Origin of the sequence: Sphingomonas sp. OV641, from assembly GCF_900109205.1 — a bacterium.
Classification (GTDB): Bacteria; Pseudomonadota; Alphaproteobacteria; order Sphingomonadales; family Sphingomonadaceae; genus Sphingomonas.
In genome coordinates, this window is the sequence record NZ_FNZB01000003.1 from 338,157 (window position 1) to 393,585 (window position 55,429).

Below are 55,429 nucleotides of genomic sequence, written 5' to 3' on the forward strand. Positions count from 1 at the left end.
CGCGGTTCGCCAGCAGGCGGCGGGCGCAGGCGAGGTACGACACGTCGGTGTGGATCTTGCGGGTGTAGACCGGAAAGTCGGCCTGACCATCGACCTGCGCGCGCTTGATCTCGGCATCCCAATAGGCGCCCTTTACCAGCCGGACCATGATGCGGCGGTTCGCGCGACGGGCGAGATCGACGATCCAGTCGATGACGAAGGGGCAGCGCTTGCCATAGGCCTGGATGACGAAGCCGAGGCCGTTCCAGCCGGCGAGATCGGGATCGAGCGACAGGCTTTCTAGCAGGTCGAGCGAGAGTTCGAGCCGGTCGGCCTCCTCCGCGTCGATGTTGAAGCCGATGTCATAGCCTTTGGCGACCAGCGCGAGCGCGCGGACCTTGGGCAGCAGCTCGCCCATGACCCGGTCGGCCTGTGCGCGGGCGTAGCGGGGATGGAGGGCGGAGAGCTTGATCGAGATGCCGGGACCGGCATAGACGCCGCGGCCCGCAGAGGCCTTGCCGATGGCGTGCACCGCCGTCTCATAGTCGCGGTAATAGCGGTCGGCGTCGGCGACGGTGGTCGCGGCCTCGCCCAGCATGTCATAGCTGTAGCCGAAGCCGCGCGCCTCCAGCGGGCGGGCGCGCTTCAGCGCTTCGCCGATCGTCTCGCCGGTGACGAACTGTTCGCCCATCATGCGCATCGCCATGTCGACGCCGCGGCGGATCACCGGCTCGCCGGCGCGGGCGATGAGGCGGGTAAGCGCGGCGGCGAGGCCGCGATCGTTGACGCTATTGGTCAGCTTGCCCGTCACCACCAGGCCCCAGGTGGCGGCATTGACGAAGAGCGAGCGGCCGTCGCCGATATGGCTGCGCCAGTCACCGCCGGCGATCTTGTCACGGATCAGCGCGTCGCGGGTGTCATCGTCGGGGATGCGGAGCAGCGCCTCAGCAAGGCACATCAGCGCCACGCCCTCCTGGCTGGAGAGGGCATATTCCTGCACCAGACCCTCGACGCCAGTGCCCTTGTGCTTGGCACGAAGCGCGGTGATCAGCGTGGTGGCGGTGGCCAGAGCCTGTGCCTTGATCGCGTCCGGCAGCGTGGCTTCATCGAGCAGCGGGGCGAGCGCCTCCGGCTCGGGACGACGGGTGGCGGCGGTGATGGCGGCGCGCAGCGGAGTAGCGGAGCGGACCGGCGGGGCGAAATCGGCGAACAATGGCGACAGGGTGGGCATCGATGATTCCAGCGGATGACGTGCGCCGGATATAGTGATTGTCGCCAAGGCAATCCGACTTATGATTGCTGTTCCGGCAGACCGTTCGGCTTGTTGATGATCCTGGCGGAAGGCGAAATGGACGTTTCAATTCTTGGCGGTGACGATATCGACCAGTTCGACCGGCGCATCATCGAGGTGCTGAGGAGCGACGGGCGGATCTCCGTCACCGAACTGGCGCAGCGCGTGGGGCTGTCCAAGACGCCGTGCCAGACCCGACTGAAGCGGCTGACCGACCGCGGTTTCATCCGCGGGTTCAAGGCCGTAGTGGATCCCGCGCGGCTGGGGCTGGGCCATGTCGCCTTCACGGAGGTGAAGCTGTCGGACACCAGGGAGGCGGCACTGGCCGAATTCCGGCGCGGCGTGCTGGCCATCGCGGAAGTGGAGGAATGCCACATGATCGCCAGCAGTTTCGATTACCTGCTGAAGATCCGCACCCGCGACATCCGCCACTACCGCGACATCCTGGGCGAGCGGATCTCGACCCTGCCGCATGTCGCCAGCACCTCCACCTTTGTGGCGATGGAAGCGATCCGCGAGGGCGGCTTCTAGAGCTCGACCGGCTGCCGCTGCGCCGCCGTGGCGGCCTCGCGCTCGGTGCGCTGGGTGGCGACGCGCTCGGCACGATCGGCCATGGTCTCCCACGCCCGTGCGGCACGCTCACAGCGTTCGCGCACGTTATCGAGCGTCGCGTCGCGGGCATTGGCAAACTCGCTGGCGGCGCGGGCGCGGTACACGGTTGCATCATCGGCCATGGGGCGGGCTCCCTTTTGCTGTTCAAGGTCGCCGGCCGGCACCATCGCCGGCCGGCGGATGCGCGATGCTTATTCCGCGGCTTCGAGCGAGACCGCGCTGGTGCGGCCGCGACGATCATTCTCCAGCTCGTAGCTGACGCGCTGGTTCTGGTTCAGCGTGATGAAGCCGGCGCGCTCCACGGCGGAAATGTGCACAAAGGCGTCCGGGCCGCCATTGTCCGGCGCGATGAAGCCGAAGCCCTTGTCGGCGTTGAAGAATTTGACGGTGCCGATGTTGGCCATGGGGATATTCCTTCTTGTTTCGGACGGGCGAGCCGACGACCGGAGCGCCCGGTGCCGCGGCAGCAGGGAAAGAAGGAAGAAGGTGCCGCAAAGCGCCAAAGACCGTCGATTTGCGAACGTAGCGGGCGACATATAGGGGCGCCGGCCCTGAATAGCGAATCAGCATCGGTGCGAACAGTTCCGCAGAGAATTGCGCGAGGCGAGCGGCGGCGGGGGCTGGCCTGGGCGCTGCTGAAGCTGGCAGGGTCGGAATGATGAAATCAACTATCCAAAATGCTTGTCAAAGGAAGTGCTTGCAGATTGCGACATCTCTAGACAGAATTTGGTTCGTCAACCGGGGGGTGGAACATGGATCTCGCAACGCGTCTAGCCGAACTTCAAAAACGAACAATCGAACATCGCGAGGTCCTTCTAACAGAAGAGGCAGCGAAGACGGCGCTGGTAATGCCGTTCTTGCAGTCTCTTGGATATGACGTTTTCAATCCTAAGGAAGTGGTCCCAGAATTTACGGCTGATGTTGGTATCAAGAAGGGTGAAAAGGTAGACTACGCCATCTGCGCCGATAGCAAAGTGAACATATTGGTTGAGTGTAAACCATCAACATCAGAGCTTAATGTCAGCCATGCGTCACAGCTTTTCAGGTACTTCTCAACTACAGAGGCGCGCTTGGCCGTGCTTACAAACGGTGTGAACTACCATTTTTTCTCCGATGTGGAGAAGCCGAATAAGATGGACGAGCGACCATTTTTCACGTTTTGCATGGATGCAATCAAGCCAAGCGATGTGCGCACGCTAGAGAAGTTTGGTAAAAGCGACTTTGATATTAAAAAGATAATTCAAGAAGCGGGAAATCTGAAGCTTCAATCATTGCTCAGGAAAGCCATCGAACAAGAATTTTCTGAGCCATCCGACGAGTTCGTAAGACTTTTCGCTGGGCGGGTGATCGAGGGACGTATCACACCGGCGGCCAAAGAAAGTATCGCTCGCTTGGTTCCCAGTACCATAGGAGCATTGATACGGGACCGGGTGAACGAGCGGCTTTCATCCGCGCTGAACGCTACCACTCCTGTGATGGTCGAGCCAGATGAAGGCGAAATCTCTTTACCTGAAGAGGGTATCGTCACGACTCAGGAAGAGCTTGGTGGATTTCATATTGTCCAAGCGATAGCCTCCCGGTTTGTTGACCCGAAACGCATCGCGATCAGGGATAGCAAGAGTTATTGCGCGATCCTGCTCGACGACAACAACCGCAAGACAATCGCAAGAATGTGGTTCAATTCGCCCACCACCCGCTACTTCGGGACGTTCGAAGGCAAAGAGGAAACTCGCCACCTGATGCCGGAGCTTACCGGTATCTACCAGCTTATGCCGCAAATCGAAGCGCGCTTACGTGAGTTGGACGAAACCATACCAGCGTAGGGCTACCAGCGGCCACCCGCATCTTCGATCGCCTTCAGCAGCGCGCGCTTGCTTTCAGTGCGGCGAGTGCCGCTGTTGCGGGACACGGCGTTGATCCCTGTTTCCTCACGTCGGCGCGCGATGTCCGCGGCAAGCTCCGCAAGAGGGATCGCGCGATCAGTCCCTGAGATCTTCGATGCCATATTCGCCTGCGCTTTCGTGCCGCATGCGGGCGTCCATATAGTCCAGGTCCACGTCCGCATGAAGGCCGAACAGCTTCTTCGCTTGATCCAGCATGGCTGGCGCAGCGCCGGACGCGAATTGGCCCATGCGATCGGCGATCATGTTTTCGATCAAAATGATCGCTGCTCGTCCGTCAGCGCCGAGATCGACCAAGACAACGCGGTCGCGATCGGCGGCGCCATCCAGCAACAGCGATGAGACGACTTCAAAACCCAGCATCAGTTCGGGATGCAACCAGCCTAAGGGCGTGTGGCCGGGCGCTCCGGGCTTAGTGAACCCCAGGCGCTGTACCTCCTGCTCAAACTCTTCCTGTCGTGCGGTGACGATGTCGAAGTCGCCGGTGCTGACGGCGCTTAACGTGTATCGTTCGACTGCGCCGCCGCCGACCAGAACCGGGGGAACGAAGCCGCGTGCCCGCATTGCTTCGCTGGCGCGGGCGAAAAGGCGCAGGCCGGCTTCGAATTCGGGGCGTTAGCTTGGTGCGGCCTTCGTTGCTTTCCCCTCCACCACCAGCCTTTGGCTGGCGGTCCCCTCCCCATCTTTGATGGGGAGGATTGGTGTGTCACTCCGCCGCTTCTGCCTCGCGCTTGGTGAGAAGTGGGGCGAGGTATTTGCCCGTGAAGCTCCGCGGCTCTGCCGCCACCACCTCGGGCGTGCCTTCGGCGACGATCTCGCCGCCCTTCACGCCGCCTTCGGGGCCGAGGTCGAGCACCCAGTCGGCGGTCTTGATGACGTCTAGGTTATGCTCGATCACCACCACCGTGTTGCCCTGCTCGACCAGCGCGTGGAGCACTTCCAGGAGCTTGCGGACGTCCTCGAAGTGCAGGCCGGTGGTGGGTTCGTCCAGGATATACAGCGTGTTGCCGGTCGCCCGTCGCGCCAGTTCCTTGGCGAGCTTGACGCGCTGCGCCTCGCCGCCCGAGAGCGTCGTCGCCTGCTGGCCGACCTTGACGTAGCCCAGGCCCACCTCGACCAGCATCGCCATCTTGTCGCGGATCGGGGGCACCGCCTTGAAGAATTCCGCGGCGTCCTCGACCGTCATGTCGAGCACATCGGCGATGCTGTGGCCCTTGAACTTCACCTCCAGCGTTTCGCGATTGTAGCGCGCGCCGTGGCAGACGTCGCAGGTGACATACACGTCGGGGAGGAAGTGCATCTCGATCTTGAGCAGGCCGTCGCCCTGGCACGCCTCGCAGCGGCCGCCCTTGACGTTGAACGAGAAGCGGCCGGGCTTGTAGCCGCGCGCCTGCGCCTCGGGGAGCCCCGCGAACCAGTCGCGGATCTGGGTGAAGGCGCCGGTATAAGTGGCCGGGTTCGAACGCGGGGTGCGGCCGATCGGCGACTGGTCGATGTCGATCACCTTGTCGAGGTGCTGGAGGCCCGTTACCTTGTCGTGCTTGCCGGCGAGGATGCGCGCGCCGTTGAGCTGGCGCGCGGCGGCAGCGTACAGCGTGTCGATCGTGAAGCTCGACTTGCCCGAGCCCGAGACGCCGGTGATGCAGGTGAAGGTGCCGAGCGGGATCGAAGCGGTGACGCCGGTGAGGTTGTTGGCGGTGGCGTTGTGCACCGTCAGCTTTTTGCCCGAGCCCTTGCGGCGCTTGGCGGGGACGGGGACTTCGCGGGTGCCGTTGAGATAGTCAGCGGTGACCGAGCCCTTGGATTTGAGAAGCTGCTTGAGGGTGCCCTGCGCTACGATCTGGCCGCCGTGGACGCCGGCGCCGGGGCCCATGTCGATGACGTAATCGGCGGTGCGGATCGCATCCTCGTCATGCTCGACAACGAGCACGGTGTTGCCGAGATCGCGCAGGCGGCGGAGCGTGGCGAGCAGCATGTCGTTGTCGCGCTGATGGAGCCCGATCGAGGGCTCGTCGAGGACGTAGAGGACGCCCGAGAGGCCGCTGCCGATCTGCGACGCGAGGCGGATGCGCTGGCTCTCGCCGCCGGAGAGGGTGCCGGAGGTGCGGTCAAGGTTCAGGTAATCGAGGCCGACGTTGTTGAGGAAGCCGAGGCGCTCGACGATTTCCTTCAGGATGCGCTCGGCGATCGCGCGCTGCTGCGGGTTGAGGTGATCGGGGAGCTGGGTGAAGAAGGCGAGCGCATCGACCACCGATAGGCGGGTGGCGTGGCTGATGTCCTGCATCGCCACCTTCACCGCCAGCGCCTCGGGCTTGAGGCGGGCGCCGTTGCAGACCTCGCACGGCTGGGAGGATTGATACTTGCCGAGCTCCTCCTTCATCCAGGCGGATTCGGTCTGCAGCATGCGGCGGTTGAGATTGCCGATGACGCCTTCGAACGGCTTGTTGACGTCGTAGCTCTTCTTGCCGTCGATGAAGGTGAGGGTGACGGGCTTGCCGCGGGTGCCGTGGAGGATCGTCTGCTGGATCTCGGGCGGGAGATCGGACCAGGGCGTGTCCAGGCTGAAGCCGAACTCGCGCGCGAGGCTGCCGAGGACCTGCATAAAATAAGGCGAGGGCGGGTTCGACTTCGCCCAGGGAACGACGGCGCCCTTCTTGATGGTAAGCGCGTGGTTGGGGACGACGAGGTCCTCGTCGAAGATCAGCTTTTCGCCGAGGCCGTCGCAGGCGGGGCAGGCGCCCTGGGGCGCGTTGAAGGAGAAGAGGCGCGGCTCGATCTCGGCGATGGTGAAGCCGCTGACCGGGCAGGCGAAGCGTTCGGAGAAGACGATGCGGTTGGCGGGGATGCCGGCATTCTTCATCTTGCCGCCGTCCACACCCGTTCGCCCCGAGCCTGTCGAAGGGCGTGTCTCGGACGTGCCGTCTGCGGCACGTGCTTCGACAGGCTCAGCACGAACGGAGGAGGTGGCTTCCTCAACGGTGGTGCCGGCGAGATCGACGTACGCCAGTCCATCCGCCAGTTTCAACGCGGTCTCGAAGCTGTCCGCCAGGCGGGTGGCGATGTCAGGGTTCACCGCGAGGCGATCGACCACCACCTCGATGTCGTGCTTGTACTTCTTGTCGAGCGCTGGAGCGTCCTCGATCTCGTGGATCTCGCCGTCGATGCGCACGCGGGTGAAGCCCGCCTTCTGCCACTCGGCCAGTTCCTTGCGGTATTCGCCCTTGCGGCCGCGCACGACGGGAGCGAGCAAATACAGCCGCGTGCCCTCGGGCAGCGCCATGACGCGGTCGACCATCTGCGACACGGTCTGCGCAGCGATCGGCTCGCCGGTGACGGGGCTGTAGGGCACGCCGACGCGCGCCCAGAGCAGGCGCATGTAATCGTAGATCTCGGTGACCGTCGCGACGGTCGAGCGCGGGTTGCGGCTGGTGGTCTTCTGCTCGATCGAGATGGCGGGCGAGAGGCCCTCGATATGATCGACGTCGGGCTTCTGCATCAGTTCGAGGAACTGGCGGGCGTAGGCGGAAAGCGACTCGACGTAGCGGCGCTGCCCCTCGGCATAGATGGTGTCGAAGGCGAGGCTCGACTTGCCCGAGCCGGACAGACCGGTGATCACCGTCAGCGTATCGCGCGGAATATCGACGCTCACGTCCTTGAGATTGTGCTCGCGCGCGCCGCGGACGGAGATGTGAGTCAGCATGCTGTAGGTTCTACTTCCGTTCCGGTCGGCAGGATAGACCCGGGATGTAGGAAGCGGGTGCGGCGGATGCCAGCGGTGGTGATTAGCGCCGGCCCTCCCGGCCCATGGACGGCAGCTTGGCGCGGGTCGCCTTGGCCTCATCATGCTGGCCGAGGCTCTGCTGAATATTCGCCATCGTATTCAGAGTCCAAAGATGGCCCGGTTCGCGGGCGAGCGCGGCCTTCAGCTTTGCCAGCGCAGCGTCCGCATCTTTCCTCGCCAGGCTGAGAATGGCTTCTCCGCGAAGCAGCAGCACGCTGGACGGGTTCATGACGCGTACTGCATCAAGGTCGCGCTCCGCCGCAGCAAAGTCACCGCGCTCCGCGTAAAGGTTGGCGCGCCAAACAAGCATAGACTCGTCCCGAGGCCTGTCGTGCAGAACGCGGGTGATGTCGGCGGTCGCTTCGACCAGTGCGCCGGTCGCGGCGTAGGCTTGGGCTCGCTGCTCATAGCCCTCCGTGTTGTCGGGGCGAAGCTTCAGCGATTGGCCAAAATCTTCAATGGCGAACTGATATTGCTCGCCTTCGAGATAAAGCAGACCGCGATTGTAGAGGGCGTAGGAGTCGCTGGGATCGAGTTCCAATGCGCGGTTGTAATCGTCGATCGCGCGATCCGACTGGCCGAGGCTATGCCGCGCAATCCCGCGGTTGCGCATGAAATCAGCACGGTCTTCGCGTGAGAGACTTTGGTCGACGAGCAGACCGTCACAGGCTGAAAGTTGTTCCTGAGGCGACAGTTTGTCTTGATAGTTGAAACACCGGTCGCGTTCCTGATCGGCAATCGTAGCAACCCCGCCAAACAGAAAAATGCCGCCCAGAATGATGTTCCAGGCTGCCGAGGCCCAGAAGCGGCGGGGATGCGCGGCGCGCTCGTAGGTACGATTGAACCCGCGCACGAGCGGCTCGATCGTGCCGGTCGCCAACGCTCTGGCGACGGTGAAAAGCGAGCCACAGCCGAGTGCACCGAGTAGGATCGGCTGGAAGCTAGGCGAGCGGGCGAAGCGTTCCGCGGCCGGGGTGAAGATAAAGATCGCGAAACCAGCCAGTGCGACGAGAAGCCCGGAGCAGTAAATGAACTGCCGTTCCGATCGCCACGACAGGTCGAGCGGCGGCGCGGCAACGACCCGGCGGCTCGGATCGGCCGCGACATAGCGATAGACGTAGGCGACCGGGGCGTAGGCGGTCGCGACGATGCCGATGAGCAGCCAGACCTGAACGGGAATGTCGTCGAACATCGGCGCGCAGAGTGGCGGGTCGGGGAAGGAGCCGCAAGCGCGATCGCGGCGGCCCCTTTTGCCCGATCAAATTCTCGCGTTGGCCAGAGCGAGGCGCATTCTCTTGAGATTGCCGGTCTTCTCCACGGGAACCTTTGGCAGAGCGAATGGCAGCGGCTGCCGCTGGGAAAGTGGAAAATCGTGACGGCGGCACGAGCTTGCGAAGAGGCGGGATCAGCTTTAGCGCCGATGGCGACGCCGCCTGCTGCGGCAAGGGGGAGGAACGGTGGCGGCAGGCGGTCCTGTTTCACGCACAATCCGGTGGGCGCATGTGCAGGCCGCGGAGCGACCTGCGGGCCAATTTCACGGCGGCCCCGTGCTGGGCGACGATCCGGAAAGCATGCTGCTGCGGCACAATCGTTCAGGCCAGGTAGTGGACCATTTCGCGCCCGCGCCGCGCGATCCCGTGATTTTGCGGGGTTCCTACGCCTATCTCGGACGGACGTTCGGCCATTTTGGCCACATCATGTCCGAAATGATCCACCGCATTCTGCCGTCCCGGCAGGTGGCGAAGCGGCCGCACTGGCTGATCGTGCATCAGCGCGGCAGCCCGCCGACGTTCGAGGCACTGGCGCCGGTTGCGCAGGCGATGCTGCGCCTGCTGGGGGTGAATGAGCGTAATTGCACGGTGATCGCGAAGGACACGATTGTCGAGGAGCTGCTGATCGTCGAGGCGGGCGCGGAATTGGGCAGCGTGCCCAAGGACTGGTACCTCGATCTGTTGAACCGGCGCGGGCCGGGACGGGGGCCGCTGGACGATACCTTTCCGAAGAAGGTGTACGTTTCGAGGAGCGGACTCGAGGACAAATCCGGGCTGCTGGGCGAGAAGGTACTCGAATCCATCTTGGTGGACGCGGGCTTTCACATCATGCACAGCGAGAAGCTACCGCTGCCGCGGCAATTTGCACTGTATCGCAATGCCGAGGTGCTGTTGTTTGCCGAGGGGTCGGCGTGCCACGGCGTGGAGTTATTCGGCCATGACACGCTGCGCCACGCCATTCTGATGAACCGCCGGCCAAAGGTTGCGACCGCGTTCGATCGCGTGCTGGCGCCGCGTGCGCGGCGCTTCGACCATTTCACGGGCAACCCGTTCTTCGGCACCGCAGCGTTCAACGGGCGGGGCGATCCGCGCGCCGATCGCGGCGTATCCGCCATCGCGCTGCACGATCTGGTAGCGTTTCTGGCGGAGATCGGCGTGGCGACGGTGCCGCGGGTGCCGGCGCTTGCCTATCTCGCGGCGGCCCATGCCGATCTGACGCTCTATACCGATCGCGCTACCGCCGTGACGCGGCGATTGCAGCCCGAGCTGCTGCCGAAGCAGCTGGCGCTGGTCGAGCGGCTGCATGACGTGTTCACCGCATCGGTCCAAGCGGGGGCGCGGATCGGGCCGGTGCCGCGCCACCCCATGCCGGCCTAGCCCTCCCCGCCATCCAGCCGGGCGAGCCACTTGCCGAGGCGACCGCGTTTGTAAGCGAGCGCCTGATAGACGTAGAGGCTGGCCTTGGCCCAACCCACATAGAGCATCGGCCAGTTCAGGCGCTTCGCGGCCCAGGACATGCGGTGACTCCACCAGGCTATGGCGGCGCGGGTGCGGTAGATGGCGCGGCGGCGCGGCGGGTGGCCGGTGGCGCGGGGAGCGACGCGCTTGACGGGCGTCACGCGGCGCTTCTGCCACGTGAGGCGATAGGCTAGGCCATCGCGGCGCTGGCGGAAGCCGGCGGCTTGGGTTCCCGCGATGAAATCGGCGTCGACCTGTTCAAGGGCGAGGCGGCCGTTGTCGATCGCATTGGCGATGCTGGCGGCGATTTCCGGACTGCGGACGATCACGACGTTGGTGCCGCGGCCGTCTGACGAATAGGGCTCCACCCAGGCATCGCCGAAGGAGACGTCGGCGCATTCGGCGACCACGTCGTCGCAGGCGTCACATGCGGAGTTCTGGAAGAAGCCGGCGCCCCAGTCTCCGTCGGCGAGGTGGAACCAGTCCTGCCAGCGCGCGGTGCCGTCGTTGAGCGTCAGGTGCGCGGTGTACCAATTGGCGGGGCGATCCGGATCCTTGCGGCGATATTCCACGGCGCGCACCTCGTCACGCGGAACCCCTAGCTGCCAGGCAAAGCTGTCGACAAAGGCGGCGCTTTTCATGTGGCCGCAGAAAAGGCCCAAGAGGTGGGTGACGCGCTCGTTCAGGATCGGGTCCTGCTCACGCAGCAGGCTTACCGCCTTGATGAAGCACGGAATGCCGACGATCGCATAGCGACCGGGCGTGGCGCGGATTTCCGCGAGCACCTCAGCGAGGTCGACGGGGTAGTAGCGCGAGCGGGCGCCCTGGAGGATCTGCTCGGGCGTGCGCGAGATCCGGTAGTGGAACAGGCGGTCGCCGGTCGCGGGAATGACATGGGCGACGCCGTCGATCTGGCCGGACGCGAGCAGGTCGGCGGCGACCCAGCTTACCATGCCCCCGCTGCTGCCGCGCTCCCGGAAGGGCGCTTGGTGGGCGTGGCCGACGTAATTGGCTTCGTAGCGGCCGAGGCGGGGATCGTGGTGTGGGGCGCGTGGGAAGCGGGCGGCGGCGAGTTGGTCTTCGTTTCGGGCGGTGGGGGAGAAGGGGCAGGTTTGCGCGAACGCTGTGGGGGCCGGGCTCGAAGCGGCGGGTGACAGCGTGTGCGGCGCGTTGGATCCCGGCTCAAGGCCGGGATGACGGGGGGTGGTCGCCCCGCTCGTCATGCCGGGCCCGTCGACGCCGCCTCTGGCGTCGCTCAGGACAGGGCCGCCATGACGGTAATGGTTGAGGGTGGCGGCGCTGGGCTTGCGCTGGCCGTAGCGGTCCCACGCCATGCCGCTGGTCGCGCAACCGCCGCAGCCGATGCACAGGCCCGAGGCTACGATGTCCGACGGGGTGAGGGGGTCAGGCGAGGGCATGGTCCAGGAAGCGCGAGGAGGCGGTGCGCTCGGCCGCAAGGCGAGCGGGAAGGTCAGTCGGAAGTGCGGCGAGCAAGTGGGCGAACGCCGCGTCGCTGGTGCCGTCTTCCACCAGGTGATCCCCCAGACCGAGCGCGCGAGTGAGATCCTGCACCTTGTTGCGACGATAGGGCGAGGCGGCACAGACGAAGGGACGGGCGTGGCGGATCGCGAAGACGCAGCCGTGGAAGAAGTTGGTCGCCACGGCGGTCGCGCCGGCGATCAGGGTGGAGAAATCGGCCGGGGTGGCGTCGATTCGCTCGTCGTCTGCAATCGGATTGGGATAGCCGATCGTGACGAGGCGGGTGCCGGTCGCGTCGGCCCAGCGGCGGAGCTGCGCGGTGAACCAGTCGGGGAAGCTGTGGCCGTACACCACGGCATAACGCGTGTCCGACCGGGCGGCTGCGTCGGGGATCACTTGCGGGAATTGCAGGCAAGGGTCCAGGACGAGGGGGATGCCGCTGTCTTCCCGTCCGTTCCCAGCGAGTTCGAGGGACGGACCAGGGGCAGCTTGGCCGAGGCTGGTGCCTCGACTTCGTTCGGCACGAGCGAACGATAATCGGTCCGAAGACAGGGGAGCCAGCATCGCGCGGCTGTTCTCGTCGCGCACGGAAAGCGCGTGAAAGCGGCGGAGGCGCTCCAGCCAATGCGGGTCTATCCCATCGGCGGCGTCGTGATTGCCGAAGCTGGCGGCGTAGGAGACGAGACGATCGGCGTTCAGGCCTTCGCCGAAGAAGATCGACGCGCCCGAATACCAGGGGTGGCGGAAGTTCCAGACCTCATCGCTGCCAATCACGACGGCGTCGTAGCGCGGTGATCGCGCCGCATCCTCGAGCGGGAAGGGCGGCGAGAGCGGCAATGCGTCGACGGCGGCGATCAGCGCGCGGGTCTTGCGACCCAGCGCGGCGAAGTGGCGCGGGGCGGTCCGGACCGGCAGGGTGGGCTGGAAGGCGTTGCGCGCCTCCCGCCACTCCACCCGACGTGAGCGGTGATCGAGGATCTCCGCATCGAGGCCGCGCGCGCGCAGTCCTTCCACCAGACAGCGCGCCTGCCAATAGGAGCCGTAGTTGATGGAACGGTGAAAGGTGAGAACGCCGACTTTTCGTGAAGCCATGCCGATCAGCGACCATAGATGAGGTCGAGCACCTCCGCCGAACGGGCGAAATGATCGGCGGCGGGATCGTAGTGATGGCTTTGCGCAAGCTGGGTCGCCCAGGCGGCGGCGGCGCGGCCGCCCCAATCGTCCGCGCCGTCCGTCAGGCGGCGGGCGGACGTGCCGGTAAAGTGATCGGCGGTGAAGTCGTAAAAGCTGCCGCCGACGTTGCGGAACGCCGCGCCGCCCTGCGTGCCGTAGAAATCGGCGGCGATTACCGCATCCTGGCCGGCATGGAGGCGCCACGAGCAGGTGAGGCGCACGTCGGTGCCTCCGGCGGTGAAGCTGGCGCTGGCATAATCCTCGACCGAGCCGGGATGGAGCGGCTGGCCGCCGGCGTAAAGCGCGGCATGCGCATCATGCGCCTTAGGGAAGCCGAGCGCCCAGAGTGCGAGATCGACGAGGTGAACGCCGAGATCGACGACGCAGCCGCCGCCTGATTGTGCGGGATCGTAGAACCACGGCTTGTCCGGGCCATAAGCGTTGTGGAAGGTGAGATCGATTGCGAAGATGTCGCCCAGCGACCCTTCACGGATCAGCTGCGCGATCGCCTCCATCCCGGCAGTGTGGCGATAGGACAGGTCGACGCCGAGCAGGCGATCGGCCTGGCGGGCGGCGGCGATGACCGCGTTCACCTCCGCTGCGGTGCGGCCGAGCGGCTTCTGGCAGAAGACCGCTTTGCCGGCCTCCAGCGCCTGGATCGACTGATCGGCGTGGAGCGCGCTGGGGGTCGCGATCACCACACCGTCGATATCGAGCGCGAGCATGGCATCGAGCGAGTCTACGATGCGGATCGTGGGGGCGACGGTGGCGGCCTCCGCAATACATTCGGGCGAGGGATCGCAGACGGCGACGGCCTCGACCGCCCCCGTCGCGACCATCGCGGCCATGCGGTGACGACCGATCCAGCCGGTGCCGAGGAACCCGATACGGGGCTTCATGCGCGTGTCTTTCAGGCCGACGCGGCGAGCTTGAGCGGCGTGGCTTGCGCCGAGCTTGCCTGGGCGGGGGCGTAGCGGTCGATCATCTCGGCGCAGAAATCGGCAAACATCTGCGGATCGCGCGCCGGACTGGTGTGATGCGGCTGAACGCCCAAATGCTCGGGAGTGAAGCAGAAGGTGACCGTGACATCGAAGTCAGCCAGCGCTTCCATCTGCCGATCGAACCAGTCGAGCGCATTGGGGCGGAAGCGATCGGCCCAGCTGAGACCGGTACGCAGCTTGCGCGTGCCGAGCCGCTTGAGCCATCCGACCGCTTCGTCAAGCCGCGGGTCCTCGAAGTGGAACCATTGCATCAGGCCCATGTCTGCGGCGTGACGGGCATAAACGTCGAGCGCGGGCTTGGGTGTGCCGTCTTCGCGGATCAGGCCCATGTAGAAATGGCGGTAATAGCTGGAGCCCTCCGCCTCGCGGTGGCGGGTGGTGGCGCCCCAGGACTGCGGCAGATCGTACAGCGAATACCAATAAACGTTGGGCACGCGGCCGATGAGCAGTTCCGCCGTCTTCTCGACGCCGAACACCTGCACCTCCTCCGCACCGAACGAGCCAACGCCGACTTCGGTGACCCAGATCGGCTTGTCGGTGACGACTTCCTCGATCTCCGCGATCTTCTTGGGCCAGTCGTGGATCGACCACAGGTTCCAATCGAGCGGGAAGCCGTGCACCGCGATCACGTCCACTGCGTCAAGCGCACCATGCGCGCGCATCCGGTTCACCCATTGCGGGTCGATAGGCGACATGCCGCCCAGCACGCGGGTGATCGCCGGGTTGATCGCAGCGATCGAATTACCGGCGCGGATCACGTGATCGGCATAGGACGACCAGTCCGGATCGATTTCCGGATCCCAATGCGATTTGTTGTTCGGCTCATTCCAGATCATCGCCGCTTCGATCACGAACTTGTTCCCCCCTTGGCTGGATAGACGGCCGCCGGACCATATTGGCCGAACGGCACCGGTGCGACCCGGCAGAAATAGACATCGCCGTCGGCCGCAGCCTCGACAGTGAAGCCGGCCGCGCGCAGCATCGCCTGGCTGGCGGCGGCGTTGGGCGCCCACCAATTTGTCCAGTCACCGGCGAATTTCTTCTCAATGAAATGCATCTTGGGATAGCCGGGCGCGTCGAAATAGGCCGGTGGGCGGTAGGTGTCGGGTTCGAAGAACGGGTGGTCCTCCGGCACGTCCGCCACCTCGCGCGAGCCCTGCTGCAGCGTCTGGAAGAGCATGGCGTCACTGGCGACATGCTCTCGGATCAGGTCCAGTGCGAGCAGAGGGTGACGCAGGTGGTAAAGGACGCCCATGAAGATCACGAGGTCGAACTTCTCGCCGAGCTTCGCCACGTCATAAACCGACAGGTTGCGAAACTCGACGCCGGTGAAGCCCAGCGCGTCGGTAGCGAGGCGGGCCTGCGCGAGATAGCGATCGTCGCTGTCGATCCCGACCACGCGCTCCGCACCGCGACGCAGCGCCTCGACCGAGTAGAAGCCCGCGTTGCAGCCGATGTCGAGCACGCTCCTGCCGGTGAGGTCTTCAGGGAAGATCGCGGCGAAGCGCGCGAACTTGTCCGCCGGGTAATTGCCCAGGAAATGATCGGGCGCCGTCTCCACGCCGTTCAGATCGATATTGTGAAACCACGGCGCCAGCGCGGCGATGCTACTACTTAGCTCGCGTTTGCGTGTCTCGTCATTCGAACGTGCGGCTACCGGCATCGCGCCCCCTGGATGTCGGCCCGCGACATGCGCGCCAAAGAAGACTGGTCCTCTAGCACGGTGGCACGGGGACCCTCGTTACACCTAACGATCCGACAACAAAGCTGTTCCCTGCCGCCGTTCGCGCCAATCGTTTCGCACTGAAGGAGGTGATGAAGGGAACCGCGGTGGCCCCGCAACATTCAGCTTTGTTGATGAGTGATGGCGCGCAGCAATGGATTTCCGCGATGCGAGCGGGCGATTACCCGCGCGCCTGGGCCCTGTCCGCGCGCGACATGGCTCAGCGGGATCCAGCGACGCGCGACGATCCCAGCCTGCCATATCACCTGCGCTGGGTATGGGACGGCCGTTCGTTCGACGGGTACGACGTGCTGGTGCGATGCTATCACGGCCTGGGCGACACGATCCAGTTCGCGCGATTCCTGCCGATCCTGGCCAGGAGGGCCGCCAGCGTGACGGTGGAAGCGCCGGCGCGGCTCCGAGACCTGATCGCAAGCGTGGATGCCGGGATAAACGTGGTGCCGTTTGATCATGCCCACCCGCTGCCGCCCGCGGCATGCGACATCGAGATCACCGAACTGCCCTTTGCGCTGCGCGCGCGGCCTGAGACGGGCATTTTCCCCTATGTGAAGGCAAGCGCGGCGGCACTGCCGGCGGGTATCACTGGCCTGTGCCATCAGGGCGGGGACTGGGATCCGGCGCGTTCGCTCGATCCCGCGCTGTTCGCACCAGTCGCGGCGGCGCATCGCTGCATCACGCTGGTTGCCGAGCCATCACCGCTGCCGGTGCTGAACCCATCGGGCTGCGCCTTTGCCATGGATGCAACGGCATCGCTGGTGGCGGCGTGCGATCTGGTCATTACCGTCGACACGATGATCGCGCATCTCGCCGGCGCGCTGGGCCGACCGACCTGGCTGCTGCTGAAGGCGGAGCCGGACTGGCGCTGGAACCCGGCCGCGACGGATACGCCCTGGTACCCGAACATGCGCCTGTACGTGCAGCGGACACCCGGCGACTGGGCGGGCGTGATCGCGCGCGTTGTGCGCGACCTGGCGGATCGAACATCCACTTTCACCAACGACGAAAGGCTGGCCCATGGCGAGTATCGCGGCACCATCAGTTCCCGTGTCCTGGGGTGAATTGCTCGACAAGATCACCATTCTGGAGATCAAGCGCGAGCGGATCACACGGGCCGCGGCGCGCGAGAATGTGCTGCGCGAGTATCGCATGCTGCAGAGGATTGGTGGCCAGGTGCTGAATCGCAGCGGCATCGCCCCGCTCGTCCGAGCGCTTAAAGCCGTGAATGAGGCCTTGTGGGAGATCGAGGACGCGATCCGCGAACAGGAGGCGGCGCGCCAGTTCGGGGCCGACTTCATCCGTCTCGCCCGTGCCGTGTATCAGCGCAACGATGAGCGGGCGGCGATCAAGCGCGAGATCAACCTGAAGCTGGAATCGGATCTGATCGAGGAAAAGAGCTACGCGAGCTGTATCGCGGCCTGACGGATCATTGCTCCGCCGCCGGGCCCTGGAGGCCAGGCGGCGGCGTGCTCGACCGATCAGGATCGCGCCCGTGCTGGCGATCCAGCAGGCGCATGACCGGCGTGACCGTCAGCCCGTGCAGCAGTATCGAGAACAAAACGGTGATGCCGACGATCGCCCACAGGCGATCCGCCTCGGGCAGGTTCATGCGATTGAGCGCATAGGCCAGATAATAGAATGAGCCGACGCCGCGGATCCCGAAAAACGCGATGGTGAGCTTTTCCGAGCGGTCCGCCGGAAAGCCGACCAGTGCGATCAACCCGGTGAGCGGCCGGACGATCAGGATCAGAACCGCCGCTGCGACCACATCCGTCCAGCGCAGCGCCGCCAGCAATCCATCCACCAGCGCGCCGCCGAACAGAATCAGCACGATCATCATTGCGATCCGCTCCACCTGCTCGGTCAGATCGTGCATCTGGTGATTGAAGTCGTGGTCGCGGTGCGAGCGGCGCAGGGCGAGGGCGGTGACGAACACCGACAGGAAACCGTAAGCGTGGACGATCTCCGACACGCCGTAAGAGACAAAGGTCGCCGCGATCGCAATCAGGCCATCGCCGGTGGCCGCCAGCTTCGTTTCGGCCGGCACGTGAAAGGTGAGCCAGCCAAAAGCCTTGCCGATCAGCCAGCCTGCGCCGATGCCGACCACGATTTCCCAGATCACGTTTTCCAATACCCAGGTCTTTGCCCAGGGCTCGCCAGCGGCGGCCAGCGTGCCGAGCACGATGGCCAGGTGGACGAAAGGAAAGGCAAGCCCGTCGTTCAGCCCGGCCTCTGACGTGAGGCCGAAGCGGACCTCATCCTCGTCATTCGATTTGGGCGGACCGACCTGAACATCGGCGGCAAGCACCGGATCGGTCGGCGCAAGGCATGCACCCAGCAGCAGCGCCGCCACCCAGCCGAGCCCGAGCCACCAGCCGCCCAGCAAGGTGATTGCGGCGATCCCGAGCGGCATGGTGATGGCGAGCAGGCGCCAGGTGACGCCCCAGTGCCGCCAGCGAAAGATCCGGTCCAGCTTGAGCCCGGCGCCCATCAGCGCGATGATCACGACAAATTCCGTCAGCCGTTCGGTGACATCGGGAAAGGCGTAGGGCAGCGGGTGCCAGTGAACGGCGGGCAGCGAGAAGATGGCCGCACCGATGCCGATGCAGATGATAGGCAACGACAGCGGCAGCTTGCGCAGCGCCAGCGGCAACCATGCCACGAGCGCGACGAGTACGCCTGCCCCCGTCAACCAGAGAATATAGGGTTCGGGGGTGGAGAATGACGGCATTGCCAATGTAACGCTCGAACAACGAAATGTTGCAGCGTGGCCGAGCTACATGGGGCGAGTTGACGCCGGTCAGGTGATGGCCGGATCTCCGCCCGTGCTTAGCCGGGTAGCTAGGGATTGGCAGACATGCGCACGAAACTGAGCACTTGCGGGCGCAAGCTGCGCTTCGGCACGGCGGCGGAGGCAACCGCCGCGGCGCAGCGCTCGGGCATGGACCTCAGAGTATATCGCTGTGGCCGCTGCCGCCAGTTTCACCTGACGAGCCGAACCAAGGGGAAGTGGGTTTCCCCTCGATCCAGGGCCGGGCTGGGGTGAGACGCAAGCGGTCCGGGTGTCAGGCGACCTGGTGCGCAGGCGCTCCATGGGCGACCAGAATGCCATCACGCCCGGCGATCGCGCCCGTGCCCCGGCGCGCCCGCTTCGCCGCGTAAAGCGCCGTATCGGCTGCCTTCATCAGCGAAGGGCGATCCGCGTGCGCGGCATCCCGGACGCAGGCGCCGATCGTCGCCGATACCGTGATCCCCTCATGCGGGTCGGCGCCCTCGCCATAGACGGTGTGGCGAAGATCGGTGAGCAACTGCTCGATCCCCTGTGCCAGCCGCTCGGCCGCATGGCTGCCACGCAGCATGACCACGAATTCGTCGCCGCCCAGCCGGGCCGCAAGGAAATCACCCAGATGATCGGCCGCGGTTAGCTTGGCAGCCATCACGCGCAGCACCTCGTCGCCCGCTGGATGGCCGAGCCGATCGTTAACCTCCTTGAAGCGATCGAGATCGATAATCGCCACGGCGAGCGCAGAGGCGCGCGCCGGCGTGCTGGCGAGCGCCTCGTCCAAGGTTTCGTTGAATGCCCGGCGACTGGCCAGCCCGGTGAGTTCGTCCGTCAGCGCGAATTCGCGCAGCCGCCGCTCAACCTTATAGCGTTCGGTGATGTCCTGCATGACACCGATGACCGCCATCACCTGACGATCGCGGATCTCGGCCTCTCCCATCAGCCGGATGCGGCGAAGCTTCCCCTTGGCGTTGATCAGGTCGACTTCGAGATCCCACGGCTGGCCGGTATTGGCGCACGCGGCCAGTGCCCCCTCCACCTTAGCCCGGTCAGCGGGTGGATAGTGGAGCAGTGCCTTTTCCAGTTCAGGCTTTCCGACGGGCGGCATCTGGTGGATGGCATAGGTCTGGGCCGACCAGTGCGTCTCGTTGTTCGTCAGGTCGAGCCGCCACGAGCCGATGCGCGCCATCCGCTCCGCCTGCTGCAGGATCCGCTGTGCGCGTTCGCTCTCGATCAGCGCCTCCTGCCGGGACAGAGCGAGCTTCAGGCTTTCGGAACGGGCGCGGCGCGCCTCCAGAATACCTTCGATGACGCCGGCAAAGCCCTTCAGAAGCTCCAGCTTTTCCGGGGTGAATTCCAGCAGCCGATCGTCCGCGACGCACAAGGTGCCGATAGGCAGGCGCCGAGCGTCCGGCGAGGTGCCGTGGCGAAGCGGGATGCCGGCGTAGGAGCGAATGTGCGGCGGTCCGGTCACCACTGGGCTGGAGGCAAATAGCGGGTCGGCCAGCGTGTCGGGAATGACCAGCATGTCATCGGCCGCGATCGCATATTGGCAGATCGAGACTTCGCGCGGGGTTTCCGGGATGCTGAAGCCGCACCGCGCCTTGAACCATTGCCGGTTTGCATCAACCAACGACACGAACGCCATACGCGAGTCAAAGATGTGCCGGGCGCCTTGAACGATCGCCTCGAATTCCGCTTCGGGCGGGGTATCCAGCACCTCCAGCGAACGCAGCGCCTCGAGGCGTTCCTCTTCATGGATCGGGAACATCGCGCCACCATGCGCCGCCAAGCGTTAGATCCAGGTTAACGTGCCAGCGTGCGATCCTTAGCGGAGCGGCTTTTTCTCCAGCTTTCGCGCCAGGGTGCGCCGGTGCATGCCGAGGCGCCGCGCCGTTTCCGAGATGTTGAACCCGGTTTCGGCCAACGTTTCGTTGATCCGCTCCCATTCCAGCGTCTTGATGGAAGTGCTGCGCCCCTCGATAGGAACGTCGACGTCGCCTTCGGCCGCCTTGCTGAACGCGGCCTCGATATCGTCGGTGTTCGACGGCTTGGCGAGATAATGACAGGCGCCCAGCTTGATGGCCTCAACGGCCGTCGCAATGCTGGCAAAGCCGGTGAGCACCACAATCAGCATGGCGGGATCGGATGCGTGCAGCCGTTCGACGCAGGCAAGACCCGACGCGTTGCCGAGCTTCAGATCGACCACCGCGAAGCCGGGGCGCGCCTCTTCCAGTAGCGCTTCCATCTCGGCCGGACCGTGCGCCAGCCAGACGCGATAGCCGCGCCGCTCAAACGAGCGCTGCAGCGTGCGTGCGAAGGTCTCGTCATCCTCGACGATCAGGATCCGGCGTTCCTCGGTCATCGCTTCCTCCGACAGGCTCTCGTGGGCGGCCCTAGCGCCTGGATTTCGCAAGGGGGAGGACGAGCCGCACGTCGGCGCCGCCCTCCGGCCGGTTCATCGCCGCCAGCCGACCGCCCAGCCGACGCGCGACGTTGCTGGCCAGGAAAAGGCCGACGCCGTGGCCCGCGCCCTTGCCGGAATGGTAAAGCTTGCCGACGCCGGCGAGTTCACTTTCCGTGAAGCCGCGGCCTTCATCGATCACCTTTATGGTCAATTCGTCGGCATCGCAGGTGGCGACCAGCGCCGCGCCACCGGGGGATGCCTCCGCGGCATTGTCGAGCAGGTTCCACACTGCCTGCCGCAATGACGGACCGGCCACCACCGCCGCATCACCAAGGCCCTGTAGATCGACGGTCAGCGGGCCGCTGGCCAATGTGGTGCGCCATTCCTCCACGATATCGCGGAGGAAGGCGCGTGCGCCGACGCTCTGCATCGCTTCGCCGCGCGGCTCGCCGGCGGAATGGAGAATGTCGGTCACGATCGCCTTGCAGCGTTCCACCTCCGCCTGCATTTCCGCCAGCTCACCGGCGAGTTCGGGATCCTGAGCGATCTTTGGCAGGCGGCGCCAGTCGCTGAGGATCACGGCGAGCGAGGCGAGTGGGGTGCCGAGTTCGTGCGCCGCCCCGCTGGCGAACAGGCCGATGCGCACGATGCCGTCCTCCTCCGCCGCGCGTTGCCGCAGATCGGCGAGGAAGGCGTCACGGGCACGCAGATTGCGGCTGATGCGCGTGACGAACATGGCAAGGAGAGTGCCGCTGAGCACGAAGCTGAGCCAAGCGCCGAGCGCGTTAAGGTCGCCGATGAGCGGCTCAATATTCGGCGGATAGGCGAGCGGGCGACTATCCGCCGCGAGACCGGCATAACAAACGGTGGTCAGGACCACGAGCACCCACACCGACCAGCTTTCAAGCAGGATCGCGCCAAGCACCACCTGGATCAGGTAAAGCGACACGAACGGATTGGTGGCGCCGCCGCTGAGCGACAGTTGCGCGGTCAAGGAACCGACGTCGAACAGCAGCCCCAGCATCAGTTCTACGTTGGTGACGCGATCCCGGCTCAGCAGCACGAAGCTGATGATGTTGGCGAACGCCTGAAGCGCTACCACCACCATCATCGGGAATAGCGGCAGTTTCACGCCCAGCAGGAAATGCACCACCAGGATGGTGATCAGCTGTCCCGCCACCGCCATCCAGCGCAGCTGCAGCAGCTGACGCATGTTTTCGGCAGCGGTGGAATCGCGCGAGGAGCCGGCCTGCGCGGCGGATCGTCGTGTGAGCGCGAGAAGGGGCGAATCCATCATCGTCCCCTGCCACGGGCACGGAACACCATCATCGCGCCACCAATGCTGAGCAGCGCCAGCGCGAACCAGGTGATGGCGTAGGACAGGTGATTGTTGCGAAAGGCGATCACCGTCAGGCCGCCAATCGGATAGCCACCGGGATTGGGCGCGGCGTCTGCATCGATGAAGAAGGGCACGATCGGGCCGAGGTCGCGCGCCCGCGCAATGGCCGCCACATCGCGGGAGAACCAGCGGTTGGCGTCGGAGTCGTTGCTGCGGAGAAAGGCGCCGCCCGGTTCCGAGGCGCGGATGAGCCCAGTGATGGTGACGCGCTCGTCCCGCTGCGCGGCCGACCGCATGGCGGGATCACGGCGTGTGTCGGGCACGAAGCCTCGATTGACGAGGATCAGCGGGTGGCCGGGGGCGGGACGGGAGGCCAGTGCCGGGTCGGTCAGACGCAGCGGTGTCAATACCCACCAGCCGGGCCCATGGACGGTCACGGCCTGCACCAAGGTTTCGCGATCGTGGAGGAAGCGCCCGGTGAGGCGCACGCGCCGATACGCCAGATCACCGTGCCATTCGGACGGTGGGGGAAGGGGAGACGGGGCGGCGTGGACCCGCATCTCCACCTTGTCGATCAGATCGAGTTTCCAGGCGCGCCGATCGACCTGCCAGAACCCGAGAGCCGTGAAGAGCGCCGCCAGCGTCAGGCAGACGCCGGCAAACGCGAAACGTCTCATCACATGCCCATGCCGTCCATGGGCATCATGTTGCTGTTGAGGTGGAACATGATCCACAGCGATCCCGCGATCACGATCGCAATGATGATGACCGTGAAGATAAAGGCGAGCAGCGTCCAGCCACCCTCCGCCCGCGGGTTGAGGTGCAGGAAGAAGAAGGTGTGGACGACGATCTGCACGAAGGCGAGCGCGACGACGATGATGGCCGTTGCCTGCACGCTGGCGAGCGCGCCCGTCATGACCAGCCAGAAGGGCACCGCCGTCAGCACCGCCGACAGGAGAAAGCCGATCACATAACCGCGGCGGGAGCCATGGCCGTGGCCGCCGTCGGGCGCCGGCGCATGATGGTGATCGTCGGCATGACCGTGGCCGTGCGTATCGGCGTGGGCGTGGGGAGCGCTCATCGCAGGACTCCGAGCAGATAGACAAAGGTGAAGACGCCGATCCAGACGACATCCAGCAGGTGCCAGAACATGCTGAGGCACATCAGGCGGCGGCGATTCTCCATGATCAGGCCGCGCTGTCCGAGCTGGACCAGCATGACGAGGATCCAGATCAGGCCGCTGAACACGTGCAGGCCGTGGGTTCCGACCAGGGTGAAGAAGCCGGACAGGAAGGCGCTGCGCATCGGCGTAGCGCCTTCGTGGATCAGCTCCGCAAACTCATAGAGTTCGATGCCGATGAAGGCGGCGCCGAACAGGCCGGTGATGGCGAGCCAGAGCTGAGTGCCACGGACGTTGCCTTGCTCCATCGCGATCATCGCCATGCCGCAGGTGATCGAGGAGATCAGCAGCATCGCCGTGTTCAGCGCGACCAGCGACAGATCGAAGATCTGAGCCGGGGCGGGGCCGCCGGCATAGCTGGTGCTGAGCACGCCATAGGTGGCGAAGAGGGTCGCGAAGATGAGCGCGTCGCTCATCAGGTAGATCCAGAAGCCCAGCATCGTCCCGCCGGAGCTGTGATCGTGGTGATCAGCCTCCGTCTGGTAGAAGACGGGCGGGGCGGCATCCGCCCCGGCCGTGCGGTTCGCTTCGTCCGCGGTGGGAGAAAGAGTCGTCATGTCAGGCTCCCGCCAGCGCGTGCTTGCGTTCGGTCGCGGCCACTTCCTCGGCCGGGATGTGGTAATCGCGGTTGTAGTTGAACGTGTGGGCGATGCCATAACCGATCATGGCGACGAAGCTCGCGGCGGCCAGCCACCACATGTACCACACCATCGCGAAGCCGAGCACGGCGGCCAGCGCCGACAGGATCACGCCCGCGCCGGTGTTGCGCGGCATGTGGATCGGCATGAAGCCGCTGTCCGGTGCCTTGGAACCACGCTCCTTCATGTCGTGCCACGCATCCAGATCGTGCACGACGGGCGTGAAGGCGAAATTGTACGCCGGCGGGGGCGAGCTGGTCGCCCATTCCAGCGTCCGGCCGTTCCACGGATCGTTGCCGACGCGCAGCTTGTCGCGGTTCATGATGCTGACGCCGATCTGGATGACGAAGCCGGCAATACCTACCGCGATGATCGCCACGCCGATCGCGGCAATGATGAACAACGGCTGGAGCGTCGCATCGTCCAAGTGACGCAGACGACGCGTGACGCCCATCAGACCGGCAACGTACATCGGCGTCCAGGCGACCCAATAGCCGATCACCCAGCCCCAGAAGTGAACTCGGCCCCAGAACGGATCGAGCTTGAAGCCGAAGGCCTTGGGCCACCAATAATCGATTGCGGCAAACAGGCCGAACACGACGCCACCGATGATCACGTTGTGGAAGTGCGCGACGAGGAACAGCGAGTTGTGCAGCACGAAATCGGCCGGCGGGATCGCAAGCATCACGCCCGTCATGCCGCCCACCACGAAAGTGAGCATGAAGGCAACGACCCACTGCATCGGCAGCTCGAAGCGGATGCGGCCGCGGTACATGGTGAACAGCCAGTTGAAAATCTTCGCACCCGTCGGGATGGAGATGACCATCGTGGCGATGCCGAAGAAGCTGTTGACGCTGGCGCCCGATCCCATGGTGAAGAAGTGGTGGAGCCAAACCAGGTAGCTCAGGATCGTGATGACGACCGTGGCATAGACCATCGAGGAATAGCCGAACAGCCGCTTGCCGGTGAAGGTCGAGGTGATCTCCGAGTAGATGCCGAACACCGGGAGAACCAGCACGTACACTTCCGGGTGACCCCAGATCCAGACCAGATTCCAATACATCATCGGGTTGCCGCCGAGATCATTGGTGAAGAAGTTGGTGCCGACGTAGCGATCCAGCATCAGCATCGCGAAGGCGGCGGTGAGGACCGGGAAGATGGCAATGACGAGCACGTTGCTGCACAGCGCCGTCCAACAGAACACCGGCAGCTTCATCATGGTCATGCCCGGCGCGCGCATCTTGATGACCGTGACAACCATGTTGATGCCCGACAGGGTGGTGCCGATGCCGGCGATCTGAAGCGCCCACAGGTAATAATCAGGCCCGGTATCGGGGCTGTTCTGCAGGTTGGTGACGGGCACGTAGTTGAGCCAGCCGCCACGGCTGAACTCACCCACGAACAGCGACACCATGACCAGCGCGGCACCAGCCACCGTGAGCCAGAAGCTGAAGTTGTTGAGAAAGGGAAAGGCCACGTCGCGCGCGCCGATCTGAAGCGGCATCACATAATTGATGATGCCCACGACCAGCGGGATCGCGACGAAGAAGATCATGATCGTCCCGTGCGCGGTGAAGATCTGATCATAATGGTGTGCGTTCAGATACCCTTCGTTCGCACCGAAGGAGACGGCCTGCTGGGCGCGCATCATGATCGCATCGGCAAAGCCGCGCAGGAGCATGATGATGCCCAGGATGATATACATGATGCCGATCTTCTTGTGGTCCACGCTGGTGAACCATTCGGTCCACAGGTAGCCCCAGAGCCGGTATTTGGTGACGGCACCGACGATGCCGAGGCCGATCACCACCACGCCGATAAAGGTCGCGATCAGGATCGGCTCATGGATCGGGAAGGATTCGAAACTGAGGCGACCGAAGATCGTCTTCAGAACGGTTTCGTTGAACATCGGAAGGCTCCGGCGGCTCAGCCGCGCACCGCGCGGGCATGGCCCGGCATGGCTGGCAGAGAGAGGAACGAAAGGTCGCGATTGCGGGGCGAATCAGGGTCAGTAGCGCCTGGCGCACCCGGCTGGCGCGGCTTGGAATTGTGCGGCACGGGCGTGATTTCGTCCGTGTCCTTCATCAGCCCGCCCTCCGGCTTCTCGCGCGGCAGGGTCTGGCGGCCGGCCGGCATGCCCTCGCCAGCCTTCATCGGATGCGGATCGCCGCCGCCGCCCGCCGCATGGTCACGCGCCATGATCTCGCTCATGCACGGCGTGCCGGGGGTGACGCAACGTTCATAGGCGCGCTGGAACAAGGTCGGCTCCACATTGGCGAAGTGCATGACCGGCACCTGCTCGCTCGGCTTTTCGAGCTTCAGGTAGTTGGCGGTATCGAGCGACTGACCGCGGCCCTTCACCTCGCCAACCCAGCGCGCGAAGCTTGCGTCGTCGAGCCCGCGCAGGCGGAAGCGCATGTAGGAGAAGCCTGCGCCCGAATAATTGGCGGACATGCCCTCGAACTCGCCCGGCCGGTTCAGCACCGCGTGAAGCGTGCTGCGCATACCGGGCATCGTATAGACCATGCCGGCGAGCGTGGGCGCGTAGAAGGTGTTCATCATGTTGCTGGACGTCATGTCGAAGCGGACCTGCCGGTCGACCGGCAGTGCAAGCTCGTTCACCGTGGCGATGCCCAGCTCGGGATAGATGAACAGCCACTTCCAATCGAGCGAGACTACCTGAACCAGCAGCGGCTTCTCGCGCGGATCAACCGCTTTGGTCGCCGAAATGCGGTTCAGCGGACGGAAGGGATCAAGGAGGTGGGTGCTGGACCAGGTGAGCGCGCCCAGCGCGATGATGATCAGGAGCGGTGCCGACCAGATGACGAGTTCAAGCGACGTCGAGTGATCAAAATGCGGATCATAGGTCGCGTCCTTGTTGCCCGCGCGATAACGCCAGGCGAACACGACAGTCAGGATCATCACCGGCACGATGATGAGCAGCATCAACCCGACCGATGCATAGATCAGGTTGCGTTGCTGCAGTGCGACGTCGCCAGCCGGGTCGAGCACGGCGCCCTGGCAACCGGCGACAAACAGCAGGAGCGGAATCGATGCCGCACGGGCAAGCCGTGCCAGCGGGGCGGGATGGTCGGGCATATGAAACGCTCCTAGGCCGAGTCCGCGAGGCGCTACATTGGACAATTTGTCCAATCCCGTCACTAGCGCACCTCCGGCACAGGAGTGTAGTAATGAACCCCGACGCGGGCCAACCATTATTGCACGGCGGATCGCCGCGGGAGCATGACGAATGACTGCATCGACCAGCACGGCGGACTCGACCGCCCTTGAGCGCGACGCACGGCTGGTAAATGCCCGCCATAAGGAAATCGCCCCTGGTGAAATCGCGATCGGCGTGATCATCGGTCGCACGAGCGAGTTCTTCGACTTCTTCGTCTATGCGCTCGCCTCCGTGCTGGTGTTTCCCAAGGTGGTGTTTCCCTATGTCGATGCCGTGACGGGGACGCTGTATTCGTTTGCGATCTTCGCCTTGGCGTTCCTCGCGCGGCCGTTCGGCACCTTGCTGTTCATGTGGGTTGACCGGGTTCATGGCCGTGGCACCAAGCTGACCATCGCATTGTTCCTGCTGGGCGGATCGACCATGGCGGTCGCATTGCTGCCGAGCTACGCTCAGGTGGGCACGCTGTCGGCACTGCTGCTTGCGCTGTTCCGCATCGGGCAGGGCGTGGCGCTGGGGGGCGCGTGGGACGGGCTGCCGTCGCTGCTATCGCTCAACGCGCCGGAGGAAAAGCGTGGCTGGTACGCCATGATCCCGCAGCTCGGCGCGCCCCTGGGCCTGCTAGTGGCTTCGTGCCTGTTCGCCTATTTCCTCGCGATCCTGACGCCGCAGGACTTTCTGAGCTGGGGCTGGCGCTATCCGTTCTTCGTGGTGCTGGCGATCAACGTCGTGGCGCTGTTTGCGCGGCTGCGACTCGTCGCAACGCCGGAGTTCGAACGCCTCTTCGAGAGCCGGGAGCTTCAGCCCTCGCCGGCATTTGCGACGATGTTCCGCGAGCGTCGCACCATCGTATTGGGCGCGTTCGCGCCGCTCGCCAGCTTCGCGCTGTTCCATCTCGTCACCGTGTTCCCGCTGTCCTGGGTCACGCTCTATGCGCAGGAGGAGCCGGTACGGTTCCTCGGCATCGAGGCGCTGGGCGCAGTGATCGGTCTGCTCGCCATCCTGGCCTCGGGCGTGATCGCCGACCGTGTGGGGCGGCGTGCGGTGCTGGGCGTCTCGGCGGCGCTGATCGCGGTCTATAGCGGCTTCGCGCCGCGCCTGCTGGGCGCCGGCGAAGTGGGTGAGGCGATCTACATGCTGGGCGGTTTCGTGCTGCTGGGTCTGGCATTTGGCCAATCCTCTGGCGCGGTGAACAGCAACTTCCCGCCGGAGAGCCGCTACACCGGTGCCGCGATCGTCGCCAATGCCGCCTGGGTGATCGGTGCAGGCTTCGCGCCGCTGGTGGCGCTGTTCCTCGCCAGCCGCTTCGGCCTGTGGTCGGTCGGGCTGTATCTGCTGTCGGGCGCGATCTGCACGCTGGGCGCGCTGGGTATCAACAAGGAATTCGCGCGGCGCGCAGCCTGATTTCGGCCCGCGCCGGGCGTCTACCCACGCTAAGTACCGAAAACGCCGCCATTTCGAAGCTAAGAGGGCGTTGCATCGCGCGCTGCCTTGCGCCACCGCTAGACGATTAGACCGGCGGTGGAGGGTAGATGACTCGGCGTGCGATCCTTCACATCGGACCGCCCAAGACAGGAACCAGCGCGATTCAGGCGTCGCTGAGCCACAACCGGTCAGCTTTGGCGCGTTTCGGCCTCCTTTATCCCGGCACTGGCCGCGACCACAGCGCGACCTTGCTGGCGCTCTTTCGCGGGCGTGCGCAAGATTACATTCGTGCGCGAAAGCGCACTGTACCCTCCGGCACGTCACCCATCTCGGCCAAGCAGTTTGCCGCGGTGCAGGAGCAGCTTCGCGGACGCGACTGGCATACGCTGATCCTGTCGACCGAGCTGATGTACGGGTTGAAACCGCCCGTGATGAAGCAGATCAAGGAATGGCTGGACCAATATGTCGACAGCTATCAGCTGGTCGCTGTGGTGCGCGACCCGGTCGACTGGGCAGTCAGCTACACGCAGCAGCGGTTCAAGCGCGAGGGCGACGTTGACACCTTGCTTGCCCAACCAAGGGCGATGCGCTTGCAACGCACCTTTCAGCGCTGGGAGGAGGTGCTTGGCCCGGGACAGCACCAGATTCTGGCGTTTGAGGAGCTGACTGCCGATCCGGCGGGCATGGGTGCGGCGTTCTTGACCCGCCTTGGGCTGGAGAGTGCCGCCGCGGCGCTGTCGCAGGAGGTCGCCGCGCGAAATGAGTCGCTGAGTTGGGAAGCGGCCATGATGATGGCCGAACTGAACACGCGCCGCCCGTTCTTCGTGGAGGGCAAGCGGAGCGGCGCGCGCAGTGGCGCCGAGCTTGGCGCCTTTACAGGGATCAGGGGCCAGCGTTTCGACCTTTCGGACGCGACGCGCCGCCAGATTTTCGACGAGACCCGCGAAGACATCGCATGGGTCGGCGAGCGGTTCGGGATCACCCGATATGATTATCCGGTCACGGATTTGCGTCCGTCGTCAAACCCGGCCGGCTTCTCGCCGGAATTCATCACCGCTGTAGGCGAGCGAATGGCCGACATGGCCAATGAGATCCGCATCCAGCGGGGATTGTTGCAGATCGCCGAACTGCGGCTGGAAGGGCGCATCGGCGAGGCGGAGCGGGCGCGCCGCCGGCTTGAGGCGATGTTTCCGAGCGATTCGCGCTTTCATGACGAGCCTGAGGATGACGACGCCGTTGTCCGCTGGGCGGCCGAATGACCGCACCGTAGCGAAAGCGCCGAACGGTCAGTCAGCATCCATCCTGGCGCCGACGTGGCGCGTGCCGCGAGCCTTGGCCAGCGCCTCCTGGCGGTGACGCTCGGCAAGGCGAGCGCGCTTCTCGTCGTTGAGATCAGCGTGACAGGCCGGGCAGCTCACGCCCTCCTCGTATAGCGGCGAGGCGCGATCCTCCGGCCCTACCGGCCGGCGACAGGCACGGCACAGGACATGGCTGCCCGGCTGGAGATCGGGGGTGACCGCAACGCGCTCGTCGAAGACGAAGCATTCGCCGCTCCAGCGGCTTTCCGCGGCGGGCACCTTCTCCAGATAGTTCAGGATGCCGCCCTGGAGATGATAGACCTCTTCCACACCCTCGGCCTTCAGAAAAGCCGTCGACTTCTCACAGCGGATGCCGCCGGTGCAGAACATCGCGACCTTCTTGCCTTCGGCCAGCAGCCGATCGCGGTTGGCGCGGAACCAGTCGGGAAAGTCTCGAAAGCTCTTTGTCGCCGGATCGATCGCGCCGGGGAAGGTGCCGATGGCGACCTCGTAATCGTTGCGCGTGTCGATCAGCACCGTGTCGGGCTGCGCGATCAGCGCGTTCCAATCCTCCGGCGCGACATAGGTGCCGGCATCGCTGAGCGGATCGAGGCCAGGCTGGCCCATCGTCACGATCTCGCGCTTCAGGCGGATTTTCAGCCGATGGAACGGCTCCGCTGAGGCCCAGGCATATTTGACCTCAAGCGCCGCGCAGCCGGGCAGGGTGCGCAGGTGCGCGATCACGACGTCGATGCCCCTCGGCGGACCGGCGATAGTGCCGTTCAGGCCCTCGTGCGCCAGCAGCAGGGTGCCCTGCACGCCATGGGAGCGGCACAGCGCCTCGATCGAACCACGCAGCGCGGCGGGATCGTCAAAACGGGTGAACTGGTAAAGGGCCGCAGTGCGGAAAAGCTGGGTCATGGCAGGCCGGCAGGGGAACGGGAGGGGCGCTCCGAAGAGCGTTGGTAGCCCCCGCCGTTCATCAATGGTGCGGTCGAGAAGACTCGAACTTCCACGTCCTTTCGGACACAACGACCTCAACGTTGCGCGTCTACCAATTCCGCCACGACCGCACGTGATGTCCGCCGGGCTGGGCCGGCGGCTGGCAGGAGCGCGCCCCTAGCAAGGGTTCCGGGGGCTGGCAATGGGCTTTGCCGGTTCCGGGCGAAAAGATTGCGTCTGGACGCAATCTTTTCCGTTCAGCTGCCGCATAGTCCCTCGATCGCCGGCAGCGGTGAGCGATCGCTCAGTCGCCATCCTCTCCGACGAAGCTGAGCTCCAGCTTCTTCGAACTGGCGGGAACATCCAGCTTCGCCGAGTTGAAATCGATCGCGCTTTTCGGCGCAAGCGTGCGCTGCTGCGGAATGATCGTCCAGGTGAAGACGATGCGATTCTGGGCGTCGCGCAGATCGGCGCGGATGTCCGGAACGCGCTGACGATCGTTGGACGGGTTCAACACCTTGCCGCTGACCGCGAACAGTTCGCTGCCGTTGCTGATCTCGCGCCGTTCGATCGGATTGTCGATCAGCCGGAGTGGCGATTCCTGCGGCCCAAACGACAGGCCGAGCTGGGTGGCAAGGCCGGGCGCACTGGTCCACAGGATGGCGCCGACCGCCACCAGCATCAGCAACGCGGCAAGCACCGCGGCTACCGTCCAGCGTCGCGCGGGATTGACAAGGGGACGCTTGCGGCGCGGCTTTTCGCCGTTCTCCACCGTGGTGGATGAAGCGGGCGGGCTTGGCCACGCCGCGATTGCAGCGCTGGCGGGTGCCATGCCGGGAAACGGCGGCAGCGGCTGTGTCGCAGCGGAGCCGGCTGGATCTGATGCGGCGACGGCTGTCTGCGCGGGCAGATCAGGTGCCGCGGCCTGTTCACCCGCGCTCACGATCACCGACGGAGGCTGTGGCTCCTGCGCCGGCGCTGCCGCGATTGCCTCCGCCGCACGGGCGTCAGGCTCCTGATGCCAGCTGTGGCGACAGTTCGCACAGCGAACCGTGCGCCCCTCCGCACCAATCGCGGTATCGGGCACCAGGTATCGGGTGCGGCATTCGGGACATTCGAGGATCATCGCGCGACGCTACCGGCGGGTGAACAGGAGGGCTGAAGCCATCGCGAATCTAAACACGGCCCTTGCGCTCCATGCAAGCGGAGGTTGAAGCATCGAGGCGCATCGTGCGATGGCACGTGCGGGGCATCAGTGTGTAAAGGACGAACGGCGCCGAAATGGCGAATATCGTGCAGTTCGAGAATGTGGGGCTGCGCTACGGCAACGAGCCGGAAACGCTGTCCGACATCAGCTTCGCGCTGGCGCCGGGATCATTCTATTTCCTGACGGGAGCGAGCGGCGCGGGGAAAACATCCCTGCTGCGCCTGCTGTACCTGTCGCAGCGCCCCAGCCGGGGTATCATCCGCCTGTTCGGCGAGGACGCCGTGACCATGCCGCGCAGCCGCCTGCCGGGCTTCCGCCGGCGGATCGGGGTGGTTTTTCAGGACTTTCGCCTAGTTCCGCACCTGTCGGCGGCGGACAATGTGGCACTGCCGCTGCGCATCGCGGGAATGCCGGAGGCGGAGATTGCGGAGCCGGTGAGCGAGATGCTCGCCTGGGTCGGGCTGCACGATCAGGCGGACGCCAAGCCCGAAACGCTGTCGGGCGGCGAGCAGCAGCGCGTCGCGATCGCCCGGGCGGTGATCGCGCGCCCGGAGATGCTGGTGGCGGACGAGCCGACGGGCAACGTCGATCCGGAGATGGCGGATCGCCTGCTGCTGCTGTTCGATTCGCTCAATCGTCTGGGCACCACGGTTGTCGTGGCGACGCACGACATCCAATTGATGCAGCGGGTGTCGGGCGCGCAGATGATGCGACTGGTGAAGGGGAAGCTGCAGGATCCCACGGGCACGCTGCGCCACCCGCCCGCGCGGGAGCCGGTATGAACCCCGTGACGACGGCCCGGGCGGAGCGCACCCGGCGCGTGCTGGACGAGGCGCGCGGCGTGCGGGCGATGGTGTGGATCATCGCCATCATGCTGTTCCTGACGGTGCTCGGCGCCGCGCTGGGGCTGGCGACGCGCAATGCCGCTCATACCCTGGAAGGCCAGTTGGTCGGCCGGGCGACCGTGCAGGTGGTGGCGAGTGATCCGGCCCGCCAGGAGGCAGAGGCGGCACGCGCCCTTTCCACGCTGCGCGCCCTTCCCGAAGTGCGGCGCGCGGAACCAGTCGATCCGGAGGAGCTTGCCGCGCTGCTTCGCCCCTGGCTGGGGGACGACAGCGCCGACCCCGACCTCCCCGTTCCGGCCATGATCGACTTGGAGCTGGCGAGCGAGAGCGCCGCCGCCCTTCCGCGGGTTCGGACTGCGTTGACCCGGGTGGCGCCCGCCGCGCGCGTCGACGCGCAGGAGGCGTGGATGGCGCCGGTGGCCGATTTCCTCGACCTGGTCGTGCTGATCGCGCTGGTTCTGGTGATCCTGTTGGCGACTGCGACAGCGGCGGTCGTGGTGCTGGCGGCGCGTGCCGGACTGGACGCGCATCGCCATACGATCGAAGTCATGCACATGCTCGGCTCGACCGATGTGCAGGTGGCGCGGCTGTTCCAGCGCCGCATCGCGCGCGACGCGGGCGTCGGGGCGGCGATCGGCAGCCTTGCGGCGATTGCCATGCTGTTGCTGGTGAGCGCGCAGGCGGCGGAGCTTGGCTCGCAACTGCTGGGGCAGGCCAGCCTCGGGGCGTCGGGCTGGGCGGCGCTTGCTTTGCTGCCTATCGCGTTCGTTCTGCTGGCGGCGCTGGCCGCGCGCTTCACCATCACCCGTGCGCTGGAGTCCGTATTGTGATCGCGCGGCTGATCGGGCTGGCCGCAGTGGCGTGGAGCCTGGGCTTTGCCGCCTTCATGCTGACGCTGGCTCAGCCGGCCGACCCGCAGCTGAAGACCGACGCCATTGTCGTGCCGACCGGGGGACCTGGGCGTATCCCGCGCGGGCTGGCGCTGATCGAGGCGAGAAGTGCCAAACGGATGCTGGTCACCGGCGTGGCGACCGGCCTGCGCAAGGTGGATCTTGCCGCAGCGAACGGCCATGCGGCGGCGATCGCCTGCTGTGTCGATCTGGGACGCGAAGCGGTGGATACCCGCTCCAATGCCGAGGAGACCGGGCGCTGGATGCGCGAACATGGCTATAAGTCCGTCCGGCTGGTCACATCGGACTGGCATATGGCGCGGGCCCGCATGGAAGTGGGGGCGGCCCTGGATGCCGATGTTCGCATCCTGCGTGATGGCGTGCCGGCGGAACAGCGACTGGGGCGCTTGGTGAACGAATATAACAAGCTGATCCTGCGCCGGATCGCATTGTGGGCAGGGATTGGCTGATGATGAACTGGCTGCGGACGATCGTGTATCAGATCGTCTTCTACGCTGGATCGGTGCCGATTGTCCTTGGCATCGCGCCGGCTGCGCTCTTTGGCGAGCGGGTGGTGATCCACCATGCGCATCGCTGGGCACGCTATCAGCGCTGGGCGGCGAAGCACATTCTGGGCATCACCACGCGCATCGAGGGGAGCGTGCCGGAAGGGCAGTTTCTTTTCGCCGCCAAGCACCAGGCGATGTACGAGACGACCGAGCTGCAGCTGATCCTGGGCGGCCCGGCGATGGTGCTGAAGCGCGAGCTCGCGCGCATTCCGGTGTGGGGCTGGGCGACGCGCCTATACGGATCCATGGCGGTGGACCGCGAGGCATCGGCAAAGGCGCTGCGCCGGTTGATGACCGAAGGGGCGGCGCTGAGAGCCAAGGGGCGATCGGTGATCGTCTATCCCGAAGGTACGCGCGTGCCGCCTGGCGAAACGCCGCCGCTGCGATCAGGATTTGCCGGACTCTACAAGGCGCTGGACCTGCCTGTCGTTCCGATTGCGCTGGATAGCGGGCGATTACTGCCGAAGAGGGGCGCCAAGCGGCCGGGCGTAGTGACGATGCGCATCGGCGAGGTGATCCCGCCGGGCCTGCCGCGCCGGGAAGCGGAGCGGCGGGTGTGGGAGGCAATCAACGCGCTGGAGCGGGACCCGGCGCGCTGACGAATCCGTGATCGCCGCGCCGGCCGGCAGGACGCTCGCTCATTCGTGCTTGCGGCCGAAGTCGGCCGCGGCATCATCCTGCCCCTGATCGACGATCGATCGGCGGATCGTGCGCGTGCGGGAGAACAGGTCGAAGAGGGTGTCGCCATCGTCCCATCGGATCGCCCGCTGCAAATGCGACAGATCCTCGCTGAAGCGCTGAAGCATCTCCAGCACCGCTTCCTTGTTGGCCAGGAAGACGTCGCGCCACATGGTCGGATCCGACGCGGCGATGCGGGTGAAATCACGGAAGCCGCCGGCGGAAAACTTGATCACTTCCGATTGCGTCACCTCGGCCAGGTCATTCGCCGTGCCGACGATGGTATAGGCGATCAGGTGGGGGAGGTGGCTCGTCACGGCCAGCACGCGATCGTGGTGATCGGGCGCCATGATCTCCACCATGCTCCCCAGACGCCGCCAGAACTCCGCGACCCGTTCGGTAGCGATTGGATCGCCATCCGCCAGCGGCGTGACGATGCACCAGCGGCCATGGAACAGGCTGGCGAAACCGGCCTCCGGGCCGCTTTGCTCCGTGCCGGCGACAGGGTGTGCCGGGACGATTGCGGTGCCGGGCAGGGCGGCGGTAAGCGCGCGAACGACCTCGGCCTTGCAGCTGCCGACGTCGCTAACGATCGCCTCCACCGGCAGATCGGCAGCCATCTCAACTGCGACCTCGCCCATCGCGCCGACCGGCACGCAGAGGATCACCAGTTCCGCGTCGGTAACTGCGGCGCCGAGCGTGTCGGTCACATCGTCCACGATCCCCAGCGCGTCGGCGCGGGCGCGGACATCCGGATCTGCATCGTACCCGGTGAGGCGCACCGTCGGCATATGCTGCCGCACCGCGCGCGCGACGGAGGAGCCGATCAGGCCGAGGCCGATGATGGTGACGCGGGCAAAGGGAAGCACTTCGAATCTCCGTTTACCCGCTTCGTCGTCATGCCGGGCCTGTCCCGGCATTCACCTTACCGCGTGCGTGTTGGCCAGCGAGTTTGCGGAACGGTGGACCGCGGCACAAGGCCGCGGTGACGCTGTTTGACGTCGTTCGCCAGACTTCGTTACGCTGCGCCCGCCATATTGCGTAGCGCGGTAATCACCCCGCGCGTCTCGCTCTCCGTGCCGATGGTGATGCGCAAGGCCTGCGGCAGACCCTGCCCCGGAAGCCAGCGAACGATATAGCCAGCGTCCATCAGACCCTTGTAGGCCGCCTCAGCCGTCAACTCGCCTTCGAACACCACCAGGACGAAATTGGCCTGGCTTGGAATGGCGCGCAGGCCGGCATTGCCGAGCTTGGCGATTTCTTCGGAGAACCAGGCGCGCCACTTGGCATTGTGTGCAGCGGTGCTGGCGACGAAATCCGTGTCTCTCAGCGCGGCCACGGCCGCCGCCGTGCCGGCGATGGTGATCGAGAACGGCAGGCGGATGCGGTGCATCGCCTCGATGATCGCCGGCGCGCCATAGCCCCAGCCGATCCGCTCCGCCGCCAAGCCGTACATCTTGGAGAAGGTGCGGGTGACCAGCACGTTCGAGGCAGATGTGGCCAGCGCCATGCCGCCGTCATCGTCGCCGCCGTCGATATATTCGGCATAAGCGTGATCGAGCACCAGCAGGATGTCGTCGCGCAGCCCGGCGTGCAGCCGCTCGATCTCGGCACGCGGCACATAGGTGCCGGTGGGGTTGTTCGGATTGGCGACGAAGACGATGCGCGTCCGGTCCGTCACCGCGGCCAGAATCGCGTCGACGTCCGTCGCATAATCTTGGTCCGGCGCGATCACCGGAGTCGCCCCGACGCGACGGATTGCGATCGGATAGACCGCGAAGCCATAATTCACGTAAATCGCCTCGTCGCTCGGGCCGGCAAAGGCGCCGGCGGCGAGATGCAGAACTTCGTCCGAACCATTGCCATAGATGATGCGGGCGGGATCAAGGCCGTGCTTGGCGGCAAGCGCCTCGCGCAGTTCGTTGGCGCTGGCGTCCGGATACCGTTCCAGGCTCATCGCAGCGGAGGCGAATGCCTCGCGCGCCTTCGGGCTGGTGCCGAGCGGATTTTCGTTGGACGACAGCTTGGCGACCTTGCGGCCGTCATCAGTCGTAGATCGCCCCGGCACATAGGGGGCGATGTCCATGATCCATGGTTTGGGAACGGGTCCAGTCATGGAGCGGGCGCATAGCGGGGGCCGGCAAGGGTTGGCAACGGCGCGGATTTCAGGCACTGGCCCGGTGCAATGCAGCGCCAGCCTAATCCGGCCAGCCAACGAACGGGACGGTGGGGCGCAGATGCACCGCTTCCCCCGTGCGCCGCACAATGCTAGCGCGCGCTTTATGTCCGCCGACGACCAGCGTTTCGGTCTCCAGCGCCACGTCATCCTGCCAGGCCCGCTGCCGCTAGACGGCGGGGGGCGGCTTGCGCCGGTCGAGATCGCCTATGAAACCTATGGCACGCTTGCGCCCGATCGCAGCAACGCCGTTCTGATCTGCCACGCCCTGACGATGGACCAGCATGTCGCGGGCGCCAATCCGCGGACGGGCAAGCAGGGCTGGTGGACCCAGATGGTGGGGCCGGGCCGCCCCGTCGACACGGATAGGTTCTTCGTGGTGTGTGCCAATGTCATCGGCAGCTGCATGGGATCGTCCGGTCCGGCGACGGTGAACCCGACCACTGGTTCGCCGTTCGGGATGAGCTTTCCCGTCATCACCATCCGCGACATGGTGCGCGCGCAGGCGCTGCTGCTCGACCACCTCGGCATCGAACGGCTGAAGGCGGTGATTGGCGGTTCGATGGGCGGGATGCAGGCGCTGAGCTGGCCGGCGACCTTTCCGGATCGCGTCGAAGCGGTGGTGGTGATCGCGTCGGCGGCACGGCACTCGGCCCAGAATATCGCCTTCCATGAAGTTGGGCGGCAGGCCGTGATGGCTGATCCCAACTGGCGCGGCGGCGAATATTACGGCCATGACGTGCCGGCGGCTGGATTGGCAGTCGCCCGGATGGCGGCGCACATTACCTATCTGTCAGAGGCGGGGCTGACCGAGAAGTTCGGCCGCCGGTTGCAGGCGCGGGAGGCGAAGAGCTTCGGCTTCGATGCGGATTTCCAGGTTGAAAGCTATTTGCGCTACCAGGGAATTGCTTTCGTCGATCGCTTCGATGCCAATTCCTACCTCTACATCACACGGGCGATGGACTATTTCGATCTGGCCGAGGAACATGGTGGGCTGCTAGCCAATGCGTTCCGCCAGACGCGCGCGCGCTTTGCTCTGATCAGTTTCGACACGGACTGGCTTTACCCCACCCGCGAATCGCGCAGCATCGTGCAGGCGCTCAACGCCGCTGGCGCACCGGTCAGCTTCGTAGAGCTGTCCAGCCCATACGGCCACGACGCGTTTCTGCTCGATTCCCCGGAAATGAACCGGGTGGTAGCTGGCTTCATGGGAACGGCAGCATGACGCTGAGGGCTGATCTGGCCATTATCGCCAATCACGTCGCGGTCGGGAGCCGGGTGCTTGACGTCGGTTGCGGCGACGGCGCGCTGATGGCGGCGCTGCGGGACAGCAAGCAGGCGGACGCGCGCGGGCTGGAGCTGGATCCGCGCAACGTGGCTGGCGCGGTCGGGCGCGGGCTGAGCGTGATCCAGGGGGACGCGGATACGGATCTGGCCGATTATCCCGACCGCAGCTTCGATTATGCGATCCTCAGCCAGACGCTGCAGACGTGCCGCGCGCCGGATGCGGTGCTCGATCATCTGCTGCGGATCGGGCGACGGGCGTTTGTCAGCTTTCCGAACTTTGCGCACTGGCGCGTGCGCCTGTCGCTGTTGTGGGGCGGGCGGATGCCGGTGACCCGCCTGCTGCCGGAACGCTGGTACGACACCCCGAACATTCACCATCTGACGGTGGACGATTTCCGCGCGCATCTGCGCGATCGGGGCATCGCAGTGGAGGGCGCTTGGTTTCTCTCAGGGGACAAGCAGACCCGATCAGCGGCGGCCAATTTCCTTGCGGAGCACGCAATCTTCCTTTTGCGTGGAACCGATCGACCTTAATCTGTGTTGCACGGCAACTTATCATGACCAAGACAGCTCTCATCATTGAAGACGAGATCTTCGTTGCGCTGGATCTCGAGCGAATCCTTGTTGACGCCGGATATGAGGTCGCCGCGATTGCTGCCGACAGCGATCAGGCGATCGCGGCGGCGCCGGGTTGCTCCTTCGCCTTTGTCGACATCAATCTTCGCGATGGCGCGACCGGACCGACAATCGCGGAACGGATCGCGCGCGATTACGGTGTGAAGGTCGTCTTCGTTACGGCGAACCCATCGCAGATCGGCATTCCGTCAGAAGCGCTTGGCTATGTACGCAAGCCCTTCAATGACCGCGCGATCCTGGCGGCCGCCGCGCTGGCAAGCGGCGAGCAGGATGTCGTCGCACACGAGGATGTCATTCGGATCGGTGCGCGCGGCTGAACGATGCGGTTGGGACCTCCAGCATCATCTCCAACCCTTCGGGGTGCCAGGTGCGGCGCACATTTCCACCAAGCTGCCGGACGGCGCTGAGCTCGATCAACTGACTGCCGAAACCGGCGGGTCGGGCACCGCTCTCGAGACAGGGGCCGCCACGCTCCAGCCAGTGGATCTGGGCTTGCTCTCCTTGCCGCGCCACGTGGATCGTGATGCGGCCATCGGCGGCGGAAAGCGCGCCATATTTGCTCGCATTGGTGGCAAGCTCGTGGAATAGCAGCGCGAGGGGAGTCGCCGCGCGATCATCGACATGCACGTCCACGCCAGTGATCGTGACGCGCTCTCCGCGATGTGACTGGTACGGGGCCAACAACTCATCCAGCAGGTCGCGCAGGCTGTCCTGGTGCGCGGACGGCCGCGAATTGGTGCTATGCGGGCGGACGAAGTCGTGCGCGCGCCCCAAAGCGGCGATCCGCTCGCGCAAATCGGCGGCGAGCGGCGCCAGGGGCGGGTGGGCGCGCGCGGCGAGCTGGATAAGCCCGCCGATCACCGCGAAGATGTTCTTGATCCGGTGCGACAGCTCCTGGCTGATGACTTCGCGTTCCTCCAGCGCCAGCTTCTGCTCGTGTATGTCCGTGCAGGTGCCGAACCAGCGCGTGATCTGGCCCGTGTCATCGCGGATCGGCAAGGCGCGGCCAAGCACCCAGCGATACGTACCGTCGAAGTGCCGGAGGCGATATTCGATCTGGTACGGATCACCAGTCGACAGACTATGCCGCCAGACCGTCCAGGCACGTTCCCGATCGTCGGGGTGAAACATGTTGTTCCAGCCCGCGCCATCGGTGGTGCCAACGGGCACGCCGGTGAATTCATACCAGCGGGCGTTGTAGTAATCGTGAAAGCCGTCCGGCAGCGTCGACCAGACCATCTGCGGCATGGTATCCGCGAGCGTGCGGAAGCGCACCTCGCTGTCGGCGAGCGCCGCGCGTGCGCGTGCCGTGGACTTGCGTTGTTCCCGCTGCTCCCGCGCCGCGCGCCGGGCTTCGAGCCGGGCCATCGCCGTCGTGGCCAGGATCTCCAGCCCGCGCGTCTGAAAGGGCGTCAAACCATCGCGCGGTAATGCGTCCAGCACGCAAATAGCGCCCAACGGAATGTTTTCGCGCGTGGTGAGCGGTGCGCCGGCGTAGAAGCGGATGTACGGCGGCCCGGTGACCAGCGGATTGTCGGCGAAGCGCAAGTCCTTTGACGCGTCCCTCACTTCCATGAGCCGCTCGCCGTGCATGGCATGCGCGCAAAAGGACTGGGAACGCGGCGTTTGCTCCAGATCTGTGCCCAGGCGCGACAGAAAGACCTGCGCGTCCTCCTCAACGATGCTGACCAGGGCCGTTGGCGCGCCGCAAAGCTCCGCAGCGAAGGAGACCAAGTCATCCAGCACGCCTTCCTCCCGCGCGCCGGCGAGATCGTAGAGCGCCAGGGCCTGCTTGCGCATGTCCTCATCATTGATCGGTGGGGAGAGCAGTGTCACGTTTCCAACCGGTTGGGTTCATCGCCGGTCGGCCGACCGATGATGGTTGATATGGGTCAGCCGCCGTCAAAGGTCGATGGCCGATTGCTGCTCGCCCGATCGACTGGCCGGGCGGGCAGCGAAGCAGTCAAGCACCGCATCCCGCATCGGCTCGATCGATCCTCTCGGGGAACCAGCTAACAACTGCCTGAGTTCGGAATTTGATCCTGCGACGACCAGATCAGCGCTGTGCATGCAGGGTAGCGCATCGTTATGGAGCGTGAAGAGTTTGGAGATCCAAGCTGGGGAGACGCAAGGCTATGCGTCGTTGTGCCATCAAAAACGGCGCGATTGTTGAGGATCGATAAGGGAGAGATGTCATGCGCATGCCGGCCATAGCAGCGGCTTCATTAATCCTGACGTCATGCGACAGCAGCGCGCCGCAGAACGTGGCAGCGCCAGCGCCTGCCGAGCCGATGACGAACCAGGCGGCGGAGGTGGTCGCCCTGCCGGAAGGCCAGCGCAATGCGGTGTTGCTGCGCGCGATCCTTGATGCTGGTCTGCCCTGCCAGGGCGTATCGAGTTCAGAGCCGCTCACGACCGGCGGCTCGACGGCGGACTGGCAGGCGCGGTGCACTGACGGATCGACTCACATCGTGCAGGTGAAAGCGGATGGTACCGCAATGGTGGTGAGCCGCGCGACCGCTCGTTAGGCAGCCCTTAAGCGGGTAAAAGCACGCGCGACCGCATGGACTTTGCGAACGCGCGTGCGAGCGACGACGGCCGATCGTCTGATCAACCCGTCCGATCAGAACGGGACGTCATCGTCCAGATCGTCGGCGAAACCGCCGCGCGACTGACCAAAGCCGCCGCCCTTGTTGCCGCCCCCACGGCTTCCACCGCCGCTGCTGCCGCCACCGAAGTTGCCGCCGCCGAAATCGTCGCCGCCGCCGCCGAAATCATCGCGGCCGCCGAAGTCACGACCGCCGCCGCCACCACCGCCACCGGCACCGCCGCCCGGACCGTCCAGCATGGTCAGGACGCTGTTGAACCCCTGCAGGACCACTTCAGTCGAGTAGCGATCCTGCCCATTCTGATCCTGCCACTTGCGGGTCTGCAGCTGGCCCTCAATGTAGACCTTCGAGCCCTTGCGCAGGAAACGCTCGGCAACGTTGGCGAGGCCTTCGTTGAAGATCGCGACCGAATGCCATTCGGTCTTTTCCTTGCGCTCGCCGGAGTTGCGATCCTTCCAGCTCTCGCTGGTCGCGATGCGCAGGTTCACGACCTTGCCGCCGTTCTGGAAAGAGCGCGATTCGGGATCGCGCCCGAGATTGCCGACGAGAATAACCTTGTTAACGCTGCCTGCCATTGGGGCCCCTTAGAGGCCCGCGGCGACCGCGAGCCAGTATGTGATTCCGGCCATGATGTAAGCGGCGGCGAACAGATAGCCAACCATGAAGAGCGGCCATTTCCACCCGTTCGTCTCCCGCTTGGTGACGGCGATCGTGGAGATGCATTGCGGGGCAAAGACGAACCACATCAAAAAGGCGAGGGCGGTCGGTAGCGACCAGCGATGCTGAAGGTTCTCGATGATCGTGCGCTCGCCCGCGGCATCCTCGGGATCATCCACGGCATAGACGGTGCCGATCGCCGCCACCGCGACTTCGCGCGCGGCCATGGCCGGGATCAGCGCCAGCGAAATGTCACGATTGAAGCCGATCGGGGCGACCACGACCTCGATGCCGCTCGCGATCCGCCCGGCGACGGAATAGTCGACCTGGCTTTCGCCCTCGGGCGCCTGCGGGAAGCTGAGCAGCAGCCACAGGACCACGGTGGTGGCGGCGATGATCGTGCCGGCACGCTTGAGGAAAATCACCGCCCGGCTCCACAGCCCGAGCGCGACATCGCGCAGTCGGGGCATCTGGTATTTCGGCATTTCCATCATGAAGCCCGACGAATCGCCCTTGGTGATCGTGCGGCGAAGCACCAGCGCGGCGACGAACGCGCCCACGATCCCGGCAAGATAGAGACCAAGCAGGACAAGCCCCTGTAGGCCGACCCGCGGGCCGACTGCCGTATTGGGGATGAAGGCGCCGATAATGATGGTGTAGACCGGCAGGCGGGCCGAGCAGGTCATCAGCGGCGCGATCAGGATCGTCGTAAGCCGGTCCTTCTCGTCGCTGATCGTGCGCGTCGCCATGATACCGGGAACGGCGCAGGCGAAGCTGGACAGCAAGGGAATGAAGGCGCGGCCGGACAGCCCGACGCCAGCCATCATCCGATCCATGAGGAATGCCGCACGGACCATATAGCCCGAGGCTTCCAACAGCAGAATGAAGGTGAACAGGATCAGGATCTGCGGCAGAAAAACCACCACCGCGCCGACGCCGGCGATCAAGCCATCGGTGACCACGGATCTGAGGAGATTGTCCGGAAGGACGCCGCGAACCGCCTCGTCCAGCGACGCAAAGCCCCCTTCGATCCAGCCGATCGGCGCTTCCGACCAGCTGAACACCGCCTGGAACATGAGGAACATGAGCGCCACAAGCAGGATAGGCCCAATCACCGGGTGGAGGGCGACCGCGTCAAGCGCATGATTCCAGCGTCGAACCGGCGTTTCGGAGACGATAGCCGCCCGGGCGATCTCTCGCGCACGGCGCTGAAGCTGGGGCAGCGAGTCCGCGCTCTCGGGCAAAGGAAGAGGATCCTGCTGTCCGCCACCCTCAACCGCGGTGGTGAGAGCGGCCCGTAACGTATCCAGCCCGCGCTTGCGCACCGCAACAGTGGGCACCACGGGCACGCCCAGTTCACGGGAAAGCGCATCGGTCGAAAGGGTAAGCCCATCCCGCTCCGCCAGATCGACCATGTTTAGGGCGACGACGACCGGGAGACCCAGCGCGATCAACTGAAGCGCGAACCGCAGGTGAAGATCGAGGTTGGCCGCGTCGACCACCACGACCAAAACGTCCGGCCGGCGCTCGCCCGCCTGGCGCCCGAACAGAACGTCGCGCGTCACCTGTTCGTCCGGGGAGGACGGATCGAGGCTGTAGGTGCCTGGCAGATCGACCAGTTCGACGGGCCGACCATCATCAAGCGACAGGCGCCCCGAATGGCGCTCCACCGTCACGCCGGGATAGTTGCCGACCTTCTGACGAGCCCCTGTCAACGCATTGAACAAAGCGGACTTGCCGGCATTGGGATTGCCGACAAGTGCGACCAGCGGAAGAATGCTCATGTCAGTCGGTCGTCACCGTGATGGCGGCGGCGACATTGCGCCGCAGGGCTATCGTCATGCGGCCGATGCGGCACGCGAGTGGGCCACGGAACAAGGTCGCCCGGTGCAGCAACTCCACGGACACGCCCTCCTCAAAGCCGAACTCACGCAGGCGGCGGGCTTCCGGAGCGGCGAGCCGGTCCCAGTCGATGGCAGAAACCGTCGCCCGACGACGGAGCGGGAGCGATTCGAGAGGAAGGGGGGCAGGAGCAAGCACGCGAGCATTCTAACGGCATTGCGAATGGTTATCAATTCACGCCGCTCAACGGTGCACGCTTTTGCTGCTGATCACACCACCGGATAGCGCAACCGACCCACGAAACGGGTCAGGCTTGGGCGGCGTTGTGCGCGGCGAGTGATCCCGGCCTTGGCCTTTTCAAAACGCATGATCCCGTCGATCCGCCGCGCGAGGAAGGCGCGCGTCTCGGCATGATCCTCGCTCTCGTCGTCCAGGAACACCGTGACCGTCGCGCCGTAAACGGCAAACAGCATCGCACGTTTCGTGTAGTGATTATAATCCGCCGCAACGTCGCCGGCTGCGCGCCACATCGTGTCGACGCTACGCCAACCAAGCTTCGCCGCGGTCGCGACATTCTGGGGCATGGCGAGGATGGCGAGCGCGCGCCGGAGCGCCTCGCGGTGCGGCGCCGTGGCAGCCAGCCTGGCCTCGACAAGCGCCGTGATCCGCTGCCGGATCTTCATGGCTGCGAGCCGCTCGGGCGGGAGCGTCACCAGCATTGCGGCATCCACGCTTGCGAACCAGGCATCGATCATGTCCACCGCTCCGCCCGGAAAGGCGAGGGCTGCCACGTCGCGATCGATCCCGTTCATCTCCGCCGCCATGTCCCGCGCCGCCGCGCCCCAGCCGTCGAATGCCGCGTTTTCGGCGATGGCGGGGGCGAGAAGGACACGAATCTCGTCGAGCGTGAGGTCTGCGCTATCGGTCATGACGGCCATATAGGCGTGTCGGTGGGGCAATTTCCACTAGCGGGCTCAGGCGCGGGAGCGGGAGGTCTTGTTCGCCTGTCCGGTGCCGGGTCAGTCGGCAACGAGCGGGCGACGCTCAGGTGCGATCCGGACCAGAACCAGCGCAGTCGCGACCAGCACCGCTCCCACGAAATCCGCCGCGCCAAGTGCCTCGCCATAAGCGAGCCAGCCGACCGTTGCGGCCACCACCGGCTGGGTAAGCAGCGCCAATCCGATCACCAGCGGGCTGAAACGGCCTAGCGCATAGATCATCAGGCCTTGGCCGATCACCTGGCTGCACAGTGCAAGGCCGAGCAGCGGCGCCCAATCTTCGGGCCAGACCTGCTCGCCCAGGAGGACCGCAGCGACTAGCAACGGCAGAACCGTCGCCGCGGATGACAGCCCAAGCGCGGGAAGCGGAGCCATGCTGGCCCGAGCGCGCGCCATGAGGATGAAATAGCCTGCATAGAGAATGCCGGCGACCAGACAAAGAAGGTCACCGATCAGATTCTGCGGATCAAGCTGGTAGGAACGCCCCATCAGCAACGCGGCCCCCATCGCAGCCAACCCAAGCGCCAGCCCCTGCATCCGCGTCGGCCAGGCTCGAGCCACGAGAAAGCCGTAGAGCGGGAAAACGAATGTCGCGGCGTTGCCGAACAGTGTCGCGTTGGCGAGCTTGGTATGGTGGATGCCGACATGCCAGCTGGCGAGATCGCCAGCGAAGAGGATGCCAGACCCGGCAAGCACCCAGCCAATCCCGCGCGCGCTGGCAACCGGTCGCCCGCCGGTGAGGGTCGCCAGAAGGAGCAGCACCGGAGTGGCAAGACCAATACGCCAGAAGCCCGCCGCGACGGGGCCGACATCAGTCAGCCGCACGAACCACGGGCCGAACGCGAGCGCCAAATTGCCCCCGAGCAGGGCGGCAAAGGCCAATGCTCCACCACTTGGGCGCGATGTAGCTTTTCTTGGGGCCGGTGCCTCGTGCATGCTGCCCCGTAACCACCTAAGTCGGGCAAGTCCCGTAGCAAAGTGCAACGGAAGGGGAGTTTGAAATGCCAAGCCTGTTTGATCCGATCGAACTGGGTGCCATTCGCGCCGCAAATCGCGTGCTGATGGCACCGCTGACCCGCACGCGGGCCGACGACGATCACGTGCCCACCGAGATGATGATCGAATATTATCGGCAGCGCGCCGGCGCCGGCCTGATCATCTCCGAGGCGACCGGCATCAGCCGGCAGGGACTGGGCTGGCCGAATGCGCCGGGCATCTGGACCGATGCGCAGACCGAGGCATGGAAGCCGATCACCGAAGCGGTACATGAGGCGGGCGGCAAGATCATCGCCCAGCTATGGCACCAGGGCCGGCTGGCGCGCCCCGATGTGAACAAGCTGCAGCCGCTCTCGGCCTCCGTCACGCGGGCGCCTTATCCGAACCCGGCGAAGAACCCCTATGGTGAGGCGCGCGCCGCCACGCTGGACGAGATCAAGGAAGCGATCGAGCAATATGCGCAGGCGGCACGCAACGCGTTGGCGGCCGGGTTTGACGGCGTGCAGCTGCACGGCGCCAATGGCTATTTGATCGACCAGTTCCTGCGCGACAACACCAACCTTCGTGATGACGATTACGGCGGCTCGCCGGAGAACCGCATCCGCTTCATGAAGGAAGCGGTGGAAGCGGTGATTGCCGTCGCAGGCGCCGAGCGCACCTCCATTCGCCTGTCGCCCAATGGCGAGACTCAGGGCGCCGACGACAGCAATCCCGAGGCGGTTTTCATTCCCGCCGCCAAGGTGCTGGACGAATTGGGCATCGCCTTCCTCGAGTTGCGCGAACAGGCGCCGGACGGCACCTTCGGCGCGACCACCGTGCCCAAATTGAGCCCGGCGATCCGCAAGGTGTTCACGCGCCCGTTGGTGCTGAACCAGGATTATACGCTGGATAAGGCACAGGCCGATCTGGACTCCGGGATCGCCGATGCAATTGCCTTCGGCCGGCCGTTCATCGGCAATCCGGACTTGGTGGAGCGGCTGCGTGCCGGTGCTCCGCTGGCGCAGGACAATCCCAAGACCTGGTATTCGAAGGGGCCGGAGGGATATATCGACTATCCGTCCTATCAGGAACAGGCGGCCGCCTGATACCGCCGGTGCCGCCCCGCGCCACGTGCGTGGGGCGGCGCCTCGTGATCTGCGCTATCTGCAAGGCAAGACGCCTTTGCGCAGGTCCCTTTGCTTACCACAGTCTGGGGCCTGCAGGCGGCTCCATCGCAGATCCGTTTTCGCCTGGTACGTTCGTCTTGGCGATTGTAGTGCGACGCCTTACGCCGCTGATTGGATTTTCAGCGGATCCCAGGCGATTAGGTTTGCCGACTCATTGGTCTTTACGCGCGCAGCGAAGGAAAACGCGTCCACCGAAGTGAAGCTTTCGTCTAAAATTGCGTAGCCGTAGCTATGAAGAAGAGCGATCAGCTCACCAGAGGAACTTCCTGCCCGCTCCAGCGCACTCGGACCCATTTCAAAAATGACTGCTGGGCGGTATCGGTCAAGAGTTTTGGCGGCGCCGCGTAGGACGTCGACTTCATGGCCATCCGTATCGATCTTGATCAGGTCAACCCTTTCAAGCGCGTGCTCCTCAGTGATTTGATCTATCGTGTAGAACGTCACGCGCTCGTGCGTATTGGTCACCGTGTCGTCAATGCGATAGCCGTTGATGACGAACATGTCGCCTTGGCCACCCCGGTTACCGCTGGCACCTAGCACGGGTGTGATGTTTGACATGGCGTTACGGCGCGCATTGGCCGTCAGCCGCTCCATCGCCCAAGGTGACGGCTCGATTGCAACAACCCGGCCTGCAGGGCCGACGCAGCGTGCGGCCCAAAGCGAAATGAGGCCGATATTCGCGCCTACGTCGATTACCGTACCCCCCGCAGGTGATAGGCGCTGCACCGCGGCGAGCGTTTCCGGTTCATAGTCGCCATCGAAGTAAAGCCGCATGTCCATCGACTGAGCGGGATCAAGCATCACCTTCATGCCGCGCCACGTGAACGGGAAGGGCGCACGGCCGCGCGTCAGCGGGCCAAGGACGAGGCTCTTGATCTTACGACGTGCCGTAATCTGAAGCGGCAGGCTCCGGTAAACGGTAGTCGCCGCGCGCGTGAGTGCATTGCCCATGTCGTCCCCGCTTCCATGTCGATCCGGTGAGCAGCGGACCACAGCCCCGAGAACAGCGCAAAGGAAGATACAGCGAAATCGGCGCTAAACGCCCGCGACGCAGATCAGGGCGCGCAATCGTTCGCGTGCGTTACGCCGAGTACGCCCATCAGTCGTTGAAGCGAGTAAGGTTTCCGCAGCAGCGGAAAGCCGTGATTGCCTTCTTCGGCCAGCACGTGGCTATAGCCGCTCGTCAGCACCACGCGGCAGTTCGGCCAGCGTCGCTCCACTTCTTTCGCGAGTTCAATGCCGCTCATTCCGGGCATGACAACATCGGTGAATACCAGGTCGAAGGCGCCCTTCGTCTCAATCAGTATATTGAGCGCGGACTCCGCGTTTGTCGCCCAGACCGTCGACTGGCCGAGTTCTTCCAGCAAGGCGAGCGCGAAACGTCCGACGACTTCATTGTCCTCCACCATCAGTACGCGCTGCGTCGGCAGCTCGTTGCGCAACTGGGCTGGGGTGGCGCTGTGGTGATCGGCGGTAGGCCGCACCGTTGAGCGCGGAAGGTAGATCGTGAAGGTGCTGCCTTCACCAAAGCGGCTATCGACGCTGATTTCGCCACCGGACTGTTTGGCGAAGCCATAGGCCTGGCTGAGGCCAAGGCCGGTTCCTTTGCCGACTTCCTTCGTGGTGAAGAACGGCTCGAAAATGCGCGCCTGCGTCTCGGCATCCATGCCGGTGCCGTTGTCCATCATGTCTACCGCGACGAAATCACCCTCGATCGCGGCATGGCGGCGTACCGACGGCACGTGGCGGACGTTGCGAGCAACGATCCGCAATTCCCCACCCTGCGGCATCGCGTCGCGCGCGTTGATCGCCATGTTGAGCAGCGCGGACTCGAACTGGTTGGGATCCGCGCTGACCGAGCCGACATCCTCGTCGATCTCGATCCGAACAGACACCGGCGAGCCAACCGTGGTGGTGATCAGCCGTTCCAGGCCGCGAACCCGCTCCCCGACCGAGAAGGTCTCGGGCTCCAGCGGCTGCCGCCGGGCGAAGGCCAGCAGCTGGCCCGTAAGTTGCGCCGCGCGATCGGCGGTTTCCGCAATGGCCGAAATATACCGCTGCTGCCTTTCCTCAGTCTGGTTCGGCAGCAGCAGCAGATCCGCCGAGGCTCGAATGACGGTCAGCAGATTGTTGAAATCATGCGCGACGCCGCCGGTCAGGCGGCCGATCGCCTCCATCTTCTGACTATGCGCTAGAGCTTCGCGCGCGGTCTCCAGCTCCTCCTGCGCACGGCGGCGCTCCGTCACGTCGCGCGTGATCTTGGTGAAGCCGGTCAGCACGCCGGCGTCGTCATGGATCGGGTCTATCACGACATGCGCCCAAAAGGTCGTGCCGTCCTTTCGGACGCGCAGCGCCTCCTTCTCGAACGTGCCCTGGAGCAGAGCGGTACGCAGCGCCTTGGCCGGTTCGCCCGTCGCCCGATCCGCCTCGGTGTAGAAGCGCGAAAAGTGATGGCCGATAATTTCTTCGGCGCGATAACCTTTGATCGCCTCCGCCCCGGCGTTCCAGCTCGACACGTTGCCGTCCGGATCGAGCATGTAGATGGCGTAGTCGCGCACGCCTTGCACCAGCAGGCGGAACTGCTGCTCGCTGCGGAACAGCGCCCGTTCCGCCTCCTTCTTTTCGCTGATGTCCCTTGTGACCTTGGCGTAGCCGATCAGGGTGCCCGTCTCATCGCGCACGGGATCGATCACGACGCTGGCCCAGAAGCGCTCGCCGTCCTTGCGGACGCGCCAGCCTTCAGCCTCGAACTTACCTTCCTGTGCCGCCGTTCGCAGCGCGCGCATCGGCAATCCGGTGGCGCGGTCCTCCGGCGTGTAGAAGCGGGAGAAATGCTCGCCGATGATCTCGGCGGCGACATAGCCCTTGAACCGCTGCGCGCCCGCATTCCAGCTCGCCACGAAGCCGTCCGCGTCCAGCAAGTAGATCGCGTAATCCCTCACCGCATCCAGCAGGAGCTGGAAGCGGCGCTCGTTCTCCATCGCGAGCAGGTGCTGGTTGCGGGTCGCACTCATCGGTGAACGGGCCTATGGGGCTGGCAACAATTCCGCAACGAAAATGGCAGGTTTTCACGCGCTTTCTGGCTGCCCGCGGCCTTGCGGACACATGATGTCGCGGCGCCCCTTCCGCGGGAAGGGACGCGCGTTCACTTGTCCTTCGTCAGCGATGTCTTTCGCTCGATCGTCTGCTTGTTCGGCTGTCCCTTGTCGAGCGTGTCGGAGGGCCGCATCGCATCGCCCTCCTTCTGGTGTTCGGCCGACAGTTTCGGGCGCTTGGTTTCGGTGGTGCCGTTCTTGTCGCCATCCTTGTCCATCGCTGCTCTCCTTACTCGGCGGCAACCGACAGGAGCGGCATTCGATCCGTCTGGCGCAGTTCCTCCGCGAACCAGGTGCAGGTGCGCGACAGGCCATCCTCGAGCGGCACGAGCGGCGCCCAGCCGAGCAGGTTCTTCGCGCGGGTGATGTCCGGCTTGCGGCGGCGGGGATCGTCGACGGGCAGCGGCTGGTGGTCGATGCGCGCCTTGGTCCCGGTCATGGCGACGATGCGGGTGACGAGATCGCCGACGGTAAGCTCGTTGGGGTTGCCGAGGTTGACCGGCTCGGCCCCTACCGTGTCGCTGTCCATCAGTGCGATCAGTCCGGCTACGAGATCGCTGACATAGCAGAAGCTGCGCGTCTGGCTGCCGTCACCGTAAACCGTCAGCGTGTCACCCTGCAGCGCCTGGCAGATGAAGTTGGAAACGACGCGGCCGTCGTCCGGGTGCATGCGCGGGCCGTAGGTGTTGAAGATGCGGGCGATGCGTACATCGGCGCGCTTAAGACGCGCAAAGTCGAGCGCCATCGCCTCGGCCGCGCGCTTGCCCTCGTCATAGCAAGCACGCGGGCCGGTGCAGCTGACCGCGCCGCGATAATCCTCGCGCTGCGGGTGGACTTCGGGATCGCCGTAGACCTCGCTGGTGGAAGTGAGGAGGAAGCGCGCGCCGGACGCCTCGGCGAGGCGGAGGAGGTGATCGGTGCCGAGCACGCAGGTGAGCATCGTGTGCTCGGGATCGGCCTGGTAATGCGGCGGGGACGCGGCGCAGGCGAGATTGTACACGCGGGTGATCCGCTGGGTGAGATCCGTCACCTCGGCCGGCAGCTTGTCGATTACGTCGGCCTTTACGAAGCTGAAGCGCGGGTGATCGATCAGATCGTCGAGGTTCGTCGCGCGCGACGTCTGGAGATTGTCGAGGCACAGCACAGTTTCGCCGCGATCGAGCAGCGCCTGGCACAGGTGTGAGCCGATGAAGCCGGCCCCGCCGGCGACAACGGTGACGGGAGCGTTTGTCTTATCCATGTGGGGCTTGCTCCGGCTGGGGTGAGGCCTTGCGGCTTGAGTGAGATAAGTTTCGAGCTGTTCCGCGCGGTGCTGCGCGGTGTGCGCGGCGAGGACACGGGCGCGGGCGGCCGCACCCAGCGCGCTGGCGTCTTCGTCAAGCGCGGCGAGCGCCTGCTCGGTGGTGTCGGCGAGCATGATGTCAGCGCCGGGGGCGAACAGATCGTCGATGCCGTCCCAGCGATCCGAGAGGATTGGCGTGCCGCACGCGCCGGCCTCGAACAGGCGGACCGAGGGCGACCAGCCGGCGGCGATCATGTCGGCGCGGGTGACGTTCAGCGTCATGCGCGATGCGCTGTAGAAGGCCGGGTGATCGGCGGGCGGCAGGTGATCGATGCGGGTGACGTTGGCCGGCCAGTCGATGCTGTCGGGATATTGCGGGCCGGCGACGGCGAATTCGAGGTCGGGGCGGCGGCGCGCGGGCTCGATCAGCAGGCGTTCGAGGGTCGGCTGGCGATCGTCGCTGTAGGTGCCCAGGTAAGACAGTGCCCAGCGCTTGGGCGTGTCCTGCGGCTGGTATCGCTCGGCATCGACGGTGCAGTAGAGCGCGCGAGCGGCCTTGGCGCCGTACTGGCGCTCGATCCGGTCGAGCGTCGGGCCACCGGTGAACGACAGGTACAGGTCGAAGCCGGGGATCACCTCGGGCGAGAGATATTCGTAGTCGCCGCGGTCGAGCTTTGCGAGGGTGACCGGCGTGTCGATGTCGTAGAAGCCGGTGACGCCCTTGGCAGTGGCCTGGACGTATTTGGCGACCGGGACACCTTCGGGGACGTAGGAGCCGACGATGACGGCATCGGCGTCGGCGATCGTGTCGCGCCAGTTTTCGAGATCGGCGAGGTCGGCGTAGTAGTGGAGCCGGCAGAAATCGGGATCGACTAAATCGCGGCGGTCGCCGGCGTACCAGGGGACGGTGCGCTCGAGGAAGTGGATGTCGTGGCCGCGCGCAGCGAAGCCCGACAGCAAGGCGCGCCAGGTGGTGGCGTGGCCGTTGCCCCAGGAGGAGCCGAGGCTGAGGCCGAGGACGACGAGCTTCATGCAGCCACCTGCTCGGCGGTGGCGTGGGCGCGGAACAGTTCATCGACCTGCTTGGCGCGCAGTTCGTAGGTGTGCTCGGCTAGGACGCGCTTGCGGGCGGCTTCGCCGATGGCGCGGGCGCGTCCGGGGGTGAGGTCGGCTAGCAGGTCGGCGACGTCCTGGCCGGTGCGCGCGACGAGTACTTCCTCGCCGGGGATCAAGAACTGCTCGATGCCTTCCCAATAATCAGTGATGAGGCAGGCGCCCGCGCCGGCGGCCTCGAATACGCGGGTGGCGGGGGAGAAGCCGACCGCCGCCATCGAATCGCGTGCGATGTTGAGCACCGCGATCGGCGTGCAGTTGAAGGCGTTGTGGTCCGCGGTGCCGACATGGCCGAGGTGGCGGACGTTGGCGGGCATGTTCTTGTCGTGCCAGCCGCTGCCGCCGATTAGGAACTGACGCTCTGGCAGCGCGGCGGCGGCGGCGAGGAAGAATTGTTCCACGCGCGCCTCGCGATCGGGCAGGCGATTGCCGAGGAAGGCGAGGTCGCAGGCGAAGCGATCGTCGGGCGCTACGGGGTGGTGGGTGTCAGGGTCGACGGCATTGTACACGGGGATGCAGCGCGCCGCGCCGAGCGCCTCATAGGCCTCCACGACGGGCGGGCCGCCGCCATAGGTGAGGACCATGTCGAGGTGCGGCAGCGCGGCGCGGACGGGGTGCGCGGGATCGGCGCGGATCTCGTCCAGCGTGGCGGCGGCGTCGACGTCCCAGAAAATCTTCAGGGCGTCAGGACTTGCGTGCTCAACGATGCCGGCGATCAGCTCCGCGTCGAACACGCCGACGCCGCTGGCCTTCACCACCACGTCGGCCTTGTGCGCCTCGGCGAGAACCGAGCGCAGACCCTCTGCCGTCGCCGGATAGACGACCGAGGTGGCGTATTCGGGCGGGTCGATGTCGCGGTTCTGCTGGCGGTCGAAGGCGTCGGGTTCGTAGAAGGTGATCTGGTGACCGTGTGCGGCCAGGGCCTTCAGGATGCCGCGGTAATAGGTCGCAGCGCCATTCCAATAGGAGGACAGCAGGCTCGATCCGTAGAAGGCGATCTTCATGCGGCTTCTTTCGTTGGGGTGTCGTCTCGCAGGCTGGCGACGATGGCCAGTAGCTGGTCGACGCGGTGCGCGCAGGTGTGGCGCGCCTTGATGGTGGCGAGGCCGTGCGCGGCGAGCGATTGGCGAAGGCCCGCATCGTCGCGAAGGGCCGTGAGATGGCGGGTCATTTCCGGGCCGTCTCGGGCGACCAGATAGTCGCGCCAGGGTGTGAACAGTCCTTCGGCGTCGTCCCACGGTGCAGAGACGAGCGGGATGCCGCAGGCGAGCGCCTCAAACACGCGGATCGTCGGGATGCCGGGAAGGATGGTGGCATAGTAACGCCGCGGCACGTGGACGGTCGCGAGGTGGCGGGCGAAGATGTCGGGCGCGGCAGCATTGGGCGCCCAGCCATGGTAGCGCACGCCATAGCGATCGAGCGTCGCCAGCCCCTCCGCCGGATAGCGGACGCCGTAGATGTCGAGCGGGAGCTTCGCACCCTGCGCCGGAGCGAAGAGGAAACGTTCGAGTTCTTCGGTCCGCTCGCCGTCGCCCCAGTTGCCGATCCAGACGAGGCCTTCGCGCTCGCCCTCCTCGACCGGCGGGTGAAAGCGGCGCAGGTCGGCGGCTTCGTGCCACGTCCAGACGCGCTTGCCCCAGCCCCACGTGCGGTAGATCTCGCTCAGCGTCTCGCCGAAGGCGAGAACGCCGTCGTAGCCGCTGAGATCGTACGCCTTCATCGCTTCGGGTTCACTGACCGCGCGGTGATGCGTGTCGTGGAACAGGAGGGTGAAACGGGCGCCGCGCTTGCGCAGCGTGCCGATCGCCGCGACGAGTTCGTGGTCGTTCCATTCGTGGACGATGACGAGGTCGGCGCTGTCGGTGAGCTGCTCGACCGGGGTGCCGGGGGCGTAGGTGGTGGCGGTGAGTTCGGGATAGCGTTCGCGCCAGGCCGTCAAACCTTCCTCGCCATGGTCGGCGAGAAGGTTGGCGAGGCTCCAGGCGCCTTCCGGTTCGTAGGCGACGACGTCATGGCCGCGCGCGACTAGCTCGCTCAGCACGCCGCGTAGGAAATGCGCGTTGCCGTGGTTCCAGCAGGAGGCGAGGCTGTGGGTGAAATAGACGATCCTCATGCCGCGGCCCTTTCGTTGGCGCTGGCGTCGGCATAGAGCGACAGCATGGCAGTGGCGGTGGCGGCGAGCGTGTATCGCACGCCGCGATCGGCGGCCGCCGCGCCCAAGGCAGCGCGGGCGGCATCGTCAGCGAGCAACGCTGCAATCGCGTCGGACCAGGCGGCGGGATCGTCGCCGGCGACGAAGAGCGCCGCGCCGTCCCACAGCTCGCGGAAGGTATCGATGTCGGACAAGACCAAAGCGCAGCCGGCCTGCGCGGCCTCCAGTACGGCGAGGCCGAACGGCTCGAAGCAGGCGGCGGAGACGAACACCGGTTGGGTGGCGAGCATCGCCGTCATGCTTTCCGCCGTGAGCTCGCCGAGCAGGTGGAGGTGCTCGACGGGGACCGACGCCC

54 protein-coding genes and 1 tRNA gene (2 of these 55 only partly in view) are annotated in these 55,429 nt (G+C 65.3%); 16 read left to right on the forward strand and 39 right to left on the reverse strand.

Features of this window, described 5'->3' with window-relative positions:
* Positions 1-1,210: the 5' end (the start) of a trifunctional transcriptional regulator/proline dehydrogenase/L-glutamate gamma-semialdehyde dehydrogenase gene (gene putA, locus BMX36_RS15530; protein WP_093066829.1), read on the reverse strand. It extends 2,402 nt beyond the left edge of the window; the window shows 1,210 of its 3,612 coding nt (coding positions 1-1,210); it begins with the start codon at positions 1,208-1,210; the stop codon falls past the left edge of the window.
* Positions 1,211-1,327: 117 nt separating this feature from the next.
* Between putA and BMX36_RS15535 the strand changes: the two genes are divergently transcribed.
* Entirely contained in the window at positions 1,328-1,801 is a 474-nt protein-coding gene (locus BMX36_RS15535) for an Lrp/AsnC family transcriptional regulator (RefSeq protein ID WP_066777214.1), read from the forward strand.
* Here the strand turns inward: BMX36_RS15535 and BMX36_RS15540 are convergent.
* Positions 1,798-2,004 carry a hypothetical protein gene (locus BMX36_RS15540; protein WP_066777211.1) on the reverse strand — a complete coding sequence of 69 codons (207 nt, stop codon included), beginning with the start codon at positions 2,002-2,004 and terminating at the stop codon, positions 1,798-1,800. The genes BMX36_RS15535 and BMX36_RS15540 overlap by 4 nt on opposite strands.
* A 69-nt stretch (positions 2,005-2,073) precedes the next feature.
* Entirely contained in the window at positions 2,074-2,286 is a 213-nt protein-coding gene (locus BMX36_RS15545; RefSeq protein ID WP_066777209.1) for a cold-shock protein, read from the reverse strand.
* 348 nt (positions 2,287-2,634) lie between these two features.
* Between BMX36_RS15545 and BMX36_RS15550 the strand changes: the two genes are divergently transcribed.
* Positions 2,635-3,705 (forward strand): type I restriction enzyme HsdR N-terminal domain-containing protein, encoded by a 1,071-nt coding sequence (locus BMX36_RS15550; RefSeq protein ID WP_093066830.1) that lies wholly within the window; start codon positions 2,635-2,637, stop codon positions 3,703-3,705.
* A 2-nt stretch (positions 3,706-3,707) separates the two neighbouring features.
* On the opposite strand, the gene BMX36_RS15555 is transcribed toward BMX36_RS15550, so the two are convergent.
* The 4 genes from BMX36_RS15555 to BMX36_RS15570 all read right to left on the reverse strand — a co-directional run bounded on the left by BMX36_RS15555 (position 3,708) and on the right by BMX36_RS15570 (position 8,756).
* Positions 3,708-3,887, reverse strand: coding sequence for a hypothetical protein (locus BMX36_RS15555; protein ID WP_093066832.1), 180 nt, complete (start codon positions 3,885-3,887; stop codon positions 3,708-3,710).
* Positions 3,862-4,347 (reverse strand): hypothetical protein, encoded by a 486-nt coding sequence (locus tag BMX36_RS15560; RefSeq protein WP_256210840.1) that lies wholly within the window; start codon positions 4,345-4,347, stop codon positions 3,862-3,864. The genes BMX36_RS15555 and BMX36_RS15560 overlap by 26 nt, the downstream gene beginning before the upstream one ends.
* A gap of 142 nt (positions 4,348-4,489) precedes the next feature.
* Positions 4,490-7,483, reverse strand: coding sequence for an excinuclease ABC subunit UvrA (uvrA, locus tag BMX36_RS15565; protein WP_093066836.1), 2,994 nt, complete (start codon positions 7,481-7,483; stop codon positions 4,490-4,492).
* An 82-nt stretch (positions 7,484-7,565) separates the two neighbouring features.
* Positions 7,566-8,756 (reverse strand): tetratricopeptide repeat protein, encoded by a 1,191-nt coding sequence (locus BMX36_RS15570; protein ID WP_093066838.1) that lies wholly within the window; start codon positions 8,754-8,756, stop codon positions 7,566-7,568.
* Positions 8,757-9,111: 355 nt separating this feature from the next.
* On the opposite strand from BMX36_RS15570, the gene BMX36_RS15575 reads away from it, so the two are divergent.
* A complete protein-coding gene (locus BMX36_RS15575) occupies positions 9,112-10,212 on the forward strand; it encodes a glycosyltransferase 61 family protein (RefSeq protein WP_143058585.1) in 1,101 nt (366 codons plus the stop codon).
* Here the strand turns inward: BMX36_RS15575 and BMX36_RS15580 are convergent.
* Genes BMX36_RS15580 through BMX36_RS15600 form a run of 5 tightly spaced genes read right to left on the reverse strand, consistent with a single transcriptional unit; the run spans position 10,209 to position 15,609 of the window.
* Entirely contained in the window at positions 10,209-11,711 is a 1,503-nt protein-coding gene (locus BMX36_RS15580; protein WP_256210841.1) for a Coenzyme F420 hydrogenase/dehydrogenase, beta subunit C-terminal domain, read from the reverse strand. The two genes, BMX36_RS15575 and BMX36_RS15580, sit on opposite strands and share 4 nt — an antisense overlap.
* Entirely contained in the window at positions 11,698-12,864 is a 1,167-nt protein-coding gene (locus BMX36_RS15585; RefSeq protein ID WP_093066842.1) for a polysaccharide pyruvyl transferase family protein, read from the reverse strand. The genes BMX36_RS15580 and BMX36_RS15585 overlap by 14 nt, the downstream gene beginning before the upstream one ends.
* Positions 12,865-12,869: 5 nt before the next feature.
* Positions 12,870-13,844, reverse strand: coding sequence for a Gfo/Idh/MocA family protein (locus tag BMX36_RS15590; protein WP_066781627.1), 975 nt, complete (start codon positions 13,842-13,844; stop codon positions 12,870-12,872).
* An 11-nt stretch (positions 13,845-13,855) separates the two neighbouring features.
* Positions 13,856-14,797 (reverse strand): glycosyl hydrolase, encoded by a 942-nt coding sequence (locus tag BMX36_RS15595; RefSeq protein ID WP_066781625.1) that lies wholly within the window; start codon positions 14,795-14,797, stop codon positions 13,856-13,858.
* Positions 14,794-15,609, reverse strand: a complete 816-nt coding sequence (locus BMX36_RS15600; RefSeq protein WP_093066844.1) for a TIGR04290 family methyltransferase — start codon at positions 15,607-15,609, stop codon at positions 14,794-14,796. The genes BMX36_RS15595 and BMX36_RS15600 overlap by 4 nt, the downstream gene beginning before the upstream one ends.
* Before the next feature lie 227 nt (positions 15,610-15,836).
* Between BMX36_RS15600 and BMX36_RS15605 the strand changes: the two genes are divergently transcribed.
* Together BMX36_RS15605 and BMX36_RS15610 are read left to right on the forward strand one after the other, a co-directional pair.
* Entirely contained in the window at positions 15,837-16,748 is a 912-nt protein-coding gene (locus BMX36_RS15605) for a glycosyltransferase family 9 protein (protein WP_143058586.1), read from the forward strand.
* A complete protein-coding gene (locus BMX36_RS15610) occupies positions 16,705-17,109 on the forward strand; it encodes a DUF6165 family protein (RefSeq protein ID WP_093066846.1) in 405 nt (134 codons plus the stop codon). Before BMX36_RS15605 ends, BMX36_RS15610 begins: the two co-directional genes overlap by 44 nt.
* A gap of 4 nt (positions 17,110-17,113) precedes the next feature.
* On the opposite strand, the gene BMX36_RS15615 is transcribed toward BMX36_RS15610, so the two are convergent.
* The 9 genes from BMX36_RS15615 to cyoA form a co-directional block, all read right to left on the reverse strand.
* Positions 17,114-18,418 carry a cation:proton antiporter gene (locus BMX36_RS15615; protein WP_093066848.1) on the reverse strand — a complete coding sequence of 435 codons (1,305 nt, stop codon included), beginning with the start codon at positions 18,416-18,418 and terminating at the stop codon, positions 17,114-17,116.
* Positions 18,419-18,752: 334 nt separating this feature from the next.
* Positions 18,753-20,261 (reverse strand): diguanylate cyclase domain-containing protein, encoded by a 1,509-nt coding sequence (locus BMX36_RS15625; protein WP_066781616.1) that lies wholly within the window; start codon positions 20,259-20,261, stop codon positions 18,753-18,755.
* Between the two features lie 36 nt (positions 20,262-20,297).
* Entirely contained in the window at positions 20,298-20,834 is a 537-nt protein-coding gene (locus BMX36_RS15630; RefSeq protein ID WP_066781614.1) for a response regulator transcription factor, read from the reverse strand.
* A 31-nt stretch (positions 20,835-20,865) separates the two neighbouring features.
* Complete coding sequence (locus tag BMX36_RS15635; RefSeq protein WP_093066851.1) at positions 20,866-22,170, reverse strand: ATP-binding protein; 1,305 nt, start codon at positions 22,168-22,170, stop codon at positions 20,866-20,868.
* Positions 22,170-22,892, reverse strand: coding sequence for an SURF1 family protein (locus BMX36_RS15640; RefSeq protein ID WP_093066853.1), 723 nt, complete (start codon positions 22,890-22,892; stop codon positions 22,170-22,172). The genes BMX36_RS15635 and BMX36_RS15640 overlap by 1 nt, the downstream gene beginning before the upstream one ends.
* Positions 22,892-23,296 (reverse strand): cytochrome o ubiquinol oxidase subunit IV, encoded by a 405-nt coding sequence (cyoD, locus tag BMX36_RS15645; RefSeq protein ID WP_093066855.1) that lies wholly within the window; start codon positions 23,294-23,296, stop codon positions 22,892-22,894. The genes BMX36_RS15640 and cyoD overlap by 1 nt, the downstream gene beginning before the upstream one ends.
* The gene (cyoC, locus tag BMX36_RS15650) at positions 23,293-23,952 is read right to left on the reverse strand and encodes a cytochrome o ubiquinol oxidase subunit III (protein ID WP_093066857.1); all 660 of its coding nucleotides are present in this window, start codon (positions 23,950-23,952) and stop codon (positions 23,293-23,295) included. The genes cyoD and cyoC overlap by 4 nt, the downstream gene beginning before the upstream one ends.
* Position 23,953: 1 nt before the next feature.
* A complete protein-coding gene (gene cyoB, locus BMX36_RS15655) occupies positions 23,954-25,942 on the reverse strand; it encodes a cytochrome o ubiquinol oxidase subunit I (protein ID WP_093066859.1) in 1,989 nt (662 codons plus the stop codon).
* A 17-nt stretch (positions 25,943-25,959) separates the two neighbouring features.
* Positions 25,960-27,132 carry a ubiquinol oxidase subunit II gene (gene cyoA, locus BMX36_RS15660; protein ID WP_093066861.1) on the reverse strand — a complete coding sequence of 391 codons (1,173 nt, stop codon included), beginning with the start codon at positions 27,130-27,132 and terminating at the stop codon, positions 25,960-25,962.
* A gap of 151 nt (positions 27,133-27,283) precedes the next feature.
* Here cyoA and BMX36_RS15665 point away from each other — a divergent pair, with 151 nt between their 5' ends.
* Both BMX36_RS15665 and BMX36_RS15670 read left to right on the forward strand, forming a co-directional pair.
* On the forward strand, positions 27,284-28,615 hold the full coding sequence (locus tag BMX36_RS15665; protein ID WP_066781602.1) for an MFS transporter: 1,332 nt from the start codon (positions 27,284-27,286) through the stop codon (positions 28,613-28,615).
* 128 nt (positions 28,616-28,743) lie between these two features.
* Complete coding sequence (locus BMX36_RS15670; RefSeq protein WP_093066863.1) at positions 28,744-29,895, forward strand: hypothetical protein; 1,152 nt, start codon at positions 28,744-28,746, stop codon at positions 29,893-29,895.
* Positions 29,896-29,922: 27 nt separating this feature from the next.
* Here BMX36_RS15670 and BMX36_RS15675 read toward each other — a convergent pair whose 3' ends face one another.
* The 3 genes from BMX36_RS15675 to BMX36_RS15685 form a co-directional block, all read right to left on the reverse strand.
* Positions 29,923-30,855: an oxygen-dependent tRNA uridine(34) hydroxylase TrhO gene (locus BMX36_RS15675; RefSeq protein WP_093066865.1), complete on the reverse strand. Its 933-nt coding sequence runs from the start codon at positions 30,853-30,855 to the stop codon at positions 29,923-29,925.
* Positions 30,856-30,920: 65 nt separating this feature from the next.
* Positions 30,921-31,007: transfer RNA gene (locus tag BMX36_RS15680), tRNA-Leu, on the reverse strand.
* Between the two features lie 173 nt (positions 31,008-31,180).
* Positions 31,181-32,002 carry a zinc-ribbon domain-containing protein gene (locus BMX36_RS15685; RefSeq protein ID WP_093066867.1) on the reverse strand — a complete coding sequence of 274 codons (822 nt, stop codon included), beginning with the start codon at positions 32,000-32,002 and terminating at the stop codon, positions 31,181-31,183.
* A gap of 155 nt (positions 32,003-32,157) precedes the next feature.
* Between BMX36_RS15685 and ftsE the strand changes: the two genes are divergently transcribed.
* From ftsE to BMX36_RS15705, 4 genes are read left to right on the forward strand one after another with little or no spacing between them, the layout of a single operon-like run.
* Entirely contained in the window at positions 32,158-32,865 is a 708-nt protein-coding gene (gene ftsE, locus BMX36_RS15690; protein WP_066781597.1) for a cell division ATP-binding protein FtsE, read from the forward strand.
* The gene (locus BMX36_RS15695) at positions 32,862-33,758 is read left to right on the forward strand and encodes a cell division protein FtsX (RefSeq protein ID WP_093066869.1); all 897 of its coding nucleotides are present in this window, start codon (positions 32,862-32,864) and stop codon (positions 33,756-33,758) included. Before ftsE ends, BMX36_RS15695 begins: the two co-directional genes overlap by 4 nt.
* Entirely contained in the window at positions 33,755-34,288 is a 534-nt protein-coding gene (locus BMX36_RS15700; protein ID WP_066781592.1) for a YdcF family protein, read from the forward strand. Before BMX36_RS15695 ends, BMX36_RS15700 begins: the two co-directional genes overlap by 4 nt.
* A complete protein-coding gene (locus BMX36_RS15705; protein WP_331710421.1) occupies positions 34,288-34,986 on the forward strand; it encodes a lysophospholipid acyltransferase family protein in 699 nt (232 codons plus the stop codon). The genes BMX36_RS15700 and BMX36_RS15705 overlap by 1 nt, the downstream gene beginning before the upstream one ends.
* Before the next feature lie 39 nt (positions 34,987-35,025).
* On the opposite strand, the gene BMX36_RS15710 is transcribed toward BMX36_RS15705, so the two are convergent.
* Positions 35,026-35,934 carry a prephenate/arogenate dehydrogenase family protein gene (locus BMX36_RS15710; protein WP_093066871.1) on the reverse strand — a complete coding sequence of 303 codons (909 nt, stop codon included), beginning with the start codon at positions 35,932-35,934 and terminating at the stop codon, positions 35,026-35,028.
* Positions 35,935-36,083: 149 nt separating this feature from the next.
* Complete coding sequence (gene hisC, locus BMX36_RS15715) at positions 36,084-37,181, reverse strand: histidinol-phosphate transaminase (protein WP_093066873.1); 1,098 nt, start codon at positions 37,179-37,181, stop codon at positions 36,084-36,086.
* Positions 37,182-37,347: 166 nt separating this feature from the next.
* Between hisC and BMX36_RS15720 the strand changes: the two genes are divergently transcribed.
* Genes BMX36_RS15720 through BMX36_RS15730 form a run of 3 tightly spaced genes read left to right on the forward strand, consistent with a single transcriptional unit; the run spans position 37,348 to position 39,481 of the window.
* Positions 37,348-38,466, forward strand: coding sequence for a homoserine O-acetyltransferase MetX (locus tag BMX36_RS15720; protein WP_066781586.1), 1,119 nt, complete (start codon positions 37,348-37,350; stop codon positions 38,464-38,466).
* Complete coding sequence (gene metW / locus BMX36_RS15725; protein ID WP_066781584.1) at positions 38,463-39,062, forward strand: methionine biosynthesis protein MetW; 600 nt, start codon at positions 38,463-38,465, stop codon at positions 39,060-39,062. The genes BMX36_RS15720 and metW overlap by 4 nt, the downstream gene beginning before the upstream one ends.
* Before the next feature lie 23 nt (positions 39,063-39,085).
* Complete coding sequence (locus BMX36_RS15730) at positions 39,086-39,481, forward strand: response regulator (RefSeq protein ID WP_177179175.1); 396 nt, start codon at positions 39,086-39,088, stop codon at positions 39,479-39,481.
* Here BMX36_RS15730 and BMX36_RS15735 read toward each other — a convergent pair.
* Positions 39,456-40,964, reverse strand: coding sequence for a sensor histidine kinase (locus tag BMX36_RS15735; RefSeq protein WP_093066875.1), 1,509 nt, complete (start codon positions 40,962-40,964; stop codon positions 39,456-39,458). The two genes, BMX36_RS15730 and BMX36_RS15735, sit on opposite strands and share 26 nt — an antisense overlap.
* 395 nt (positions 40,965-41,359) lie before the next feature.
* On the opposite strand from BMX36_RS15735, the gene BMX36_RS15740 reads away from it, so the two are divergent.
* Positions 41,360-41,692, forward strand: coding sequence for a hypothetical protein (locus BMX36_RS15740; protein ID WP_093066877.1), 333 nt, complete (start codon positions 41,360-41,362; stop codon positions 41,690-41,692).
* A gap of 95 nt (positions 41,693-41,787) precedes the next feature.
* Here the strand turns inward: BMX36_RS15740 and ssb are convergent, their stop codons facing one another.
* From ssb to BMX36_RS15765, 5 genes are all read right to left on the reverse strand, one after another.
* Complete coding sequence (ssb, locus tag BMX36_RS15745) at positions 41,788-42,348, reverse strand: single-stranded DNA-binding protein (protein WP_093066879.1); 561 nt, start codon at positions 42,346-42,348, stop codon at positions 41,788-41,790.
* A gap of 9 nt (positions 42,349-42,357) precedes the next feature.
* A complete protein-coding gene (locus tag BMX36_RS15750; protein ID WP_093066881.1) occupies positions 42,358-44,214 on the reverse strand; it encodes a ferrous iron transporter B in 1,857 nt (618 codons plus the stop codon).
* A 1-nt stretch (position 44,215) separates the two neighbouring features.
* Positions 44,216-44,470, reverse strand: coding sequence for a FeoA family protein (locus BMX36_RS15755; RefSeq protein ID WP_066780728.1), 255 nt, complete (start codon positions 44,468-44,470; stop codon positions 44,216-44,218).
* A gap of 71 nt (positions 44,471-44,541) precedes the next feature.
* Positions 44,542-45,210, reverse strand: a complete 669-nt coding sequence (locus BMX36_RS15760) for a COQ9 family protein (protein WP_371262913.1) — start codon at positions 45,208-45,210, stop codon at positions 44,542-44,544.
* A gap of 81 nt (positions 45,211-45,291) precedes the next feature.
* The gene (locus BMX36_RS15765) at positions 45,292-46,206 is read right to left on the reverse strand and encodes a DMT family transporter (protein WP_093066883.1); all 915 of its coding nucleotides are present in this window, start codon (positions 46,204-46,206) and stop codon (positions 45,292-45,294) included.
* 65 nt (positions 46,207-46,271) lie between these two features.
* On the opposite strand from BMX36_RS15765, the gene BMX36_RS15770 reads away from it, so the two are divergent.
* Positions 46,272-47,351 carry an alkene reductase gene (locus tag BMX36_RS15770; RefSeq protein ID WP_066780732.1) on the forward strand — a complete coding sequence of 360 codons (1,080 nt, stop codon included), beginning with the start codon at positions 46,272-46,274 and terminating at the stop codon, positions 47,349-47,351.
* A gap of 180 nt (positions 47,352-47,531) precedes the next feature.
* Here BMX36_RS15770 and BMX36_RS15775 read toward each other — a convergent pair whose 3' ends face one another.
* From BMX36_RS15775 to BMX36_RS15800, 7 genes are all read right to left on the reverse strand, one after another.
* On the reverse strand, positions 47,532-48,383 hold the full coding sequence (locus BMX36_RS15775; protein WP_093066885.1) for an FkbM family methyltransferase: 852 nt from the start codon (positions 48,381-48,383) through the stop codon (positions 47,532-47,534).
* A gap of 104 nt (positions 48,384-48,487) precedes the next feature.
* A complete protein-coding gene (locus BMX36_RS15780) occupies positions 48,488-50,446 on the reverse strand; it encodes a hybrid sensor histidine kinase/response regulator (RefSeq protein ID WP_218142182.1) in 1,959 nt (652 codons plus the stop codon).
* Between the two features lie 131 nt (positions 50,447-50,577).
* Complete coding sequence (locus BMX36_RS21755; RefSeq protein WP_177179176.1) at positions 50,578-50,745, reverse strand: hypothetical protein; 168 nt, start codon at positions 50,743-50,745, stop codon at positions 50,578-50,580.
* A gap of 11 nt (positions 50,746-50,756) precedes the next feature.
* Positions 50,757-52,841 (reverse strand): bifunctional glycosyltransferase/UDP-glucuronate decarboxylase, encoded by a 2,085-nt coding sequence (locus tag BMX36_RS22390; RefSeq protein ID WP_093066887.1) that lies wholly within the window; start codon positions 52,839-52,841, stop codon positions 50,757-50,759.
* Positions 52,838-53,926, reverse strand: a complete 1,089-nt coding sequence (locus BMX36_RS15790) for a CgeB family protein (protein ID WP_093066889.1) — start codon at positions 53,924-53,926, stop codon at positions 52,838-52,840. The genes BMX36_RS22390 and BMX36_RS15790 overlap by 4 nt, the downstream gene beginning before the upstream one ends.
* Positions 53,923-55,035, reverse strand: coding sequence for a CgeB family protein (locus BMX36_RS15795; protein WP_093066891.1), 1,113 nt, complete (start codon positions 55,033-55,035; stop codon positions 53,923-53,925). The genes BMX36_RS15790 and BMX36_RS15795 overlap by 4 nt, the downstream gene beginning before the upstream one ends.
* On the reverse strand, positions 55,032-55,429 hold the 3' portion of the coding sequence (locus BMX36_RS15800) for a glycosyltransferase family 4 protein (protein WP_093066893.1). It continues 706 nt past the right edge of the window; 398 of the gene's 1,104 nt are visible here — the last part of the coding sequence; its start codon lies off the right edge, out of view — the gene reads right to left on this strand; its stop codon occupies positions 55,032-55,034. The genes BMX36_RS15795 and BMX36_RS15800 overlap by 4 nt, the downstream gene beginning before the upstream one ends.

What these genes read in the sequence shown, in the direction of transcription:
- BMX36_RS15550 (WP_093066830.1), top strand. Translation starts at nt 2,635, where the DNA reads ATGGATCTCGCAACGCGTCTAGCCGAACTTCAAAAACGAACAATCGAA.
- BMX36_RS15540 (WP_066777211.1), bottom strand. Translation starts at nt 2,004, where the DNA reads ATGGCCGATGATGCAACCGTGTACCGCGCCCGCGCCGCCAGCGAGTTT.
- BMX36_RS15545 (WP_066777209.1), bottom strand. Translation starts at nt 2,286, where the DNA reads ATGGCCAACATCGGCACCGTCAAATTCTTCAACGCCGACAAGGGCTTC.
- BMX36_RS15780 (WP_218142182.1), bottom strand. Translation starts at nt 50,446, where the DNA reads ATGAGTGCGACCCGCAACCAGCACCTGCTCGCGATGGAGAACGAGCGC.
- BMX36_RS15640 (WP_093066853.1), bottom strand. Translation starts at nt 22,892, where the DNA reads ATGAGACGTTTCGCGTTTGCCGGCGTCTGCCTGACGCTGGCGGCGCTC.
- BMX36_RS15685 (WP_093066867.1), bottom strand. Translation starts at nt 32,002, where the DNA reads ATGATCCTCGAATGTCCCGAATGCCGCACCCGATACCTGGTGCCCGAT.
- BMX36_RS15775 (WP_093066885.1), bottom strand. Translation starts at nt 48,383, where the DNA reads ATGGGCAATGCACTCACGCGCGCGGCGACTACCGTTTACCGGAGCCTG.
- BMX36_RS15665 (WP_066781602.1), top strand. Translation starts at nt 27,284, where the DNA reads ATGACTGCATCGACCAGCACGGCGGACTCGACCGCCCTTGAGCGCGAC.
- BMX36_RS15750 (WP_093066881.1), bottom strand. Translation starts at nt 44,214, where the DNA reads ATGAGCATTCTTCCGCTGGTCGCACTTGTCGGCAATCCCAATGCCGGC.
- BMX36_RS15615 (WP_093066848.1), bottom strand. Translation starts at nt 18,418, where the DNA reads ATGCCGTCATTCTCCACCCCCGAACCCTATATTCTCTGGTTGACGGGG.
- BMX36_RS15735 (WP_093066875.1), bottom strand. Translation starts at nt 40,964, where the DNA reads ATGCGCAAGCAGGCCCTGGCGCTCTACGATCTCGCCGGCGCGCGGGAG.
- uvrA (WP_093066836.1), bottom strand. Translation starts at nt 7,483, where the DNA reads ATGCTGACTCACATCTCCGTCCGCGGCGCGCGCGAGCACAATCTCAAG.
- BMX36_RS15695 (WP_093066869.1), top strand. Translation starts at nt 32,862, where the DNA reads ATGAACCCCGTGACGACGGCCCGGGCGGAGCGCACCCGGCGCGTGCTG.
- hisC (WP_093066873.1), bottom strand. Translation starts at nt 37,181, where the DNA reads ATGACTGGACCCGTTCCCAAACCATGGATCATGGACATCGCCCCCTAT.
- BMX36_RS15570 (WP_093066838.1), bottom strand. Translation starts at nt 8,756, where the DNA reads ATGTTCGACGACATTCCCGTTCAGGTCTGGCTGCTCATCGGCATCGTC.
- BMX36_RS15705 (WP_331710421.1), top strand. Translation starts at nt 34,288, where the DNA reads ATGATGAACTGGCTGCGGACGATCGTGTATCAGATCGTCTTCTACGCT.
- BMX36_RS15560 (WP_256210840.1), bottom strand. Translation starts at nt 4,347, where the DNA reads ATGCGGGCACGCGGCTTCGTTCCCCCGGTTCTGGTCGGCGGCGGCGCA.
- BMX36_RS15635 (WP_093066851.1), bottom strand. Translation starts at nt 22,170, where the DNA reads ATGGATTCGCCCCTTCTCGCGCTCACACGACGATCCGCCGCGCAGGCC.
- BMX36_RS15555 (WP_093066832.1), bottom strand. Translation starts at nt 3,887, where the DNA reads ATGGCATCGAAGATCTCAGGGACTGATCGCGCGATCCCTCTTGCGGAG.
- cyoD (WP_093066855.1), bottom strand. Translation starts at nt 23,296, where the DNA reads ATGAGCGCTCCCCACGCCCACGCCGATACGCACGGCCACGGTCATGCC.
- BMX36_RS15580 (WP_256210841.1), bottom strand. Translation starts at nt 11,711, where the DNA reads ATGCCCTCGCCTGACCCCCTCACCCCGTCGGACATCGTAGCCTCGGGC.
- BMX36_RS15730 (WP_177179175.1), top strand. Translation starts at nt 39,086, where the DNA reads ATGACCAAGACAGCTCTCATCATTGAAGACGAGATCTTCGTTGCGCTG.
- BMX36_RS15590 (WP_066781627.1), bottom strand. Translation starts at nt 13,844, where the DNA reads ATGAAGCCCCGTATCGGGTTCCTCGGCACCGGCTGGATCGGTCGTCAC.
- BMX36_RS15675 (WP_093066865.1), bottom strand. Translation starts at nt 30,855, where the DNA reads ATGACCCAGCTTTTCCGCACTGCGGCCCTTTACCAGTTCACCCGTTTT.
- BMX36_RS15795 (WP_093066891.1), bottom strand. Translation starts at nt 55,035, where the DNA reads ATGAGGATCGTCTATTTCACCCACAGCCTCGCCTCCTGCTGGAACCAC.
- cyoB (WP_093066859.1), bottom strand. Translation starts at nt 25,942, where the DNA reads ATGTTCAACGAAACCGTTCTGAAGACGATCTTCGGTCGCCTCAGTTTC.
- BMX36_RS15630 (WP_066781614.1), bottom strand. Translation starts at nt 20,834, where the DNA reads ATGACCGAGGAACGCCGGATCCTGATCGTCGAGGATGACGAGACCTTC.
- metW (WP_066781584.1), top strand. Translation starts at nt 38,463, where the DNA reads ATGACGCTGAGGGCTGATCTGGCCATTATCGCCAATCACGTCGCGGTC.
- BMX36_RS15760 (WP_371262913.1), bottom strand. Translation starts at nt 45,210, where the DNA reads ATGGCCGTCATGACCGATAGCGCAGACCTCACGCTCGACGAGATTCGT.
- BMX36_RS15605 (WP_143058586.1), top strand. Translation starts at nt 15,837, where the DNA reads ATGCGAGCGGGCGATTACCCGCGCGCCTGGGCCCTGTCCGCGCGCGAC.
- BMX36_RS15740 (WP_093066877.1), top strand. Translation starts at nt 41,360, where the DNA reads ATGCGCATGCCGGCCATAGCAGCGGCTTCATTAATCCTGACGTCATGC.
- BMX36_RS15790 (WP_093066889.1), bottom strand. Translation starts at nt 53,926, where the DNA reads ATGAAGATCGCCTTCTACGGATCGAGCCTGCTGTCCTCCTATTGGAAT.
- ftsE (WP_066781597.1), top strand. Translation starts at nt 32,158, where the DNA reads ATGGCGAATATCGTGCAGTTCGAGAATGTGGGGCTGCGCTACGGCAAC.
- BMX36_RS15535 (WP_066777214.1), top strand. Translation starts at nt 1,328, where the DNA reads ATGGACGTTTCAATTCTTGGCGGTGACGATATCGACCAGTTCGACCGG.
- cyoA (WP_093066861.1), bottom strand. Translation starts at nt 27,132, where the DNA reads ATGCCCGACCATCCCGCCCCGCTGGCACGGCTTGCCCGTGCGGCATCG.
- BMX36_RS15610 (WP_093066846.1), top strand. Translation starts at nt 16,705, where the DNA reads ATGGCGAGTATCGCGGCACCATCAGTTCCCGTGTCCTGGGGTGAATTG.
- BMX36_RS15600 (WP_093066844.1), bottom strand. Translation starts at nt 15,609, where the DNA reads ATGCCGGTAGCCGCACGTTCGAATGACGAGACACGCAAACGCGAGCTA.
- BMX36_RS15670 (WP_093066863.1), top strand. Translation starts at nt 28,744, where the DNA reads ATGACTCGGCGTGCGATCCTTCACATCGGACCGCCCAAGACAGGAACC.
- BMX36_RS21755 (WP_177179176.1), bottom strand. Translation starts at nt 50,745, where the DNA reads ATGGACAAGGATGGCGACAAGAACGGCACCACCGAAACCAAGCGCCCG.
- BMX36_RS15765 (WP_093066883.1), bottom strand. Translation starts at nt 46,206, where the DNA reads ATGCACGAGGCACCGGCCCCAAGAAAAGCTACATCGCGCCCAAGTGGT.
- BMX36_RS15720 (WP_066781586.1), top strand. Translation starts at nt 37,348, where the DNA reads ATGTCCGCCGACGACCAGCGTTTCGGTCTCCAGCGCCACGTCATCCTG.
- BMX36_RS15770 (WP_066780732.1), top strand. Translation starts at nt 46,272, where the DNA reads ATGCCAAGCCTGTTTGATCCGATCGAACTGGGTGCCATTCGCGCCGCA.
- BMX36_RS15585 (WP_093066842.1), bottom strand. Translation starts at nt 12,864, where the DNA reads ATGGCTTCACGAAAAGTCGGCGTTCTCACCTTTCACCGTTCCATCAAC.
- BMX36_RS22390 (WP_093066887.1), bottom strand. Translation starts at nt 52,841, where the DNA reads ATGAAGCTCGTCGTCCTCGGCCTCAGCCTCGGCTCCTCCTGGGGCAAC.
- cyoC (WP_093066857.1), bottom strand. Translation starts at nt 23,952, where the DNA reads ATGACGACTCTTTCTCCCACCGCGGACGAAGCGAACCGCACGGCCGGG.
- ssb (WP_093066879.1), bottom strand. Translation starts at nt 42,348, where the DNA reads ATGGCAGGCAGCGTTAACAAGGTTATTCTCGTCGGCAATCTCGGGCGC.